Below are 57,671 nucleotides of genomic sequence, written 5' to 3' on the forward strand. Positions count from 1 at the left end.
CTTCCAGCGTCAGCCATGGCGGCACGAATGCGGGCGCGGTCACTGCGCCCATCGCCGTGACCCACACGTCCCACACCATGTGATTCGCGCAGAGCAGCCGCGCACGCGCCGGCTGGGCCGTGCGATTGAGCAACTGCAGCGTGGGGGCGGAACGGGGCGCGGTCATGTCGATTCCCTGGACGCGTGATGGAGATACAGGGCTACTGGGCCGTGAGGCGGATCGGGCGACGTCCGCGAACGGCGCCGCCCGGCTCCGGCCTTTAGAGCGCGCTGAGCGTGAAGTAACCCGACTCCAGATCGGTGTTGTCGAGCTCCGCGGTGACGACCGCGCTGGGGTTGGTGGTCTGGGCGGTGTCCGTCGTCACGCCGTTGATCACCGCGTACATCGAGTACGTGCTGCCGATCTGCAGCGTCTTGACGAGGAACGAGTTCTGCACGACGACGCTTTGCAGGTACACGCCGTTCTTCGAGATGTTGAAAGTCACCGGGCCGATGGTCGTCTTTTGAAAGACCATCTGATCGGCTGCACTGCTGGCTTCGACCTTCATTTCGAAGTCGTACGTGCCTTGCAGGTTGTTCTGCTTGACCTGCGCGACGAAACCCATCGCCCCGGAGACCGTGGCGGGCGCGGACGTGTAGGTGTTGCCTTCCAGGATCGTGCTGGCGGTGACCTGGTAGGTGTCGTCGGACGGAACTTGCAGGGAAGCGCCCGGAGCGATGCCGGGCAGGCGGGCCACAACCTGTTCGCCTTTGTTCACTACGAACTGGGCGATGTATTGGGTCGTGTTCAGAAAGGTCAGTGCGCTCATTTTGAATTCCTCGGTGCGGAAAGCTAAAGTTGAAAATCACGAATGACGGCGAACGGGTCCGCTTCGATCGACGGTCGTCTTCATTGAAGAAAGCGCGACGCATGGGTATCGAAACGAAGGCTCAGAGCACAGGGTTGGCAGGATTGCTGCGGATGCAGAAAAAGCACTAGCGAACCGCCGTCAACCCGTGAACATGTCCTGTCGTTCTGAGTTGATTCATGGTGGTACGTGGCAGTCGCCGCATCAATTACAGGCCATTACACCGAGGCAATGCGCCATTTCCGCGGCTTTGCAGCGGGCTTTACACACAGCTGTATTGCGGCATTGTGTCGGCGGCGAATCGGGCAATGAATTGGGTCGAGAATGAGACAGTGAATGAAGTAACGAACGGGGCAATCAAGCGTGCAGCGCGGGCAATAGCCGGATAGCCGTCGGCAGCTACGACATCAGTGTGGCGCGTCATCCAGTACGCATATTTTTATTCGATTTGAATCGCCGATTTCAACGCTTGCATGCTTATTTTTCCTCATGCACTATTCACTGGCCTATCCTGAAAATGCGAAATACAACGGATAAAGCCTTTAGATGTCGGTGACCGAGGGTGGTGATAAATGGCGGGAGACCCGTGGCCATGTTCATTCGCCTCACTGACCTCTATCGAAACCATAAAGAAATGACCTCCTGAAGGTGTGGCCATGGCGACACTCAAAAATAGTTTCTCTGGGGAGTCGTGTCTGCTGCGCACGCATCATCTGTTTGGGCGGGATGGCGCGCGTTGCGATACGGTGATTGGCGATCCATACGTGTCGCGTATGCACGCGCACATCCGCTGGATGGGCGGTCGCTGGGAACTGCACGATCACAGCAGCAACGGCACCTTGGTGTCGGGCACGCTCGTGCGCGACGGCGAGCGCGTCGTGTTGCAGCAGGGCGATCTGATCCACTTCAGCAAGGCGAGCGCGGCGTACTGGCACGTCGACGAACTGAACGATCCCGCCGACATGCTGTGGCCGTTGCGCGATCCCGCGCGGCCGATCGTGCTCGACAGCGCTCACGTGCTGCCTGGCGACGCGGTACCGGCCGTGACGATCGTTCGATCTGCCGACGGCGAGTGGCTGTGCGACGACACCTCGACGTTGCGCGTGCTACGCGACGGCGACGAGGTCGTATCGGGCGATCTTGCGTGGCGGCTGGTGCTGGCGCGCAGCCACGCCACGATGGTGCTGCCCGAATCGTCCGGCATGCCGGTGTCGCTGCAGCGTATCGACTTCACCGTGAGCCGCGACGAGGAGCATGTGCAGGCGGTACTGCACACAAGGGGCGGCACCGCCGATCTCGGTGAGCGCGCCCATCACTATTGCCTCGTCACGCTGGCGCGGATCTGCTCTACGGATGTGCAGGCCGGCTACGACGCCGCATCGCAGGGCTGGGTCGATCTCGAAGTGCTCGCGCGCATGCTGGGCACCGACGTATCGCACGTCAACGTACAGATTCATCGCGCCCGTGCCCAGGTGGCGGCGCTGCTGTCACCCGATATGGCGCAACTGGTGGAGCGGCGGCGCGGCAGCGTGCGCTTCGGCACGCTCGGGTTTCGGGTGTTTCGCGGCGAGTTGCTCGAATGCCAGTCCACACCCGCCACGCAGATCGGCAGCGCACTGTACCGGCCGGTGCCCGCGGTGACGCTGCCCTCGTTGCACGCAGGTTAAGCGCAGTCATGTCGCCGCTTCTTGCCGGCACACGCGCGAAATCGCGCGTCGGGTCTGACGCGTCGCCGGTGTTGCCGACGGCCGCTCTTCCGTTGTTGCCGCCCACGCTCGACCTGCAGCGCAGCGCCGCTCCGTCCGCGCTTCCCAACGACGTTCCCGAGGTGCCGCGCTACCAGCTCGGCGCACTGCTTGGCGAAGGGGCGACCGGCTCCGTCTACAAGGCGACGCGGCTCGATACGGGCCACACCGTCGCCGTCAAATTGCTGCGCGAAGACGCAACGCAACCGGCCGCGGAGCGTTTGCGCTTGCGCGCGCGGTTTCAGCGCGAAACCGAACTGTGTGAAAGACTGCATCACCCGCATGTCGTTGCGCTGCTCGACAAGGGTGAGACGCCCGACGGCCGGCTGTTCGCGGTGTTCGAGTTCGTGCCGGGCCGCACGCTGCGCGACATGCTGACGGCTGACGGTGCGTTGTCCGCCGTCACCACCGGCCTCCTGATGACCCAGGTGCTCGACGGACTGGCGAGCGCGCATCGCCAGGGCGTAGTTCATCGCGATCTGAAGCCGCAGAACGTGATGGTCACGCTGGCCGACGGCGAGCCGCAGGCCAAGATTCTCGATTTCGGCATCGGTGCATTGCTGCCCGACGCGCGCCGCAGCAACGAGCGTACGGAGCGTACGCTCATGCAACTGACCGACGTACTCGGATCGCCCCAATATTGTTCGCCGGAGCAGTTGCGTAACGAAGAACCGACGCTCAGGAGCGATCTGTACGCATGGGGTCTGCTGGTGATCGAATGTCTGACCGGGCACGCGGTGATGCAGGGCGCGAGCGTTGCGGAGATCCTGTATCAGCAGTTGAGCCCCGTCGATGTTGCACTGCCGCCGGCGATTGCCGCGCATCCGCTTGGCACGGTGTTGCGCAAGGCGCTGAACAAGGACCCGCGACAGCGGGCTGGATCGGCGGAAGAACTTGGCCGGCATTTTCGCGAGATCCACTTTCCCGCGCTGGTCGGCGAGCTCAACTATCGTCCCGCGCGGCTGGCTGTGTCGTCTGCTGTTGCAGCGGATATGTCGATGGGTGTCGCGCGCAACGGCAACGGGGCCGGCTCGACGCCGGCGGCAGCGGCGGTGGCGGGTGAGCGCCGCCAGGTCACGACACTCTGTTGCAGCGTGACGATCTCCAGCGACGGCAGCGTCGATGCCGCCGCGCTTGCCGATGAAGATGCGGTCAGCGTCAACCGCGATGCACTGGACGCTTACGCCGCGCAGTGGCTGACGCAATGCTCCGACATCGCAATCCGCTACGGCGGCCAGGTGGCCGGCACGCTCGGCGATACGCTGCTGTTCTACTTCGGCTATCCGGACGGTATCGACCGGGCCGCGCGCCGGGCGGCGCGCGCGGCGCTCGACATGGTGCATCACGCGAGCCATGCGCAGGCCACACGTACAAACGAAGCGGACAGTACCGCTGTCTGGCACGTCGACGTCGCTGCGGCGATTCATGTGGGGACCGTGTTTTCGCACGCGTTGATGGCACCGATCGGGGCCACGCAAAGCGAAGCCATGCGGCTGCAGCGTCTCGCGTCTGCAGGACAGATCCTGCTGAGCCACGCTGCGCGGCGCTCGCTCGAACGCCACGCCGACTACGTGCCCACGCCGTTGTACTTCGCCACCTCCGGCGTGGCCGCACGGCCCGTGTATGCGCTGCTCGGCGAGCGTCGCGAGCAGGCGCAGTTCGATTCGCTCGACCAGGGCGTCCCCGCGCCGATGATTGGCCGCGACCGCGAACGAGCGGTGCTGTTGCAGGCGTGGCATGCCGTCGTGGAGCGGCAGCCGCACGCGGACTCGCGCAGGAGCGGACGACGCCAGCCGGCGAAACTCGTGATCGGCGAGGCGGGCATCGGCAAGACGCGTCTCGTGCATGAACTCTGCGAGACGGTGCGGTTACAGCATCAGGCGTTCGCCCGTTGCGTGTGCCTGCCCGAACAGATGAACCAGGCGTTGTTTCCGATCCTGCGCTTCGTCAAGGAGCGTTGGCAGATCGATGTGGACGGTCCGCGAGATACCGCGCTGGCTGTGCTGGAGACGATGATCGCACCGCTCGATTGCGATCACGCCGCCGCGCAGGCGACGCTTGCCGCGTGGCTTGGGCTGAGCGGCGACATCGGCGGGCTGCGCTGGTCAGGCATGCGTCAACAGCAGACGTTGTTCGACGTGCTGCGACAACTGCTCGCATCGCTCGGAAATGGCGCGCCTGTGTTGCTGGTGGTCGAAGACGTGCAATGGATCGATTGTGCAAGTGCCGATTTTCTCGAGACGCTGCGCCAGCATCCGGACAGTGCGTCGATCTGGCTGGTGCTCACATCGCGCCCGGAACAACTCGCGCGCTGGCGCGGCGCGGCCGACCGGCTGGTGCTGCGGCGTCTGTCGCGCAGCGACACGCGCAGCCTGATCGCGACGCTGTTTACCCACGACGACATCGATCCCGCGTCGCTCGACTTTCTCGCGAACCGTACCGCGGGCATACCGCTCTTCGTCGAAGAGATCATTCGCGAGCTCGTGGTGAGCGGCGCCGCGACGGAACCGGGCCGGCCGCTGTCGAGCCTGACGACCTCGGAACACTACCCGCTGCCGGGCACCTTGCGCGACATGCTGGAGCTCGCGTTCGACCGCGTCGATGGCGCACGCGATACCGCACAGCTTGCGGCGACCATCGGTCTCGAAGTCGATGCGCAACTGCTTGCCGCCGCATCGCCGCACGATGCGGTTGTCCTCGAGGAACATCTGCGGCGGCTGCTCGAAGCGCGGGTCGTCTACGCGCAGCATCGACTGGACGGGGTGTCGTACGCATTCCGGCACGCGTTGATTTGCGAAGCCGCGTATGAGTCGATGCCCGCGCCGGTGCGGCGGCGCAATCACGAACAGGTCGCCCGTGCGTTGAACCAGCGAGCGGGCGGTGCGGCTCGTGTCGCTCATCATTTCGCGCAGGCCGGCATGTTTGCCGAGGCGGTACCGCACGGTATCCAGGCGGCCCGGCGCGCACTCGAACGTGCGCTACACGACGATGCGATTCGCTACGCGGAGGCCGTGTGCGGCTGGCTCGCGCACAGCCGGCACGCGGAGCGCGACCAGGACGCCGCGCGTATCGACCTGGTGCTGACCCATGCGTGCATGGCGCGTTTCGGTTGGGCCGATCCACAGGTGCGCGTTCATGCCGAACGGCTGCTGGGACGCGTCGACTGTCTCGACGATGCGCAACTGGCGGCCAGCGCACTCTGGTCGCTCGCGACCTATCACCATGTCGCAAGCGACCGCGCGGCGGTGCGGCAGATCGGTGCGCAACTGACGGATCTCGCGAGAACCTCGGGCGATGCCGGCATTCGCGTGTCGGCGAACGCGATGCGGGGCATGGGGTTATGGATCGATGGGCATTACAGGTTGGCCCGCACGGCGCTGGAAGCCGCGCTGAGCGAATACGACGTGCTGCGCGACGCCGATCACCGGCGCATCTTCGGCCTCGATACACGGGCGTGGTCGATGGCGGCGCTGGCGAGCGTGATGTGGTGCCTCGAAGACGGCGCCGAGGCGGCGCTGACGATGGCGCGCGAAGCCGTCTACCGCGCGACCTGCACGGATCATCTGCCGACGCTCGGCGTCACGCTGATGTATCTCGCCCGCATGCAGCAATGCGCGGGCGATCGCGACAGCGCACGCGATACGTCGGCGGCGATTCTACGGCTGTCGCGCAACTATGGACTGAGCGCGGTAGAGCGCTACGCAGCGATCATTCATGCATGGTCCGACGACGACCGCGCGGCCGTCGTCGCACACGTCGATGCACTGCGCGCATCGGGATGTCTGCTGGGGCTGACCTACTACGCGTCGCTCATCGCCGAGATCGATGCGGCGCGCGGCGAGTGGGACTCGGCGCTGGCCGGCATCGACCGGTGTCTCGCGTGGTGCGAGTCGCTCGACGAGCGCTACTACGAAGCCGAACTGTTGCTCAAGAAAGCCCACTACCTCGACCGGGCCGGCGCGCTGGGCCACGCCGCGGCTGCTGCTGCGGTGTGCCGCCGCGCGCTCGCCGCTGCGCAGCGCGGCGCGATGTCACGTGTCATCCAGAAAGCGCAGGACGAACTGCGCCGATTGCAACCAGCGGTCTAACCACTCCAACGGGAGAGCATCGATGAGTCAGCTTGCCAGTTTTCCGACTTACAACCAGTTTCTCGAGTACCGCGCCGTGATCGTGCAGGCGATCGCGGCATCGTGGCACGATCCGGTGTTTCTCGAAGAGCTGATCGCGCATCCGAAAGCAGCGCTGCTCAAGCGCTTCGACTATCACTACCCGCTCAACCTTGCACTGAAGGTGCACGCCGACAGTGCGACATGGTCGCCGCCCACGGCGGGCGGATGGATCACGAAGCAGGAGAACACACTCGAACTGATGCTGCCGCCCGCACCGGCGCAACACGATCAGTTTTCCATCGCGCTCGCGGCATACAACGCGAAGCACATCGACATCCTTTCCTGCGACGAGTGAGGCTGACATGGCACTGAACAATACCGTCCCCACCCTGGAGTCGATGCTGGAATTCCAGGAGGTGTATCTGCGCGCAATCGCGCTGTCCTGGCAGGACGCTGAATTCCGCTCGGCGCTACTGGCGAATCCGTCCGACGCACTGGGACGTTACTTCGACTATCAATGCCCGTGGCTGCTCGATCTGCGGGTGACCGCGGCGGGCCCGGAGTTCGGCTGGAATCCGGCGACGCAGCGCTGGCGGCTGCCGCAGAACGCGATGACCTTCGGGGTGCCGGCCCGACCGCAGCCGGCAGTAGAAGAGGCCGTGGCACTGTCGGTCTACAACGACGCGGGACCGAGCTACCTGTTCACCTGCTGCTGACGCGCAGGGTCTGACCTGAAGGGGACGAGCCGGTGGCTTACGCCGGCTTGTCCCACTTCGTCCTCAACCGCTCATGTCGGAAAATCATGCTCGACGATTTCACTCGCGTGCTCCGGTTCAAACCGCATCTGCTCGTGCTCGATGCGGGCACGGATGCGCTCTTCATCGTCGATGAATTCAAACGCACGCTATTGTCCGGCGCAGTGTACGTGCGCATTGCCGCGTGTCTGCGCGAACGGATGACGACCGCCGACATCTTCGCTGCGCTGGCCGCGACGTTTTCCGACGGGCAGATCCTCGCCGCGCTCGATCATCTGGTGCAGAAACGGTATCTGCGTGCCGATGCGCCGGATAGTTTCGATCTGGCGCGAGGTTTCTTCGAGCGTGCGGGGCTCGATGGAGATGCTGCATGCGAGCGCGTCGCGCAGCTGCATGTTGCGGTGAAGGCGTTCGGTGTCGATGCGTCCGCCCAGTTGCAAGCCTTTGCTGCGTGCGGTATCGAGGTCGTCGAGGAAGCGCCGCTCACCATCGCCATTTGCGATGCGTACGACCGGCCGGAACTGGCCGATACCGTCGAGCGCACGATGGCACGTGGCGGTGCGCTACTGCTGGTTATGCCGGAAGGTGTGCAGCCGTTGATCGGACCGCTGCTTGCCGCGCCCGCCGCTCCGCACGAGCCAACCGCGGTCAATGCAGCGAAGAGCCCGCCGTGCCTCGAATGCACGAAATACTGGATCGCGCGCAACCGGCCCGTGCAGACGTTGCTCGGTCGATATCACGATGCGGCGGCTACGCGGATGCGGCCGGCGCATTCGCGCGCAGGGATGGCGGCAGTCTCCGCGCTGGTCGTGGCCTGTGTCGAACAACTGGCGGCGAGTCGCGAGTGCTGGGAGCAGGCGCGCACGCACATCACCGCGCTGCGGCTCGATACGCTCGCGACGGCGCGGCATCGGGTGGTGCGACGGCCGCAGTGCCCGCGTTGCGGCAACCCACAATGGATGCGCGAGCAGGCGGAGCGTGCTCCGCAACTGTCGGCGACGACCGGAGTGGCGGGCGGCGACGGCGGCTATCGAACGGCCGATCCGCAGCAGGTTTTTCAGCGCTACGCGCATCTGATCTCGCCCGTTACCGGCGCCGTCGCCTATCTGCATCCAATGCCGAAGCGTCATGCGGGGCTACGCAAGGTGTATGTCGCCGGTTATCTGACGTGCCCGGACCGCGTGCCGGACAACAACCGCTTCGACAAGATCTGCTCGGGCAAGGGTCGCAGCGATGAGCAGGCGCGAGTGAGCGCGTTGTGTGAAACGCTGGAGCGCTTTAGCGGCGTATTCCAGGGCGACGAAGCCGTGACGCGCGGCAGTCTCGCCGATTTGAGCCGCAGAGAGCAGCATGAAGGAGCGGTGCTGCACGTCAACGCGTTGCAGCAATTCAGCGACCGTCAGTTCGAACAGCGCGCCATCATCAATGCGCAGACCGACGACGTGCGCAAGCAGGTACCGCCGCGCTTCACGGAGCACAGCGTGATCGACTGGACGACTGCATGGTCGCTGACGACGCGGACGCGTCGCTGGGTGCCGTTGAATTACTGCTATGCCGATGTCCCCGATACTGGCGACGTAGCGTTTTGCATCCACAATCCAAACGGTAGCGCGGCGGGCTCGTGCATCGAGGAAGCGATCCTGCAGGGACTGCTCGAACTGGTCGAGCGCGATGCGGCGGCGATCTGGTGGTACAACCAGATACCGCGCCCGGGCGTCGATCTTGCAAGTTTCGCGGACCCGTATTTCGACTCGCTGCAAAACGAATACGCGGCGATGGGTTGGGATCTGTGGGCGCTGGATATTACGCACGACCTGCGGATACCCACGATCGTCGGGCTTGCCGAGCATCGCGCAAGCGGACGCTTTTCGATTGGCTTCGGATGCCATCCCGACAGCCGGATCGCGGTGCAGCGCGCGCTGACGGAAGTGAACCAGTTGCTCGATCCGACGAGTGACGGGCCGCCGCCATGGAATCACGCGAAGCTGTCGTCCACGGCGTTTCTTTATCCGGCGCAAGGGTCCGTCAGCACGCAGGCGTCGACGTGGCCGCCCGCGCGCGAAGCGAACCTGCTCGACAGCATCGCGGCGTGTGTTGCGCGTGTGTCGTCGGTGGGGCTCGATACGCTGGTGGTCGACAAGACGCGGCCCGATATCGGGCTGCCGGTAGTTCAGGTGATCGTGCCCGGGTTGTGCCACTTCTGGCCGCGCTTCGGTGCGCCACGGCTGTATGCGGTGCCGGTCCAACAAGGCTGGATCGAGCGGCCGCGCGATGAGAGCGAGCTGAATCAGGCGCTGCTGTTTCTGTGAGGTTCTTCATTGGGGTTCGGCATGACAAACATTCCGCACGACGTTTTTCACATCGACGAAGCTGACGCATCCCGATTGCTCGCGACATTGCCGTTGCCGTTCGCTGTGCTGTTCGAGCGAGCCGACGTATCCGTCGAGCTGTTTGCGCCGCGCGGCAGCGACACGCAGTCGCCCCACACGCGCGACGAGTTGTACATCGTCGCGGCGGGATCGGGAACGTTCCGTCGCGCGGATCAGGTGTGCGAGTTCAAGGCCGGCGATCTGCTGTTCGTCCCGGCACACGTCGAGCACCGCTTCGAATGCTTCAGCGACGATTTCCGCACGTGGGTCATTTTCTTCGGCCCAGAGGGCGGTGCCGGAGTGTGAGGGCGCATGACTACGCGCGCCGCAGAAACGACCCATCGAGCCCCGCAACCTCCGGGCATCCCAGCAACTGCAAGGTAGTCAGCATTTCACCGATTAGCAGCGCGAGCACTTCGTTCGCTCCGGTCTCTCCGCGGGAGGCGATGCCATAAAGCGGCGCCCTGCCGAGCAACACACCGCGCGCGCCGAGCGCCAGCGCCTTGACGACGTCGCTGCCGCGCCGCACACCGCCGTCGACGAAAACGTCGAGCCGGTCGCCGACAGCAGCGACGATCTCCGGCAAGACATCGAGCGAGGCCGGTGCGCCGCCCAGTTGCCGGCCGCCGTGATTCGACACGACGATCCCGTCGGCATCGTGGGCGGCGGCGAGTAGTGCGCTGCGCACGGTCTGGATGCCCTTGACGACCACCTTGCCGCCCCAGTGTTGCCTCACCCAGTCCAGATCGTGCCAGCCGAGCGTCAGGTCCATCTGCCGGCTCAGTATCGCGGCATGGCGCGACAGATCCGCGCGCTCGCCGAGACTTCTCGCGATGTTCTTCAATTGCGGCGTGCCATGACGCAGCATCTGCCAGCACCAGTGCGGCCGCGTCACACAGTCGGCGAGCAGCTTCGGCGACAGACGCAGCGGCAGCCGGAAGCCATTACGGATCTCGTAGTCGCGCTTGCCGTGCACCGGGGTATCGACGGTCAGAACCAGCGTCGAATAACCGGCCGCGCCGGCACGGTGCATCACGTCCTCGGCGATGCGGCGGTCCTGCTGCACGTAGAGCTGCATCCATAGATCGCCGTCCGGCGCTTGCGCGCGCACATCTTCGAGCAACGACGTCGAGGCTGTCGACAGCACGAACGGCACGCCCGCACGGCTCGCGGCCTGGGCCAGCAGTTCGTCGGCGCGCGGCCAGAAGAGCCCGTTGAGCCCGGTAGGACCGACGACCATCGGCGCGGCCGCCGTACGGCCGAAAAACTGCGTCGCGGTCGAGCAGTGCGAAATGTCGGTCAGTACGCGCGGGCTGAAACACCACCGGCGATAGGCCTCGCGATTGCGGTGCAGTGCGTCGCCATCTTCGGCGCCGCCGTCGAGGTAGTCGAAGGCAAGCCGCGGCAGGCGCCGGCGGGCTGCGAGGCGGTAGTCGGCAACACAGGAAAGCATGAAGACTCCACGGAAAACGAAACACTTTAGTTTATCGATTCAATTGCATTACAATCGCTACGACTGTAGTTCGATACGATAACCGGCCGCCCCCCATGTCCGAAACCGCCATCGCCAAGTCCCGCAAGCCGCGCGATCCCGACGCGCCGCGCTCCTCGCTTTTCGTCGGCTCGACGGAAAAAGCGTTCCAGGTGCTGCACGCCTTTGACGGCCCAAACCGTCACCTGACGCTGATCGACATCGCGCGTACCTCCGGCCTCGACCGCAGCGCGACGCAGCGGCTCGTGCACACACTCGAAGCGCTCGGCTACCTCGAGCGGATTCCGGAAACGCGCAACTACGGGCTCACCACGAAGGTGCTGCAGTTCTCGTACAACTACGTGCGCGCGAACGAGCTGATCGACAAGGCATCGCCGTATCTGCTCGACATCAGCCGACGGCTCGGCGAAACCACGAACCTGCTGGAACTCGACGGCCCGGACATCGTATTCGTCGCGCGTTTCCCCGGGCAGCATCTGGTGAATATCGACATCGTGGTCGGTGCGCGTTTGCCGGCGTTCTTCACGGCGGCCGGCACCGCGATTTTGTCGCGACTGTCCGACGAAAGCGTGCGCGAAGTTCTCGCGCAAACCTCGCTGGAGCCGCTCACGCACTACACCGAAACCGATCCCGAGAAGCTGCTCGAACGCGTACGCAAGGTCGCGCGCCGCGGCTATGCGGTGATCGAGAACGAGACCGTACTCGGGGATATTTCGGTGGCTGCACCGGTCACGGATCATGGCGGCATCGGCGTTGCGGCGATCAATATCTCGGTGCCGACCTCGCGCTGGTCGCGCGAACGCGTGGAGGCCGAACTCGCGCAGCACGTGCAGGTTGCCGCGACGTCGATCTCGAAGGCGCGGCTGGCGGGGTATCCGCGCTGAAGGCTCAGTGGCAACTCAGTGGCAACCGAGCCAGCACTCAGAAGCGGCGCTCGAATGCATTGAGCTGCCGTTCGAGTTCGGTCCGCAGGTTCGCCGACAGTGCCGGCGCGGCCTGAACTAGCGGCGCCAGCATCGCGGGCGCATGCACCCCGATCAGATCCATCACCGACTTGATCGGCCCCGGGTTGGTCTCCGCGAACGCCATGTTCATCAGCGGGATCAGCGTGCGATGCAGCGCGAGCGCATCCTGCGTGTTGCCGCCCACCGCGAGCCGGTACATCGTGCGCCACGCTGTGGGCAGCAGGCTCGCCGTCACGACGATGCCGCCACGCGCACCGGCCGCGACATGCAGCGGAAACAACGTGTCTTCGCCGCTCAACACCGAGAACGACGCATCGACGCCCGCTACCGTGCGCAGGAAGTGCCACATGTCCGTGTTGCACGCCTTCATCCCAATGATCCGTTCGTGCTGCGACAGTTCGTGCAGGACCTCGGGCGTGATCGCGATGCGCGTGCGGTACGGGATCTCGTAGATCAGGATCGGCGCCGGCGCTTCGTCCGCATAACGCATGTAGTAATCGCGAATGCCTTGCTGTGTCGGATTCGTGTAGTACGGCGTCAGCACTAACAGCGCATCCGCGCCGGCCGCCGCGAATTCGCGGCCGGCCTGCAACGCATCGTGATACCCCGGGTCGAGCACGCCCGCGATGACCGGTACCTTGCCCGCGCATTCGCGTGCGGTCAGCTCGGCCATGCGGACACGTTCGGTGCGTGCGAGCGCGCCGTATTCGCCGGTACCGCCGAGCGGCACGATGCCGTCCACGCCCTGCTTCAACAGATAGTGGATCAGTGCACGCGCGGCGTCGGCATCGATGGTGTCGTCGGCGTGGACCGGGGTGGGAATCGCCGGCAGGACGCCTTGTAGTTGTTGGGCTGAAAGCATGGCAGGTCTCGGGAAACAGGCGGAAACAGGGGAAATCAGGGAGTCAGGCTGCGGCGGCGCAACCGGTCGGCAAACCAGATCAGCGCGGCGACGAAGACGAACAGGCAGGTCGAGACTGCGGCGATGACCGGTGAAATCTGCATCGTGATTTCGTCCCAGAACTGCTTGGGCAAGGTCGTGCTCAGGCCACCGGACGTGAACAGCGCGATCGTCAGTTCGTCGAACGAGGTCGCGAATGCAAATAGAAACGACGACATCAGGCCCGCGCCGAGTATCGGAAAGGTGACGCGGCGCAGCGTAGCCCACGGGCGGGCGCCCATGCTGTAGGCGGCGAGATCGAGGCGTGTGTCGTAGTGACGCAATACCGCGGCCATCGTGATCACCACATACGGCACGGCCACCGTGGTATGTGCGAGCACGAGTCCGAACGACGAACCGACCAGACCGATTTTCGCGAAGAAATAGAACACGCCGACCGCGATGATCATGCGTGGCACGACGATCGGCGCGAGTACGAACGCAAGCATCGCGGTCTTGCCGCGCATGCCGCCGCGCACCAGTAGGAACGCTGCGGGCGTGCCGATCAGCATCGAGAGAAGGGCGGCGCCGAGGCCGACCAGCATCGAGCGTGTGATGGCCTGCATCCATAGCGGCGAATCGACGATCTCGCGATACCACTGCAGCGAGAAACCGTGCGGCGGCCACGACAGACCGGAGCCCGAATCGAACGATAGCGGGATCATCAGGAATGCCGGTGCGCTGAGAAATACGAGCAGCAGGATCACGACGATGCGCAGCGTCAGGCTCTCGCCGCTGCCCGTGCGTTGGCGCCCGGCGCGGCGTTTCGGCAGCACGCCGAGCAGCGCATCGGTGGTGTGACCGAGGGTGCTCAGCACCGCGTTGCCGAGTGCACGGCTCCACCTGCCGCCCGATGTCGCGCGCGGTGCAGCATTGCTGCCGCCCGCCATCGTCGACAGTCCCACGAGGCGGTCGTAGACCAGGAACACGACCAGCACCACGGCGAGCAGCAGGACCGAGATCGCGCCGGCAAAGCCCCAGTTCAGCGCCTGCATGACCTGGTCGATGATCAGTTGCGTGATCATCGTTTGATGGCGGCCGCCCAGCAGCGTCGGTGTGATGAAGAAGCCGATCGCGGTGACGAACACCATCAATGCGCCCGCGGCGACGCCCGGTAGCGACAGCGGAAAATACACCTTCCAGAACACCATGCCGGGTCGCGCGCCGAGTGTTGCGGCGGCGCCGGTCAGACGCCGGTCGATGTTCTCCATCACCGAGAGCATTGTCAGCACCGCGAGCGGCATCAGCGCATGCACCATGCCGACGATCACGCTCGAGAAGTGATACAGCAGGCTCAACGGTTCGTCGATCAGGCCGAGGCTAAGCAGCGCCTGATTGATCACGCCATTGCGTCCCAGCAGCACGACCCATGCGAACGTGCGCACGAGAAAGCTGGTCCAGAACGACAGCAGCACCCAGAACAGCAGGCGGTTCTTGCGCTCGCGCGTGAGCGACGAGATGAGGTAGGCGATCGGGTAACCGGTCAGCACCGAGAAGAAGGTCGTCCACAGCGATATCTTCAGCGTGATCAGCAGCACGTCCACGTAGACCGATGAAGCGAACAGCCTGCGGTATTCGATCAGCGTGAAGCCGGTGTCGTTGTGCACGCTCAGCAGCAGCAACTGGCCGACCGGATAGACAAGCATCACGAGCAGCAGCACGACGATCGGCGTGGCCATCGCGCCGGGCCGCAGCCACATGCGCCAGCGAGCGCGCCGCGAAGCCGCAGCGGGCGTAGGGCGTACCGGCTGTGCGGTCAGAGCAGAGGGATTCATCCGCTTATCCCGCGATCGCGACCGCGTCGGCGGTCAGCCACGACAGCCCGAGCGTCTGGCCGATTTCGTACGGAGCACCGAGCCGCTGGGTGGGAAACGCGGCGACGAGCGGTGCGGCATCGGGTGCGGGCGGCTGCAGATAGAGCCGCGTCATGCTACCTGTGACCATGATGTCGGTGAGTTTCGCCGACAGCGTGCAGCCGCCCGCCGTATCCGCGAACGCGCTGTCGTGTACCCGCAGGTTCTGCGGGCGCAGCATCAACTTGACCTGCTTGCCGTTGCCGATCAACGAGTCGTAAGCCATCGCGCTACCTTTCGCGATGCCCTGCATGCTCACGCGGACCTGGTTGCCGGCACGTTCGGTCACGACTGCGTCGAGCAGGTTCGATTCGCCGAGAAAATCCGCGACGAATACGCTCTTCGGCCGGAAGTAAAGATCGGCAGGCGCGCCGAGCTGGGCGATCGCACCGCCGTTCATCAGGCAGATGCGGTCAGACATCGTCATCGCTTCTTCCTGATCGTGCGTGACGTAGACGATCGTCGTGCCAAGCTCGCGATGAATCCGCTTGATCTCGAGCTGCATCTGGTCGCGCAGCTTCTTGTCGAGCGCGCCGAGCGGTTCGTCCATCAGGATGATCGACGGCCGGTAGACCATGCAGCGCGCGAGCGCGATGCGCTGTTGCTGGCCGCCCGACAGCTCGCGCGGATAACGCGCCGCGACGTGCGGCAGATGCACCATCTCCAGCGCCTGCATGACCTGGGCACGCGCGGTTCTGGTGTCGACCTTGCGCATCTGCAGCGGAAACGCTATGTTTTCCGCAACCGTCATGTGCGGAAACAGCGCGTAGTTCTGGAACACCATGCCGATGTCACGCTCATACGGCGCACCGTAGGTCACGTCGATACCGTTGATCAGAACCTGTCCTTCATCAGGCTGTGCAAGCCCGGCGATCAGGCTGAGCAGTGTCGTCTTGCCCGAACCGCTCGGCCCAAGCAAGGTCAGGAATTCGCCTTGGGCGACGTCGAGATCGAGCGGGGCGAGCGCGACGAAATCGCCGTAGCGCTTGCTGAGTCCCGAGATTTGCAGGTTCGAGGCGGACATGGGCATCGGTATCCGTGAAGGTGACAGCGCGCTCAGCTCAGAATCCAGCGGTTAAAGCGCTCGAGCGCGACGCTCTGGTTGGCCTGCCAGTATTTCGCATCGATATGCAGGCCGCTTTTGATGTTCGCCGGGTACGTCGGGCAGTTCTTCGCGATCTCGGGCTTGATGAAGTTGAACGCCTCCGGCTGGGTGACACCGGCCGGGAAATACTCGGTGAGCGCGGCCTGGCGTTTCGGATCGGAGGCGAACTTGATGAACTCGCGGCACGCATCGGCGTTCGGCGTGCCCTTGAGGATCGACCAGTTGTCGCAGCCCCAGATGTTCTGATTCCACACGATGCCGACCGGCGCGCCGTTCGCGATCGCCGACTGCGCGCGCGAAACCCACGTGCTGACCATCGCGACTTCGCCGGAGCCGAGCATCTGTTCGACCTGGGCGCCGGTGGTCCACCAGACGTCGACGTGCTTCGAGATCTTGTCGAGGCTTGCGAAGCCGCGATCGAGACTGCACGGATAGACCTGCGATGTCGGCACGCCGTCGGCCATCAGCGCTTCTTCGAGCGTGTCGAACGGATACTTGCGCAGCCCGCGACGTCCCGGAAAGTCCTTCACGTTCCACATGTCGGTCCACGAAGCGGGCGCCTTGCGTCCCTTGAATGCATCCGTGCGATACGCGAGCACCGTCGTATAGATGTTGGTGCCGACGCCGAATGGCGACATGTATTCCGGCGGAATCTTCGCGACCATCGGGTCCGCTTCGAGCCCGTGCTTCTCGAGATATTCCTTGCCGCCGCCGGTGAGCAACAGGATTGCCGGCTGGCTGATCTTCGCCATGTCCCACGTGTAGCTGCCGGTTTCGACCATGCTTTTGATCTGCGCGGTCGGTTCGGCATTGGCTTGCACACCGACCACTTCGATGCCGGTTTTCTCCGTGAACGGCCGGTAGAACACCGCGCCGTAGGCCTTCGTGTAGATGCCGCCGTCGTCGCGCACGACGATCCGTTTGTTTGCCGCACGCGACGGCGTCGAGATGAACGGGAAGGCCACTACCGCAGCGCCGGCCAGAGCGGTCTTGATGGCCGCGCGGCGGCCTGGTTGTGCTATCTGATCGCGTGCGGACGGCTTGTTCATGAAGGCTCCAGGAGAGAAACGAAAATCCCGCTGCGAGGTCAGGGCAGCAGGCGACCGGGGTTGAAGAGACCGCGCGGGTCGAGTGCCTGCTTGACCGCGCGCATCAGTCCGAGTTCGGCGGTGGATTTGTAATGGGCCATCTCGCCAAGCCCGCTTTGCCCGATGCCATGCTCCGCGCTGAACGTGCCGTGCAGTTCGTGCGCGATATCGTTGACCACGCGGCGCAGCGCGGTGGCGGTCGCACCTGGGTTTGCGAGTGCGTGCCATGCATCGAAGGTGAAGAACGGGATGAAATGCGCGTTGCCGTCGCCGAGATGCGCGACGACCAGCACGTCGAGCCCAGCGACGAGCGCATGCACCGCGCGGGTCGCCTGTTCGATGAAGGCCGGTACCGCCGAGACCGGCACCGCGCAGTCGGTGGTCAGGCCCACGCCGCCTTTCTTGTTGGCCTCCGATACGCTGTGGCGGATCGTCCAGAGCGCGTCGCGCTGCGCCTCGTTGCTGGCAACCACCGCATCGACGATGAGACTGGCTTGCGTCGCGGCTTCGAGCGTGCGTTGCAGCAGGTCCGCCATTTCGTCTCCGCCACCGGTATCGGCAAGTTCGACGAGCACATGCCACGGATGCAGCTCGCCAAGCGGATTGCGCCGCTCGGGCACGTGCTCGATCACGAGTTCGAGCTGACGGCGGTTGATCATTTCGAATGCGTTGAGCCGTGCGCCGCATGCAGCCTGGAAGAGACCGAGCACCTGTAGCGCGGCAGCGGGATCGACTGGCGCGAACCACGCCAGCGCGTGATGGGTAGGCAACGGATGCAGCTTCAACGTGGCCGCGGTGATGATGCCGAGCGTGCCTTCCGTGCCGATGAACAGATGCTTCAGATCGAGCCCGGTATTGTCCTTGCGCAACGCGCGCAACCCATTCCAGACCGTGCCATCGGCCAGCACGACTTCGAGTCCGAGTACGTTGTCGCGGGTATTGCCATAGCGCAGCACGCTGGTGCCGCCGGCATTCGTCGACAGCGTGCCGCCGATCTGGCACGAGCCCTCGGCGCCGAGGCTGACCGGATACAGGCGCTGTTGCGCGGCGGCGGCTTCCTGCACGGTTTGCAGCACGCAGCCGGCTTCGACTTCCATCGAGCCGTTGGCCGCATCGATCCGGCGAATCTGCCGCATCCGCGACAGGCTAACGATGACGGGCGGGGTACCGATGTCGGCCGGCACCGCGCCGCCGCACAGGCTGGTATTGCCGCCTTGCGGCAGTACCGGGACGCCGTGCGCTGCGCACAGACGCACGATGGCGGCTACATGCTCGGTACAGGATGGTAGTACTACGCATGCTGCGCGCCCCTTGTAGCGGCCGCGCCAGTCCTCGACGAAGCCTTCGAGGTCGGACTCGGCGGTCAGTACCGCCCTGGTGCCGAATACGGCGGTCAGGGCCTCGATCAGCGGTACAACATCGGTCATTTGCCGTTCCTTTTATGGCGCCCCAGGTTGCGACAATAACCGGCATTGCTCGCTCATGGTTCGAGGAAGCATAGGAGTAAAAAAATCGCATTGAAATGTCTGTGATTGATATGCGATTGATTTTCGTGTTTTTCCTGTATCCATCCCAGGCTGTTTGATGGCGGCAGCTGCGCCATCAACCGGGTAGATGACAGGTCTGTCTACCTCGCTCTGCGTGAGCAGGATGGGCCGGAAGCAGGATCGTTGGGGTGCCGGGCGGTACCGGTGTCGCGTCCGGCGAACCGGAGCCGGACGGTAGATGAGGGGATGTTTTACGCGTCACAGGACGCAGGAGGCGGGACGTCGATTCGGGTCCGTCGGTTTTATCGGCGCTACTGCCTCGACGATCCACGCACTACTCGCATCATCACGATCCTGCCCGACCAACTTACACCGGCCGGCGCGCAATGAAATCGATCTCGACCAGCGCGTCGCGCGCCAGCCCCGTCACGCCGATGCAGGTACGTGCCGGCAACTGCCCCGGTGGAAAACACGCCGCATAGGTCGCATTCATCGTGGCGTAGTCGCGCTTGAACTCGGTCAGGAAAATGCGTACGGAGACGACGTGCTCAAGACCGAGGCCGATGCCGTCGAGCACGAGCTTCAGGTTGTCCATCACACGTGTCGTCTGGGCCGCGACGCCGTCGGGTAACGGCGCGTTGTCGTCGTCGGGCGAGGTCGGCATCTGGCCGGTCACGAAGACCCAGCCATCCGATTCGGTGGCGTGAGAAAAAGGGCCGACCGGGGTCGGCGCACCTTGAACCATCCAGAACCGGGTGGTGGTAGTCATGCTGTTTTCTCCATCGAGGCGGTGGCGCGAAGCGTTGCTTCGCTTGTTTCAGTCCGCGAAATCAGTCCGCAAAAAGCATAGCCTGAAACTGTTACCCGATGAAGAAGCCTGGGCCTGCATCTTCGTACAACGATCAACCCTGTGCGTGCTTCGCAGCGTCTTCGATGACCGCGGCCACTTCCTTCGGACGCGTTTCATAGACCGAGTGACTGGCGCCCTTGAGTACCGTCGTGTGGCTATGCGCGCGTGCGTAGTACCAGCGTTCGAGATCCGGGTTGATGATCAGGTCGTCGGCGGCGACGATGCCCCAGCTCGGTTTGGTCTGCCATGCGGCAACCGTCATCGGTGTCGAGAAGACTTTCGCGGCCGTGAGGATCTGCGAGTGCGCTTCGAACACGGCCTCGTCGTGGGGCAGATCGGCGGCGAAGTCTTTCGGGAAATCGGCGGGGTTGAGGTAGGTGTAGCCGTCGTCGGTCTTGACGATCGCGCCCGGCTGCTTCGACGTGTAGCTCGGCATGCCCTTGCCGAGGGTACTCTCGTCTTCTCCGACAGCAGGCGCGTGGGCAGCGACGTACACCAGTCCGACCACGTTCGGCGCCACACCGGCCTCGGTGATCACCGAGCCGCCGTAGCTGTGCGCGACGAGGATGGTGGGACCGTTCTGCAGCGCGAGCACGCGCTTCGTCGCGGCCACGTCGTCTTCGAGCGAGCTCAACGGTTCCTGCACGATGGACACGTTATAGCCGTCCTTCTTCAGGATATCGTAGACCGGCTTCCAGCCCGATCCATCGACCCACGCACCGTGGACCAGAACGATGTTTTTTGCCGGCGCAGTTGCCTGTGTAGTTGCCTGGTTAGTGTCTTGCGCCATGGCGCCCGTCGAAGCGAGCAGGGAAGCGGACACGGACAATACCGCAGCGGCGAGAGGAAGCATTTTCACTTTGAACTCCGTTATCTATTGAAGAAATAGCGCACGACTAACTAATGAAAGTTGTCTGCATATGAAAGAACCGGTGCATGTTGTATCTGGCTTCCATACACGGGCAAACACAACGCCTCTCTGCTTTATTCCATCGTCGCGATGAAAATAGTTTTTTCGCGGCCGCTGTGTGCTCGCTGGCGTTCGCCGTGATCCAGCCATTCTGCTTTCGCATGACAGATCCCGCCGCCGCTACTAGACTGAGCGACTTTCTTCCGAACCAGTGCCGTCGCACGTCGTCCCCCGACAGCCTCCACCCGATCGATCGATGCCCCCCGAACCCGAACCCGCCGACCCCAGCCACAGCCCTAGTACCGCCACGAGTACCAGCCCGCTCCGCGACCCCGGTTTCCAGCGCTTCTGGTGCGCACGCGTGTTGTCGTCGGTGTCGTTCCAGATGCTGGCGGTCGCAATCGGCTGGCATATCTATGCGCTAACGCATAGCGCTTACGCGCTCGGTCTTGTCGGCCTTGCACAGTTCGTCCCGATGTTCGCGCTGACACTCGTCGTCGGGCACGTCGCCGACCGCTACGACCGGCGCCGGGTTGCCGCGATCTGTCAGATGCTCGAAGCGCTGGCGGCCTGCGTGTTCCTGATCGGCACGCTCGGTGGCTGGTTGACGGCGCCTTTTATCTATCTGCTGGCCGCATCGGTCGGCGCCGCGCGCGCATTCGAGTCGCCGTCTATTTCATCGCTGTTGCCGGGCATCGTGCCGCGCGAGGAACTGCCGCGCGCGACCGCATGGGCCACCTCGGCGAACCAGGCCGCGCAGATCGTCGGGCCGGCACTGGGCGGGGTGCTCTACGGGGTTGGGCCGATCGCGGTGTATATCGCCTGCGTGATCGCGTTTGCGGCGGCATCGGCGATGGTCAGCACGATCACGCTGCGCACGAAGCAGCCGGCACGCCCGCCGGCCACGCTCAAGTCGATCTTCTCGGGCATTGCATTCATTCGCCGCGAACCGGTGGTACTCGGTGCACTCTCGCTCGATCTGTTCGCGGTGCTGTTCGGCGGTGCGACCGCATTGCTGCCGATCTTCGCACGCGACATGCTGCATACCGGGCCATGGGGCCTCGGCGTGTTGCGCTCGGCCCCGGCGCTCGGCGCGCTCGCGGGCACCATCTGGCTCGCGCATTTCCCCTTGCGAAACCGGCCTGGTGCCGCGATGTTCGGCGGGGTGATCGCGTTCGGCGCCGTGACGGTCGTGTTCGGGCTGTCGCATCATTTTCTGCTGTCGCTGGCGGCGCTCGCCGCGATGGGCGCCGCGGACGTGATCAGCGTCGTCGTGCGGCTGTCGCTCGTGCAGCTGCGCACGCCGGAGGAAATGCTCGGCCGCGTGAGTGCGGTCAATTCGCTGTTCATCGGCACGTCGAACCAGCTCGGCGAATTCGAGTCGGGCCTCACCGCGGGCTGGTGGGGCGCGCGGGCCGCGGTGCTGGTGGGCGGCTGCGCGACGATTGGCGTTGCGTTACTGTGGATGCGGCTCTTTCCCGAGCTCGCGCGGACCCGTTCGCTTGAATAGCGATTCTGCGGCGGTTGTTTCGCGTAACGTCCGCGGCGCGATACGTAACGTATTACGAGATCGTCGATGCAGGTAGCATGCGGGAACCGCGCTGAGCCCTTGTAGCAAAGCCTGATAGCAAGGCTGTGCGGCAGATGGATGAGGGTAGGTGCGCAAGGCTGGATGCGGCCGGTTGCCGATGGCACGGGATGTGCATGTCCCTGGTCGGGTGGCCGGAACGAGCCGGCCTGTGTACGACCCGATTTCAAGACCATCAGAACGAGACAAACATGCCAATACTAGACAGGGCCTGGCGCGACTGGCTGACCACTAATGTGGAACGAGGCTGCAGCGCGGAGTCGATGATCGACGCGATGATCGCCTCCGGTTTCGATCACGGCACGGCGCGCGAGGCGGTGAAGCAGATCGTCCTCGGCAAGCCGGTAGCGCTGGGGCAAGCCACGCCGCCTGCCGCGACATCCGCCGCATCGGCCACTACCGCCACCTCCAGCATTGCCACTTCCAACGGCTATCACTACGAACCGTGTCCGGTGCCGGCCGGCAACGTCGTGCGCGCCGGCGGTCGCGACGTGAAAGTGCTGCTGCGCTGCGAGCGGCCTCAGGTGATCGTGTTCGGCGATGTGCTCAGCGCGGACGAGTGCCACGAGCTGATGGAGCGCTCGCGGCATCGCCTGAAGCGCTCGACGACCGTCAACGAAACGGACGGCAGCGAGGACGTGATCCAGAATCGCACCAGCGAAGGCATCTGGTTCCAGCGCTGCGAGGACCCGTTCATCACCACACTCGACGAGCGCATCGCCGAACTGATGAACTGGCCGATGAACTGTGGCGAAGGTCTCCAGATCCTGCATTACAACGGCGGCGGGGAATACCGTCCGCACTTCGACTACTTTCCGCCCGACCAGGCCGGCAGCGCGCGGCACACGGCGCACGGCGGGCAGCGCGTGGCGACGCTGATCGTGTATCTGAACGATGTGGCCGGCGGCGGCGAGACGATCTTCCCGGAGGCGGGGCTATCGGTGGTCGCGAAGCAGGGCAGCGCGGTCTACTTCTCGTACATGAACAGCCTCGGCGAGCTCGATCCGCTGACGCTGCACGGCGGCGCGCCGGTGCTGGCTGGCGAGAAGTGGATCATGACGAAGTGGATGCGTCAGCGCGCGTACGAATAGCACTGCGGCCGCGACCTGTCGAAGGTCGCGGCCGCAGTGTGGCGTGCACAATAACGCTTAGTACGCGACGTAAGGCCCGAGTCCTACCGGCGTGACCTGCTGTTCGACCGCGGCGTAGACGGTACGACCGTAGAAGAACGGCAGCCCCCAGTCGAACACCGCCGATGTCACGAACGCCGGACCCGCGAACAGCGGCATTGCCGAGTCGCCGCTATACGTCTGCGACAGCGCAACCGCGTTGCCGACGTTGAACGTGACCGAACTGTTCACGCCGTTCACGCCCTGGATCATCGCACTCAACTGCTGTGTCGACGACGGACAGTAGTACGCGTTGTTCGGACTCGCACACACGGGCAGCGCACTGGTCTGGAAGAACAGGCCGGTCGAGCCGCTGTCGACAATACTTCTCGAGTACGTCGTACCGTTCTGCACCGTCGTGAAGGTCCCGTTCGACGGACTCACGGCGATCACCTGCGCACTGCCGAGCGCGTTATTGCTCTGCGTACCGATACCGAACACCAGCTGGCCGCTCACCGTTTTCGCGCCGCCCGCTCCGATCGCAGGCAGGACGAGCAGCGAGCCGTTGTTGTCGGTGGTGAAGTACGGGATCGGGTTTGCTACCTGCAACGTCTCGGCAAGCGCGGTCGATGTGCAGGTCGTGCCGGCGCAGGTGTAGTAGGTAGCCGGGATCGCCTGCTGCACGCAGTTGAAGCCGCAGTCGTGCTTGAACACACCGATACCGAGAATGCCATTTGCAGCGAGCGTCGACGGCGTGTTGCGTGCCGCGCCGACGTTCTTGCAATCGGTCGGAATCGCGCTGTAGTTCGGATCGATCACCTGGATCGGCAGCGAGGCCGCTTTTTCGCCGCTGATCTGCACATCCGCGAGCCGCACCGAACCCCACGTGTAGCCATCGAAGAACTGCATGCACTCGGCGAGTGAGCCGCCAGTGGCGGTAGTTTCCTGCGGCAGCGCGACCGACGCCGGCAACTGCGAAGCGAAGACACGCAGGCCCCACGAACCGGTATCGACCAGCACGTGATCGATCGTCTGGCATTGCGTCGTACCCGGCGCGCACACCGTCACGCTGACAAACGGCATGTTCGGCACGCCGCTCACGCCTGCATCGACGGTCACGGCCGCGGCGTTGGCCACCGCGATCTGCGGCGTCGGCGCGGTGTTCGTCGTCGGTGTGGGCGTCGAAGTCGACGAATTGGAGCTGTTGCTCGTGCTCGTAGTGCTGCTGCCGCCACCGCCGCCGCCACCGCACGCGGCGACAAGAAGCGAGATCAGGATCGCGAAGACACGCAAGAGGAACGACCGTTGATAACTCATGACCGCTCCGTTATTGAATGACGCTGACATCGACGCCGGCAGGCACGGCCTGCGGCAGATAGGCGTAGCCCGAGAACGCGCGCAGATGACCCGCCGAGTACACGACGAGGTCGTCGCTCGACACCGCAAGCGGCGTGGCCCGGCGTGTGGCGTTGGCGGCAACGTAGCGATCGAAGGCCGCACCGAGCGTCGCCTTCAGGTCGGGCAACGTCGGGCCGTCCCACGCGACACCGAAGACGATGCCGTCGGCCGCGACGTACTCGCGCACCACGGTGCCCGAGGGCAGCGTGATCGTGTGCACGGTGTAAGCGGAGGAAGCTGCGGCAGCGGCGGTGTGCGTCAGCGCATGCATGCGGAGCTGGTCGTTGCCGACGCTGCTGACGTTGCCGCCGAGCGTTGCGTAGGCCGGCAAGGAGAGCGCAAAGGTCGCCCCGAGCATTGCGCCGGCAATGCCTGTATGAAGCATCGGTTTCAAGTGCGTTCCCTCTAGGTGAGAACGTCCGTGCCTGCCGGAGGGGCCGGCACGGACGATAAACGGAGCACGCTCACCGCGGCCGCTCGTTCGCTGTTTCAATCGCGCTGCAGAGGTGGCGTGAATGCGTCTACGGAACGGCAGGGGAAAACTTTAGGGAATGTGAAGTCTCTGGCGCAATCGTTTGCGGCAACGATTGCGTCAAACGCACCGCTCGATGCGTTTGAGAAAAAAATCGCTGGACCGGCCGGCGGCGCGGGCCGGGGTGTCGAGCCCGAAAAACGCGTTTAAGCGAACGGCTGTTCGACAGACGGAATCGCTGGGAAAAATATTTTTTACGAAACGCGTGATCGAGTGCGGCAGTTTAAAAAATCGCTACACATGGGCGGTGTGCGAGGGCGGTTTTAGTGGTGGACCTGGCGGGCTGTCGTTGCTCGTTGCTGATTGCGACGAAAACTGCGGTACGGTTTGTGACAGCGTTGCCGTTGCACAAATAAAAGCGGCTGCCGTCGGGAACGGCAGCCGCGTCGAAACGAAGCTTGCAACGATCAGTACGCGCCGGGCGGAGGCGGCGGAGGCGAACCCGGCGGCGGAGGCGGCGGCGCGTAACCGTAACCGCCCGACGACTGCTGCGCTGCGCCCATACTGCCCGCCGACACCGGAATCCGGTCGCCGGCCGCGTACATGCACTGCATGTAGGCGTAGTCGTAGCGACGCTGTACGTCGTAAGCCGAGCCTTGCGCCGCACCCGCACCGACCGCGCTGCCGGTCAGCAGCCCGGCGCCCGCGCCGATCGCGGCACCCCGGCCGCCGCCGAACGCGGCACCAGCCGCCGCGCCGAGCGCGGTACCGATGGCCGCGCTGCCCAGCGCGCTGGCGGTGGCGGCCTGGTTGGTCGATACGCCGCCGGTCTGTTCGAAGGCCCATTGACGACAAGAGCCGTCGTCCGCGCGGAACTGGTCAAAGGATTTGCCGCTGCCCGGCAGCGCCATCACGCTGGGGCCAGTCGGCACGATCGCGCAGGCGCTCAGGATTCCGAGCGAGGCAAGCGCTGTAACAAGAGCGAACCTGGAATGTTTCATGTGCTTCTCTTTGCGATAGATCGTTTTCGGCGGCATGTTCAGTTGCCCGGACCGCTTGGCTGGGCCGGCACCGGACGCCATCCGGTACGGCACTCCTTCACGTACGGGTAGTAGGTTTTCGACGCGTCGCAGTAGTACCAGGTACCGGCCGACTGCTCCGGCCCGGCCTGGGCCGGTCCCTGTCCCTGCTCGACGTATTCCTGCGGCTCGGGTGCGGGCACCGGTACCGGCACGACCACCGGCGCAGGCGGGTAGTAGTACGGCGCCCACGGGTAGTAATAACCGCCGCCGCCGATATACACGCCAACACGCGCGGCCTGTGCTGTTCCGCTCGCGCAGATGACGAGAGCGGCCGACAGCCCGAGTACAACATTGAGTTTTTTCACACGGATCTCCACGACGAACAACGGGAGCGGAACAGGCGCTCACCGCCATGGCTGAACGCTATGCCAGCCGGCGTGGCAACTCAATTACGGGGGGCAGGGTGAATTTTTCGCGGCATTACGCCATTAACGTTTTGCCTGTTCAGGCAATAACGGGGCGCGGGCGCGGGGTCTGGCCCGGACGTGCATCGGCGGCACGCACGGTGCTAGCAGTCGGGAATGAAACGTAACGTGTCGGTAACATCCTGTGCGCATTGGGCGTTGCAGATGCGCAATCAAACGCGGCGGTTTCCAGGAAAACGCGAGGCAAACGCGCAGACAAGCCAGATCGCGCAGCGACGTGTGCCGCTGCGCGCTTTCGTGCCGGCGGCGGTCAGACGTGATGTACGCGCGGCGGGCGGTCGACTGGCGGAACCGCGATGCGGTCGTAGTCGTCGAGCTCAAGCAACAGGCTATCGACCGAGCACAACTGGCCCTTGGTCAGATGGTTGCCGTTGAGCAGTTGATGCAGACGTTTGCGCCAGTAAGGCGCGGGAAGAATCGGACCGCCGAGGTCGCCAAGCAGTGACGGACGCATCACTCTGGCTATATGCGCGATCTCGTGATCGATAAAAGTAATCATGGTTGCCCCCGTAACTTTTTTAATCTGGCCGATCGAATATCGACGTTTTGTAAGACAAAACTTTAGGTCAGATTTCGCAAATTGCAAATCTGCTTGATGCATGCTCGACCCGATCCAGCGAGGCGACTGTACCCGGAGTGGGCGCGGATCAATCTATCGATTAAGGGGCATTTCCGGCCGCATATCGTAACCAGAGCGAGCGTGGTCGAAAGCAATGAAAGAAACAGGTCTGAAGAGTGGGCAAACGGCGCTCGCCGACGATGGCAGCCACGCCATTCTGTAGCCAGCAAAGGGCCACGGTGCGGCTCATAGACTTCGGTCACGTTCAGCGGATTTTGCCCAGCCTTCGCGCGAAGCCGCTGCACGGTACTCCCGTTGTCCCCCACATCAAGGAGCCGCACCATGAACAAGCTTATCGCCGCCGCCTCATTCGTCTCGCTCGTCGCCTTTGCCGGCGTAGCCAGCGCCCAGGATGCCCCCACCGCCAACCCCGCTGCACCCGACCAGTCCGCAACGACGAACGCCGGCGCGGCCGACGTAGGCGGAACGTATGCCGGCTCGGGTGCGTCGGGTGGTTCGATGGGACTGTCGCGTCAGGCCGTGCGTCAGCAACTGATCAACGCCGAGCGCGATGGTCAGATCCAGCAACTGAACAGCACGGTCTACAAGGGCGATTGACGCAAACAGGCGACGCACCGCGTGCGTCGCCTTTCGTCTATCCGCTCTTGCCTGCGCCGTTCCGCTTCCCGTCGCGATCCTGACAGCCGCGCCATGTTCACGTCATTATGGCGCCCGGCCCGTCCCCTAGCATCCCGGGTATTTCGTTATCCGCCTGTCCGGATCTGAGCCGGGGCGGCCACCTTTTCCATGACCTCGGGTTGCCCCCATGTGGATCGTCAATCTGGCGCTCAAGCGGCCCTATACCTTCATCGTTCTCGCGATCGGTATTCTGCTTGCCACGCCCTTCGTGTTGCTGACGATGCCGACCGATATCTTTCCGTCGATCGATATCCCGGTGATCAGCGTGATCTGGAATTACACCGGTTTGTCCGCACGCGATGTCGCGGATCGCATCACGTCGGTCAACGAGCGCGGCATCACGACGACTGTCAATAACATCCAGCACATCGAATCGGAGTCGCTGTCGGGGATCGCGATCATCAAGCTGTTCCTGCAACCGGGCGCGAGCCTGCAGACCGCGATTGCGCAGACCGTTGCATCGGAGCAGGCGCAGTTGCGGCAGATGCCGCCGGGCGCCACGCCGCCGCTCGTCATTACTTACTCGGCGTCGAGCATTCCGGTCATCCAGCTCGGTCTGTCGAGCCCGACGATGAGCGAGCAGGCCGTCGCCGACATTGCGCTGAATTTTCTGCGCCCACAGCTCATCACGATTCCGGGTGCCCAGGTGCCGTTTCCGTACGGCGGCAAGACGCGCGTGATTTCCGTCGATCTCGATTCGCGCGCGCTGATCGCCCGCGGTCTCGCGCCGGCCGATATCGTTAACGCGGTCAACGCGCAGAACCTGATCCTGCCCACTGGTACCGCGAAGCTCGGACAGACCGAATACACGATCGGCATGAACGGCTCGCCGGATACGATTGCCGCGCTCAACGATATTCCGGTGCGCACGTCGGGCGGTTCGACGGTGTATCTACGCGAAGTTGCGCATGTGCGCGACGGCTACACGCCGCAGACCAATGTCGTACGCCAGGACGGCCACCGCGGCGTGCTGCTGTCGATCCTGAAGAGCGGCGACGCGTCGACGCTGCAGATCGTCGATACATTGAAAGCGCTGCTGCCGCATGCACGCGACACGTTGCCACCCGACCTGAAGATCGCGCCGCTCTTCGACCAGTCGGTGTTCGTGCGGGCGGCGATCAGCGGTGTGATTCGCGAGGCGGGAATTGCCGCGGCGCTCACCGCCGCGATGATCCTGCTGTTCCTCGGCAACTGGCGTAGCACGGTGATCATCGCCGTATCGATTCCGCTATCGATCCTCTCGTCGCTGCTGATGCTGCACGCGCTCGGCGAGACGCTGAACATCATGACGCTGGGCGGCCTCGCGCTCGCGGTCGGGATTCTCGTCGACGATGCGACGGTGACGATCGAGAACATCGAGCGACATCTGCATCTCGGCTCCGGCCTCGAACTGGCGATTCTCAACGGCGCGGGCGAGATCGCGACGCCCGCGCTCGTCTCGACGTTGTGTATCTGTATCGTCTTCGTGCCGATGTTCTTTTTGACGGGCGTGGCGCGTTATCTGTTCGTGCCGCTCGCGGAAGCGGTCGTGTTCGCGATGATCGCGTCGTACATCCTGTCGCGCACACTGGTGCCGACCCTCGCGCTGCTGATGATGAACCATCGCGCCGCACCTGCGCACGCGGCGACAGCGAAACCGGGGCCGTTCATGCGGATTCACCGGTCATTCGACGGCGCGTTCGAACGGGTCCGCGCGAATTACATCGTGCTGCTCAGCATGCTGCTGTCGCGGCGGCGTTTCTATGCGCTTGCGTTCGTCGGCTTCTGCGTCGTATCGACGGGACTCGTGCTCGTGCTCGGCCGCGATTTCTTCCCGACCGTCGATGCTGGCGACATCCGTCTGCACATGCGCGCGCCGAGCGGCTACCGGATCGAGGAAACGGCGCGGCTCGCCGACCAGGTCGAACACGTCGTGCGCGAAGTCGTGCCTGCCAGCGAACTCGAAACGATCCTCGACAATCTCGGCCTGCCGTATAGCGGGATCAACCTGTCGTATAGCAACGCGGGCACGATCGGTACGCTCGACGGCGAAATCCAGGTGGCACTGAAGCCCGATCACAAGCCTACCGAAACCTATATGCGCCAGCTGCGCGCACTTTTGCCGCAGCGCTTCCCCGGTGTCGAGTTCTTCTTTCAGCCCGCCGATATCGTCACGCAGATCCTGAACTTCGGGCAGCCCGCCGCAATCGACGTGCAGGTAACGGGCAGCAATCTCACTTCCGACATGACGGTGGCAAGCCGCCTGATGAAAGACGTGCGCCAGGTGCCCGGCACGGTCGACGTCCACGTCGAGCAGCGCAACGACAGCCCTACGCTGACGATGCAAATGGACCGCACGCGCCTGCAGCAGGTGAGCCTCGTCGCGAGTAACGTCGCGCAGAACCTGCTGGTGTCGCTGTCGGGCAGTTCGCAGACGGCGCCCGCGTTCTGGCTGAACCGGCAGAACGGCGTCGAGTATCCGTTGACTGTGCAGACGCCGCAGTATCAGATCGAATCGCTCGACGATGTGCTGCGTATTCCGGTGGCACAACCCGCGGCTGGCTCTGGGGTCACCACCATCCCCAACGTGCCCGCCGGCGCCCCCGGCAACAACCTGCAACTACTCGGCAATCTCGCGTCAGTGCAGCCCGGCGTGCAACCGGTCGTCGTCACGCACTACAACATCCGCCCCGCGGTGGACCTGTATGTGAGCGTCGACGGCAGTGACCTCGGGTCGGTTGCGTCTCACATCGATACGCTCGTGACAAAAGCGCGCGCATCGCTGCCGCGCGGCACCGATATCGTCGTGCGCGGCCAGGTCGAGACGATGCGTTCGTCGTATGTCGGGCTCGGCGTCGGCGTGGCGATGGCGATCGTGCTCGTCTACCTGCTGATGGTCATCAACTTCCAGTCGTGGGTCGATCCGCTGATCATCATCAGCGCGTTGCCCGCGGCGATTGCCGGCATCGCGTGGATGCTGTTCCTGACCAGCACGCATTTGAGTGTGCCCGCGCTGACCGGCGCGATCATGACCGTTGGCGTTGCGACAGCCAACAGCATTCTCGTGGTGTCGTTCGCACGACAGCGGCTGCACGATGGCGCGATGCCGCTCGTCGCCGCGCTTGAAGCTGGAGCCACGCGGATTCGTCCGGTGCTGATGACGGCGGCCGCGATGATCATCGGCATGGTGCCGATGGCGCTCGGCCTCGGCGAAGGCGCCGAGCAGAATGCGCCGCTCGGCCGCGCTGTGATCGGCGGCCTGCTGTTCGCGACGGTCTCTACGCTGCTGTTCGTGCCACTCGTGTTCGCGGGGGTGCACAGCCGCCTCGCGCGACGCCAGGCCGCGCGGGCAGCAGGCACCGATTCTCTTTCCTGAAGCGACACCGACCGACATGAACGACAAACATCACGAATCCCTTGCGATTCACGCGGACGATCCGGACCGCGGCATGGACCTGCCGTCACGCGCGACGGTGCGCCGGCGCGCGCGCTATGTGGCCTATGGCGTCGCACTGGTACTCGTAGCCGGATCGATTCGCACCATCCTCGCGAACGTCAGCAACGACCACGCGCTGTCCTCATCCGTCGAGCAGAACGCGCGGCAGTACGTGAACGTCGTGTCGCCGACACCCGCCGATGCGGCCACTGCCGCCGAAGCCAACGTGACGCTGCCGGGCACGCTGCGCGGCTATTCGGAGTCGCCGGTGTATGCGCGCGCAACCGGTTATGTGCGGCGCTGGTACGTCGATATCGGCACGCATGTGCAGCAGGGCCAGTTGCTCGCGGAACTCGATACGCCCGAGGTGGATCAGGAGCAATCGCAGGCTAGCGCGCAACGACAGCAGGCTGAGTCGACGCTCGCGCTCGCCAAGGTATCGCTGGCTCGCGCGTTGCAGCTACGACAACGCGACGCGGTGTCGCAACAGGAACTCGACGATCGCCAGGGGGCGTACAACCAGGACGTCGCGAACATGTCGGCCGCCGAAGCGAACCTGCGACGCCTGAACCAGCTCGAATCGTTCAAGCGCATCGTCGCGCCGTTTAGCGGCGTGATCACCCAGCGCAACATCGATACCGGCGACCTGATCGATGCGGGCAGTGGCAGTTCGACCCGCGCGTTGTTCGCGGTTGCGCAGTCCGATCCGCTGCGTGTGTTCGTGCAGGTTCCGCAGTCGTATTCGAATACCGTCGCGGCCGGGCAGCATGTTGCGATCCGTCAGACCGAATTGCCGGACAAAGTGTTCGACGGGGTGATTTCGGATGTCTCCGGTGCAATCGATGTCGGCACGCGTTCGTTGCAGGTCGAAGTACGGTTGCCGAATCCCGATGGTGTGCTGATACCGGGCGCGTATGTGCAGGTGAGCTTTCCCGGGGCGGTGCAGGGCAAGCTGATCCTGCCGGGCAACACGCTGCTGTTTCGCGCGCAGGGGCCGCAGGTGGCCGTGGTCGGCGCGGACAACCGGGTGAAGCTGCACTCGGTCGTGATTGCGCGTGACTTCGGCTTGACGCTGGAAATTGCGAGCGGCGTTGGACCGAACGATCGCATCGTCCTTAACCCGGCCGATTCGATTGCGGATGGAGATCCGGTGACGATTGCGCCGGCGACAGGCGCGGGCGGTGGCGCGCCTGGCAATGGCAAGGGCAACGGCGGGCAGGGCGGCAAGCCCGCAGCGGGAGCGGCGGCATGACGGGTTTGCGCATCGGTCAGAGCCACTGGACGCACTGGACACACCGCGCGCGCTGGCCTGCGGGCGTGCTGGCGATGATGTGGCTCGCGGCCTGCACAGTCGGACCCGACTACGTGCGCCCGAAGGTCGATACACCGGAGGCTTGGCGCACCACGCCCGACCCAGGCTGGCGCGTAGCCGAACCCGGTCACGCGCCGCTTCAGCCCGACTGGTGGCGCACGTTCGGCATCGCGCGGCTCGACGATCTCGAACAGCAGGCGCTCGACGGTAACCAGACGCTGCGCGCCGCGAGCGCGCATTACGAGCAGGCTCAGGCGACGCTTGCCTCGGTTGCGTCGACGCAGGCGCCGCAGGTCGCGTTGAACGGTGGTCTCGCGCGCGAACGAGTGTCCGCCGACCGGCCGCAGACGAACTACGCGACCCCGAACACATCGACCGTGCAGAACGATGTGACCGCGGGCATTGGTGCGAGCTACGACATCGACCTGTTCGGGCGGATTCGCCGCGAAGTCGAGGCGTCGACGGCATCGGCGGAACAGGCTAGCGACGATCTCGCGAACGCGCGCCTCGTCGTTACCACCGACCTCGCCACCGCGTATTTCGCGCTGCGCGAGCTCGATGCGGAAATCGACGTGCTCGATCGTTCGACGGCATTGCAGCAGAAGGCCCTCGCATTCGTTACCGCGCAACACGACAGCGGCGCGGTGTCGGGGCTCGACGTGTTGCAGCAGCAATCGGAACTCGACGCGACGCGCACGCAGCGGCAACTGCTCGTGAACCAGCGCGCGCAGTTCGACACGGCGATCGCTGCGCTGATCGGCGTGCCGGCGCCGCAATTCACGATTGCGCCAGCCGTCGAACTGCCGCCGATCCCGGTGCTGCCCACCGGCATGCCGAGCGACCTGCTGCAACGCCGCCCCGACATCGCTTCCGCCGAACGCGCGATGGCTTCGGCCAACGCGAGCATCGGCGTCGCGCGTGCGGCATACTTCCCCGATCTGACGCTGTCGCCGCAGCTCGGCTGGGAAAGTACCCGCTTCGCGAGCCTGTTCGGTGCGCCGGCGCTGGCCTGGTCGATTGGGGCATCGGCGGGCGAGGTGCTGTTCGATGGGGGCAAGCGCGCGGCCGGCGTGGCGTTTGCGCGCGCCGGCTATGTCGCCGCTGAGGCAAACTACCGGCAAACGGTGCTCGATGCGTTCCAGCAGGTGCAGCGCGCGGTGACCGGTCTGGCGGTGCTCGACGATGCGCATGCCCGCGCGCACGAGGGCGTCGTCGATGCGCAGCACCTGCTGAGCCTCGCCAACGACCGTTACGCGGGTGGCCTGACTGCCTTCATCAACGTGCTCGACGCCGAACAGCAGCTATTGACCGCACAGCGTACCGAGGTGCAGATTGCAGGGGATCAGGCTGCCCTTGTCGTGCAGCTGGCAAAGGCGCTCGGCGGCGGCTGGCGGCCCGATGCGGCGCGGCAGAATGGCGGTGTGGGGCAAACTGCACAGGCGGCACCGATAACACACGACGTAACACCCGCAGCAGCTAGCCCGGACAATCCGAGGATGTGATGAAAGTACTGCTGATCGAAGACGAACCGAAAGTCGTCGAATACCTGCGCAACGGCCTCAGTGAACAAGGCTGGGTGGTCGACGTCGCGACCGACGGCGAGGATGGCGCGTTCATGGCGATGGAATACGACTTCGACGTGGTGATTCTCGACGTGATGCTGCCGAAGCTCGATGGCTTTAGCGTATTGAAGAGAATTCGCGCGCAGAAGCAGACGCCAGTCATCATGCTGACCGCGCGCGACCGCGTCGACGATCGCGTGCAGGGTCTGCGCAGCGGCGCCGACGATTACCTGATCAAACCGTTTTCGTTTCTCGAACTCGTCGAGCGGCTGCATGCGCTGACGCGCCGCGCGCGCACGCAGGAATCGACGCTGATCTGCGTGGGCGATCTGCGAGTCGATCTGATCAGCCGGCGCGCGAGCCGCGACGGCACACGGCTCGAACTGACCGCGAAGGAATTCCAGTTGCTCAGCGTGCTGGCGCGCCGGCACGGCGAAATTCTGTCGAAGACGCAGATCACCGAACTGGTCTGGGACGTCAACTTCGAGAGCGACACGAACATCGTCGAGACGGCGATCAAGCGGCTGCGTGCGAAGCTCGACGGGCCGTTTGCGAATCGCCTGCTGCATACCATCCGCGGGATGGGCTACGTGCTCGAAGAGCGCGAGGGAGTCTGATCATGATGAACCTGTCGATCTCGCGCCGGCTATCGATCATGTTCGCGATGGTCTCGCTGCTGGTGTTCACGCTGGTCGGCGTGGGGCTCTTCGTGGTGATGGAACGTCAGTTGAGTGGCGATGTACGCGCAACCCTCGACGCTCGCGCCGAGATCGCCCGCTCGGTGATCGCGCGTGTGAGCACGCCGGAAAAATGGCATTTCGTCACCGAGCATCTGAGCGATCTGTCGCCGGCGGGGCGGCCGCTCTTCTTTATCCAGAGTTCCGATCCGCGGTTTCGTTTCGGCACGCCGTTTACCGCTGAAAAGCAGCTTTCCACCGACGGCCGTTATCGCGTGATCCGGGTTGCCGGGTTGAACGCGGACATGGTGACGACCGAGTTCACGGTGCCGGCTGCGGGTGTGCGTCCGGCCGTCGATGTCGTGGTGGCCGGCGACTGTACCGCGAGCGAACGCACGCTGCACCACCTCGCGGTCACGCTCGCCGCGCTGATCGCGCTGGCGTGCGCGACCGTGCTGCTGCTGAGCAGCGTCGTCACGCGCTTCGGCTTGCGCCCGCTCGCGCGGCTCTCGGACGAAGCGGGGCAGGTGAGCGCAGGTAATCGCGGGCAGCGGCTGCGCACCGATGAGTTGCCCGGCGAACTGCACGATCTCGCGACGTCGTTCAACGGCGCGCTCGAGCGGCTCGACGGCGCGTATGGTCGGCTCGAGTCGTTCAACGCGGACGTTGCGCACGAACTGCGCACGCCGGTCAGCATCCTTATCGGCCAGACCGAAGTCGCACTGACCCGCGATCGCTCGATTGGCCAGTTGCAACAGACGCTGCAGTCGAACCTCGAAGAACTCGAACGGCTGCGTGTGATCGTCAACGACATGCTGTTCCTGTCGCGCCGCGATCGCGGCGAACGCGCGATCAACCTGACCGACGTGTGGATGGCCGACGAAATTACCCGCATGCTCGACTTCATGGATATCGCGTTCGACGAGGCGCAGTTGCGGGTCGAGCTGAGCGGCAATGCGCGTGCATCGGTGGACCCTTCGCTGGTCGGCCGGGCGCTGACCAACCTGCTGACCAATGCGATCCAGCACTCGCAGCCGGGCGGCACCGTATCGGTCAGCGCGCAACAGCGCGGCGAGCTGGTGTTCGTGGCGGTATCGAATGTGGGCACGCCGATCGCGCCGGAACTGCGGATGAATATCTTCGAGCGCTTCTACCGGCTCGACGAATCGCGCTCGAACAGCGGCGAGAACCACGGGCTCGGTCTCGCGATCGTCAAGGCGGTGGCCGAGATGCACGGCGGCAGCGTGTTCGTGAGCTGCGAGGACGGTGTCAATACGTTTGGCTTTTCGGTGGCCGCGGCAAGCGCCCATAACGCAGCCGATGAGCGGCCGGTCAGCGACACGCGGCGGCCGTTGCGGGTGCCGGAAGCTGCGCTGCTATTTCCTGCTTCGCGCCGGCGTAATCGCGCGTAGGGCGGTTGGGCCCGGTCCAGCTTCGTCCGGGGCCGCCGGGGTCCCCCGGTCTGCCCGGTCTGCCAAGTCTGCCAAGTCTGCCAAGTCTGCCAAGTCTGCATGTGCGCCGCCCCGGCCCCGCTCGACGCACATTCCCGCAACCAGCCCACGCACGCGCAACCACAACCATCCCCGCCTCGCCTGACCGTCAGATGACAAAACGGTCATTTTCCAGCCAGTGTTCCGACAGCACCTCGCGCCTAGACTGTGCCCATACCGAGGTACCCGTCGCCCTTGCATTTGCCGCGACGGTTCAATGGGACTGGCCCCCGCCGGTCCGATGCACGAGCCACTGGAGTCGTTTCATGGATCATCTGGAATCGATGCGGATTTTCGTTCGCGTTGCGGATCTCGGCAGCTTTGTCCGTGCGGCGCAGGCCCTCGATGTGTCGGGCGCCGTCGTGACCCGCCACGTGGCCGGCCTCGAAGGGCGGCTTGGCGCGCGCCTGCTGAACCGCACGACGCGCAGCCTGTCGCTGACCGAAGCCGGGCAGCTTTACCTGGAGCGCGCCCGCCAGGTGCTCGGCGAGCTCGAAGACGTCGAACAGATGGTGCTGTCGCGCAATCATCAGCCGATCGGTACGCTGCGCATCGTCGCGCCTGTCGAATTCGGCATGCATAACCTCGGGCAGGTGCTGCAGACCTACACCGAGCGTTACCCGAAGGTGACGCCCGATGTAACGCTGGTCGACCGCCCCGTCGATCTGGTCGAAGAGGGCTTCGACGTCGGCGTGCTGGTGTCGTCGCAGGTGCGGGCGGGCAGCATCGTTGCGCGGCGTTTCACGACGACCTATCTGATCGCGTGCGCGGCGCCCGCCTATCTCGCGAAGCACGGCGTGCCGCGACAACCCGAGCAACTGAACGACCATGCATGGCTCGGCCAGTCGTCCGATTCCTGGGCGGCTGCACAGACCTTCATGAATAGCGACGGCAACGTGCGCGTGAGTCCGTCCGGTGCGGTCGTCGCCAACAACACGGAAATGCTGCGCCGCTGCGCGCTTCTGGGCATGGGCATCGCGATCCTGCCCGCCTATCTGGTCGACGAGGATCTTGCGAACGGTCGCCTCGTGCGGTTGCTCGACGATTACACGTTGCCGCATATCGAGTACAGCGTCGCCTATCCGAGCCGCCGCCATCTGCCGGCGAAGGTGCGAACCTTCGTCGATCACGTCATCGCGCGCTTCGGTGCCATGCAGGCCGACGCGCCGCGCGTGGTCGACGACGCGCTCGACCACGCACACGAAGACGCGCTCGTATAGGCCGGTTCGACCTGCAGAGAGCGGAGATTCAGCGGATGGAAGGCGGTTTTACGACCCGGCGCCGTTATCGCGCGGCGGGTCGTCGCTTTTTTCCAGCTCGGCGATGACCGTATCGATCAGGCCGCTGCGTTTCCATTGCAGCCAGCGGGCGTAGCAGGTCTGCGACGGCGGAAAGGTGGACGGCAGGTGGTGCCACTTCTCGTGATTCAACAGAACCCACAGCACGCCGTTGAGCACATCGCGCGACTGTCTGCGCGGCCGGCCGACGTTCGTGGGCCCCGCCGCAGGTTCCTCAAATAGATGACAGACACGCAGCCACGCGTCGTCTGTCAGGGGGACGGTTGTCATACAGCAAACTTCGTTAACTAGTAGGTACACTGAATTATGCCAAAACCGTGCATGGTTGAATATTCAATGTAGGTGGCTTTTCCCGACTGGTTAGAGGAATTTCGCAGTTTGTTGGCAATTTGTCTGAATAAAGTAAAAAGGTCAGACAATTTTCCATCTTTATACAAGCTGTTTCACAGAACTGTCGTCGTTGCTGCTTCTGTAAGCAGGAATAAGCGGGAATCAGCGCGGCCCGAGCGTCTTCGCGGCCGTGCTGCGCCGGGTAGCGTCGAGTCCGTCGAGCACGGCCGACAGATCGCCGGTGGGTCGCGAGAAGTAATAGCCCTGTACCAGCACGTTGGGCCACTGTGCCAGCCAGTGCGCCTGATCGGCGGTTTCGACGCCTTCCACGACAACGCGGATATCGAGTTTTTCGAGCAACGCCAGGATACCGGCGATCACCGCGCTCGCCCGCTGACGCGTCGGCACGAAAGCCAGCAGTTCGCGCGCGAGCTTCACCGTGTCGACATCCATCTCGCTGAGCAGCGCAAACGACGAGTAGCCGGTACCGAAGTCGTCCATCGAGATGCGGATGCCCGCTTCGCGCAACGGCCGGGTCAGCGTTCTTGTCGCGAGGATCTTCGCCGTGTCTTCCGTTTCCACCAGTTCGATTTCGAGCAACGCGGGTGCGACGCCGTGCATCTGCGCGATCGCTTCGACTTCGGCGGCGAAATTTTCCTGTGCCGCAACCGAAGGCGGCACGTTGACGGCGAGCGGAAGCGCCTTTTGTCCCGCGCGCAGGCATGCCGCGAGTTGCGCGCAGGCGCGATCGATCACGAAGTGGGTGACGTCGACGGCGACCTCGAGGTCGTCGTGAAGCGCGGGAACAAAAGCGTCCGGCAACAGCAGACCGTAGTCGGGATGGTTCCAGCGGATCAACGCTTCGATGCGCTCGAGTTCGAGCGTGCGCGCGCCATAGATGCCCTGAAACACCAGATGAAATTCGCCCGCGCTCAAACCTTGCTGGATGCGCTGGCCGAGACGGTTGCGCACCGGCGTGTCGAGTGTGTCGATTGGATCGATTGCGACTGCCTGTCGTATGTGTTCGATTTGCACCGGAGGTCCCCGTCTTTTGCCGTGTCGATTCGCATGCGCGCTTTTTTTCATGGTCACTCTTTCAGATCGCGCGAGGCCACATTACCCCTGCGGGAATCAGCACGTTTCATGCCATCGATTGGGATCGGCACGAACCCGTTGTGCGCGCTACACGCACGTGTGTAGTCGCGGTTTTGCGCGTCGTATTTCGCACTGGAGGACCGCGCTTCGCATCGGTCACACACGCGTTTGTTCCGGTCTGTTACGGCGGGGCGTTACGTAACGGGCGCGTTTTCTTTGCGCGTGCCGCGAGGTCCCGGAGCATGAATCGGCGCAACAACATCAACTCAAAACGCATAGCACATGCGCTCCTTGGGACCGTGTACGAGTTTTCGATAGAACGTTGTCCGACAATTGGCATGGATGCTGCTTATTCGATGGCGCAGTGCACAACCTGACATCAATAAGACAGGATCCGTAAATGACTATCTGTTTGAATCAACCGTTCTGGTCCGGGGCGAGCCAGCGGTTCTTCTCCTCACCACCCCGGTCCGTGTGTTCTGCACGGACCCGTCCAAGCCGGGCGCGCAGTCGTATCGATTGCGTGATGTCGGATCCACGTAGTTCGTAAAACGCAAGTACTGAAGACCGCTTGATCGGCATGACGGACTGATTGTTCCGTACGGCGTTCGTGCGTCCGTACGACACACAGGCTCGATGCGACAGGCGGCGGTGCGTAGCAGCGCGCGTTTTCGCGTGCGGGGAGAAGTGTTGCCGCGCGAAACGTAACGGCTGGACGCAACCGGCGTAGCGGTGACATACGACGACCATTCGCAGACGACGAGCCGCCTGACGGGCGACTACGCGTGGGCGAAGCAGAGGACGACCAGAGCATGAGAACAAACCGATCGCATCGCGGTACAGCGACCCGCCTCCTGCTGCGCGAGCAGCATGCGTCGCGCCGGCATACCGGGATGCCGACGTGAGTACCGCCGACTTCGCTTTCACACGACGCAGCACGCAAGGTTCCGGGCCGCAAGGGCTGCTCGCGCGCGCAGTCGACGTGCTGCTGATCGTCGGCGGTGCGGCGGCTGCGGCACAGATCCGCTTCGAGCACGTCGCACACAGCCGCCTCGATGCCGCCTTCGTTGCGTTTGCAACGGCCTTCACGCTCGCGTTGTTTCCGGTGTTTGGCATCTATCAGTCGTGGCGCGGCCGTTCGCTGCTGCGACTCGCGAGCCAGATATCGCTGGCATGGGTGGTCGTGCAGGGCTGTGCGCTGGTGTTGATGTTCTCGCTGCACCGCACGGATTTCATCTCGCGACTGTGGTTCGCGTACTGGACCGGCATTACCGGCGGCGGGTTGATCGTCTCGCGGCTCGCAACGCATGCCGTGTTGCGGCGCGTGCGCCATGCGGGGCTGAATCTGCGCAACGTCGCGGTGGTCGGGCGCGGTGTGCATTGCCACGACGTGGTGAGCAACATCGTGGCGTCGCCGGCGAGCGGGTTTCGCGCAGCCGCCGTGTTCGATGTCGCTCCGAACGTTGTTCCCGCAAGCAACGCCGCAATGCCGGGCGTGCCGACCTTCGACGATCTCACGCAGTTCATCCGCCATGTTCGCGAGCAAGGGTGGCAGGAGCTGTGGCTCGCGTTGCCGCTGTCGGAAGAACGCACGATGCTGCGCCTCGTCAACGAGTTCCGCGACGACCTCATCAACATCCGTTTCATTCCGGACATCAGCAGTCTTGCGTTGTTCGACGGCGGCATGATCGATCTGATCGGCGTGCCGGCGATCAACCTCGCCGCATCGCCACTGCCGCCTCACGCACTCGCGAAGAAGGAACTGTTCGACCGCGTGTTCGCGGCGCTCGCGCTACTCGCACTGACGCCGCTACTGATCGCCATCGCGCTGGCTGTCAAGGTGTCTTCGCGTGGCCCGGTGCTGTTCAAGCAGCGGCGCAAGGGCGCGGACGGCCGCGTATTTCGCATCTACAAGTTCCGCACGATGCGCACGCACGACGAAGCGGCCGGCGTTGTTACCCAGGCAACCCGCAGCGATGCGCGCGTGACGTCGCTGGGACGCTTTCTGCGCCGCACGAGCCTCGACGAGCTGCCGCAGTTCGTCAACGTGCTGCGCGGCGAGATGTCGGTGGTGGGGCCGCGTCCGCATGCGCTCGAACACGACGAGCTGTACCAGAAGGTGGTCAGCGGCTACATCCACCGTTACCGGATCAAGCCGGGGATCACCGGCTGGGCGCAGGTAAACGGTTTTCGCGGCGAAACCGATCGCGTCGAGAAGATGCAGGGACGCGTCGAGCACGACCTGTACTACTTGCGCAACTGGTCGTTTGCACTCGACATGCGCATCGTCGCGGCGACGATCGCAAGAGGCTTTAGCGACAGCAACGCATTTTGACGGCGCGAGCGTGCCGCACAGGCGGCGCGCGCGGCACACGCAAAAAAAGAATTGCAAGCAATACGGGGTGAATCAGATGGGACCTTTGACGAACCGGCACAACGCCGGCAAAACAGGTGGGCGCTGCAGGCCGGCAGCGCTCGCGCTGAGTATCGTGGCGAGCTTTGCGTTGTCCGCCTGCGGCGTAGCGCCCGGCATGCGGATGATCACGCCTGCCACATTGCCGGTGACGGGTGGCGACGCCCAAACGCCGGCCACCGACATGCCGGTGCCGATCGCCGACATCAATACGACGTTGATCCGGCAACTGCGCGACGATGCTGCGCAGAACAACGTCGACCAGCTTCGCGAGCTGTCGGTGAAACCCGGACCGTACACGCTCGGTATCGGCGACGTGCTGCAGATCACCATCTGGGATCACCCCGAACTGACGGCCGCGCTCGGAGCGCAACCGCAGACCGCCGGTCGTCCATTCGATCCGGCGCTCGGCTTCGTGGTCGACAGCGGCGGCAACGTCCAGCTGCCGTATGCGGGCAGCGTGCACGTCGCGGGCCTGCGGACCGATCAGGCGCAACAGACGGTTTACGCGGCGCTCGCTCGGGTCTTCGCCAAACCGCAGGTGACCGTGCGGGTTGCATCGTTTCGCGCCAAACAGGTCTATGTGGACGGCGAAGTGCATACGCCTGGAACCGTGCCGGTCAACGACGTACCGATGACGCTCTACGAAGCGATCAGCCGCGCGGGCGGCTTCAACCCGACGGCCGATCAAAGCCGCATGGTGCTCGTGCGCGACGGCGTGTCCTATTCGCTGAACCTGTCGCGGATGCTGGAGCGCGACCAGAACCCGTCGGACATCGTGCTGAAGACAGGCGACCTGTTGCGTGTCGTCTCGCGCGACGACAACGGCGTGTACGTCATGGGCGAAGTCAACAAGCCCGTGACTGCAATCCCGATGAAGACCGGCAAGCTCACGTTGAGCGATGCGCTGTCGCAGGCAGGCAGTCTCAACACCGCGAGCGCCGACGCCGCGCAACTGTATGTGATTCGCGGCTCGCTCGAGGCGAAGCCGCAGGTCTATCACCTCGATGCGCGCTCGCCGGTGTCGATGGTGCTCGCGAATCAGTTCGAACTGCAGCCGAAGGATGTCGTGTACGTGGACGGCAACGGTCTCGTGCGCTTTAGCCGCGTACTGAGCTTGTTGTTGCCGGGGATCAACGCCGGTCTCACTGCAGCGATTGTGACGAAATGATCGAACGGATTCTTGTTGTGTGCGAGGGCAACCTCTGCCGCAGCCCGATTGCGCAGGGCCTGTTGCGGCGCGAGATGGCGGACACGGTGGTGGCGTCGGCGGGGCTGTCGGCGGTTGCCGGGACTGCGATCGATCCGGTGGCCGCATCGCTGCTGGCGGCGCGCGGCATCGACATGTCCGAGCATCGCGCGCGCCGGCTCGACGAGCGGATGTGCCGCGTCGCCGATCTGATTCTCGTGATGGAACTGGCGCAGCAGCACGCCATTGAGCGCTTCTATCCGATTGCGCGCGGCCGTGTGTACCGGCTTGCCGAAGCGTATCCGACCGACGTGCCCGATCCGTACGGACGACCGCATCGCAGTTACGAGTACGCGCTGACGCTGATCGACCACGGCGTGCAGGACTGGATCAGACGCATTGCGAGCCTCGCACGCAGTAGTCGCTACTGACGCTGCACATGAGCTCCTGATGTCTTCCATCGTTTTCCGTATCCGCATCGCCAACCTGTAGCGACTATGAATGCTCCGAACCTGCAGCACCAGTTTTCCCGCGACGCGGACGAGATCGACATCCGCGCAGTGCTCGACGTGCTGATCAAGAACGTAAAGACCATCGTCGCCGTGACGGCGGTGTTCGTGCTGGTGGGCGCGCTGTACGCGCTGCTCGCGCGGCCGGTCTACAGCGTCGATATCACCGTGCAGGTGGAAAGCAACGACGATCTGGCCGGCGCGGCCGCGGGCAACCTGATCGGCGGATTGAGTTCGCTGTTCGATGTGAAATCGACCGATGACGGCGAGATGGAGATTCTCCACTCGCGGCTCGTCACGGATAAGGTCGTCGACGACCTGCGGCTCTATATCGATGCGCAGCCGCGCTACTTTCCGGTGATCGGCGCGTGGATCGCGCGTCACGGTCATACGCTGTCGCAGCCCGGGTTATTGGGTATCGGCGGTTACGCGTGGGGTGCCGAAAGTATCGCGGTGAACCAGTTCGACGTACCGAAAGATTTCGAAGAAGACAGCTTCACGGTCACCGCGCTCGGTGCCGGCCGCTACCGCCTCTCGGGCAGCGACCTCGACACCGACGCAACCGGCCAGGTCGGCACGCCGCTGAAGGTCGCCACGCCGCAGGGCGACATCACGCTGCTGGTCGCGCAACTGAATGGCCGCACGAACGCACAGTTCGTCGTGAAGCGCTATTCGAAGCTGAAGGTACTCGACAAGCTGCAGAAAGACCTGACCATTACCGAGAAGGGCAAGGACCAGTCCGGCGTGATTGGCGTGACCTACGAGAACCCCGATCCGGCGCTTGCGTCGGCGGTACTGAACGAGATCGCCGACAACTACGTGCGCCAGAATGCCGACCGCAAGGCCGCAACCGCCGAGAAGTCGTTGCAGTTCCTGAACGCGCAGTTGCCCGATGTCGAACGTCAGTTGCGCAGCGTCGAAGACCGCCTCAACGCGTATCAGAACAAGCACGAAGTGGTGGATCTCAGCGAACAGGCGAAAGCGATTCTGACGCAGTCGGTGGCTGCGCAATCGAGCCTCTTCGAACTCGAACAGAAACGCAAGGAGCTCACCGCGCTCTATACCCCGGAGCACCCGGCACTTGCCGCGCTCGACCAGCAGATCGCAGCGGCGCGCGCGAACATGGATTCGTTTAACGGCTCGATCCAGCGGCTTCCGGATGCGCAGCAGAACATCGTGCGGCTGCGCCGCGACGTGACCGTCGAAACTGATCTCTATGTCGGCTTGCTGAACAGCATGCAGCAATTGCGGCTCGCTACCGCGAGCAAGATCGGCAACGTACGCGTGATCGATCACGCCGTGATCCCCGACGAGTCGGTAAAGCCGAAACGCGTGCTGATCGTCGCGATTGCCGCGGCGCTCGGGCTGCTGTGCGGCGTGAGCACGGCGGTCGTGCGCGCCGCGCTGTTCGGCGGTCTGACCGATCCGATGGATATCGAACGCGACGCGATGTTGAACGTAATCGCGACGATTCCGCTCAGCGGCGCGCAGCGCCAGCTGATGCGACCCGGCGAGCGTTCCGATCTCGTCCCGTCGATCCTCGCCCTTGCGCGACCGCAGGAACCCGCCGTCGAGGCGCTGCGCAGCCTGTGTACCGCCTTGCAGTTCGCGTTGCTCGAACGGCCGGACAACAACCTCGTGCTGATGACGGGACCGTCCGGTGGGATCGGCAAGTCGTTCATTTCCGCGAACGTGGCGACGTTGATCGGGCTATCGAAGAAACGTGTGCTGCTGATAGACGGCGATCTGCGGCGCGGACATCTTGCGACCGACTTCGGCGTCCCCGGCCGCGTTGGCTTGACCAACGTGCTGCGCGACGCCACGCCGCTCGGCGAAGCGATCGTCGCCGACATCACGCCGAACGTCGACTTCCTGCCCACTGGGCCACTGGTTTCGCAGCCGGTCGAACTGTTTTCGGCGGGCGGACTCGCGGACGTGCTTGCGTGGGCCGCGCAACGCTACGACGTCGTGCTGCTCGATGCGCCGCCCGTATTGCCCGTGACCGACGCGACGGTGTTCGCGCCGTATGCGGGAATCGTGCTGCTCGCCGCGCGCTCGGGGATGACCAGCAACGGTGAAATTCTCGAATCGGTCAAGCGTATCGAACGTGTCGGCGCGAAGGTGACCGGTGTGGTTTTCAACGGATTCAGACCGGGCTTGCGCTCGGCGCAGTACGGCAACTACGGCGGTTATGCCTACCGGGGCAACGAGCAGGAAGCACAGCTTGGCAGTCGTTGACGACGTTGACGGAGCGATACATGGACATCGGCAGAAAGAAGATTCTCGTCACGTTCGGCACGCGGCCGGAGGCGATCAAGATGGCGCCGGTCGTGCGCCGCCTGCGCGCAATGGAGCACGTCGACTGCGAAGTGTGCGTCACCGCACAGCACCGGCAGATGCTCGACCAGGTGCTCGACCTGTTTGCGATCGCACCCGATTACGACCTCGATGTGATGCGACCGGGCCAGACATTGGCCGGGCTGAGCGCACACATGCTCGGCAAGCTTGGCCCGGTACTTGAAGCGAGCCGGCCCGACCTCGTGCTGGTTCACGGCGATACGACGACGACCTTCGTCACGTCGCTCGCCGCGTACTACCAGCGCATACCGGTCGGCCATGTGGAAGCGGGGCTGCGTACCGGCAATCTGTATTCGCCCTGGCCGGAAGAGGCGAACCGCAAGCTGACTGCCGCACTCGCGGCACATCATTTCGCGCCGACCGAAACGTCGCGCGGCAACCTGCTGCGCGAAGGCATCGCGCCCGGACGAATCGTCGTGACCGGCAACACCGTGATCGATGCGCTGCTGACAGTGCAGGCGCGGCTCGATCGCGAGCGCGATCTTGCGCAGCGTTTGCGCAGTGCGTTCACGTTTCTCGACGAGACGAAGAAAATGATCCTCGTTACCGGACATCGACGCGAGAATTTTGGGCAGGGTTTCGAAGGCATTTGCGCCGCGCTGCGACGCATCGCGGCGTCGCATCCGCAGGTGCAGATCGTCTATCCCGTGCATCTGAATCCGCAAGTGCGCGAGCCGGTGAACCGGCTGCTCGGCAACGTACGCAACGTCGTACTGATCGAACCGCAGGAGTATCTGCAGTTCGTGTTTTTGATGACGCGCGCATGGTTGATCCTGACCGATTCGGGCGGAATCCAGGAAGAGGCGCCGTCGCTCGGCAAGCCGGTGCTCGTGATGCGCGACACCACTGAGCGGCCCGAGGCGGTTGCGGCGGGCACCGTGCGCCTTGTCGGGACGGACGCACAGCGCATTGCGGACACGGTCGCGCGTTTGCTGAACGACGCAGCCGAGTACGAGGCGATGAGCCGCGCCCATAACCCGTATGGCGACGGACAGGCTTGCGAGCGGATTGCGGCTGCGTTGCCCGCGGTGCTCTGGGGGGATGCGCTGCAGGCCGAGCACACCGACGCCGTGCATTAGATCGATTACAGACAGTCAAAACAATCAGGCGAAGAGACCTACGCTATGTCATTCGATGTCGTTTCCATTCTTGGGCTCGGGTATATCGGGCTCCCTACGGCGGCTGCGTTTGCAGCGCGCCGCAAGACCGTCGTTGGTGTCGACGTCAATCGCGAGACGGTCGATACGATCAATCGCGGCGATGTTCATATCGTCGAACCCGAACTCGACATGCTGGTGCGTGCCGCGGTAACGCAGGGCCACCTGCGTGCGACTACCGAGGCCGAGCCCGCCGATGCGTTTTTGATCGCGGTGCCGACGCCGTTCTGCGAAGGGCACAAGCCTGACCTGAGCTATGTCGAAGCGGCGAGCCGCGCGATTGCACGGGTGCTGAAGGCGGGCGATCTCGTCGTGCTCGAGTCGACTTCGCCGGTGGGCACTACCGAGAAGGTGGCTGCATGGATGGCTGAGATGCGACCGGACCTGAGCTTTCCGCAGCAGGCGGGTGAGGCGTCGGATATTCGTGTTGCGCATTGCCCGGAGCGGGTGCTGCCGGGGCACGTGATTCGCGAGCTGGTGGAGAACGATCGCGTGATTGGCGGGATGACGCGTCGCTGCAGCGAAGTCGCGGCTGAGCTGTATCAGACGTTCGTGCGCGGCGAGTGCGTGTTGACCGATGCGCGCACCGCGGAGATGTGCAAGCTGACGGAGAACTCGTTTCGTGACGTCAACATCGCGTTTGCCAACGAGCTGTCGATTATTTCGGACACGCTCGACATCAATGTATGGGAGCTGATCCGACTGGCGAACCGGCATCCGCGGGTGAGCATTCTTCAGCCGGGGCCGGGGGTGGGTGGGCACTGTATTGCGGTTGACCCGTGGTTTATCGTCGATTCGGCGCCGGAGCAGGCGCGGTTGATCCGGACGGCGCGGGCTGTTAATGATGATAAGCCGCATTATGTGGTGGAGCGGGTGAAACGCGTAGCAAAGCGCTTTCGCGAACCCGTCATAGCCTGCTTTGGACTCGCATTCAAGGCTGATATCGATGATCTGAGAGAAAGCCCTGCCATGTCGATCGTCGAGATGATCGCCCAGGAGAAATGTGGTCGTGTACTGGCGGTCGAACCCAATATCGACGTGATGCCTCGTCGTCTTGCGGACCAGGTTGAACTGTGCGACGCAATGGTTGCGCTGAATCAGGCTGACATTGTTGCGCTGCTGGTCGATCACCGCGAATTCAAACGCATCGATTTACTAAGACTCCAGGAAAAGGTGGTTATCGATACTCGTGGAACCTTTCAGGTGATCCGTTGATTGCCCGGTCCAACCGTCGGCGATGGCACGTCCGCGGCCAGGGCGGGCGGCGATGATACGACACGCAAGTCTTATCGTGATGGGCAATCTTTTCTCTCGTGTCGTCTTTGCATCATTGACGATTGCGGTGGCGAAACTGATGCACGTCGAACAGTACGGTGCATTCTCCTATGCAATTGCTGTTATCTCTTTCGCCAGTTACTTCTGCGAGCTGGGCCTACAGAATACCTATCTGAGAGAAGTAGCTGGCGGAACTCCTGACTGGAGAGAATGCACGCTCACATCGTTCTATATGCGTTGTGCACTCTTCGTAATCGTGTGTATTGCAGGATTCGCGACGCTTTCATCTTTGAATCTGGCCGGGGAAACACGTCGATGCATCGAGTTGATGTTTGCGCCGGGTGTGTTTGGCCTGATGCTCACGAGCTGGGTGACCGGGGTACTGCTTTCGCGCTCGAATGCGGGAGCGTTGTGTCGTGCCCGGGTCGCCGCAGCATTGATGCAGATGGTATGCGTATCAGTGGCGATGCTGGTGCCAGTTCCTTCATCCGAGCGCGTGAGTGTAATCGCGTTGGGTTACGGAGTTGGTTTGATGACTGGTGGCCTGTTTGGTATCCGAGCTATCCCGATCCACTCCTTTCGGATCAGCTTGCGACGCATGAAGTATTTCGCAGCACGACTGGCAAGCGGAATCAACGCGTATCTATTGTCGGGTTTCCTGTACATGTTGGCGCCAACTATCGGCGTGTTGATCCTTGAGAAAAACGCGGCTCTTGCCGTGGTTGGAACTTTTGCGTTGGCGTCACGTGTCCCACAGTTTCTGTACACGATCCCAGGCAGCATCGGTCAGGCCTTCTATCCCAAGCTCTTTCAGGCGACCAGGGAGGGGCGATGGCATGTGTGGTCCGATCTTCTGTTCAAAGAGGTGATCTTTTTGCTTGCAGTCGGTTTAGCGCTTTCAGTGACGATTGTGCTTTCGGCGCCGCTGATCGTCGTGGTGCTCGGACACCCGGGCGATCCGGATTATCAACTCGCGTTGAAGACGGCCGTGCTGATCGGTGCGGGCGTAATCCTGATCCAAAGCATGTCGACACCGCTTGGCCACGCACTCGAGACTGCGGGGCTCGCACGGCTTAGGACAGTCGGGCAGGTCTTTTCGTTGTGCACGGGTGGTGCGCTTTTCGCGGCGCTTGGATCGAAGTTTGGCGTATCGGGTGCGATGACCGCGGCGGTGACAACTGAGATGGTTTTGTATCTGGCGTGGGTTCTGCTTCTTACGATTCGCGTACAACGAGTCCACCTTGGCAATCTGTTGCTTCCTTCACTTGGCGCACTAGGATGCGTGTCGGTGGTGGGTGTGACGGCATGGTTTCTCTGAAAGTGGTGAAGATGAAAATCTTGATCATCTGCGAGCACTTTGCTCCGGAAACGGGCGCACAAGCGTTGCAAGCGACGAAGGTCGCCGATGCACTTCATGGTGCGGGACATGAGGTACAGGTCCTGTGTGGCGTTCAAAATATGTCACCTGAACCACGCCTTTATCCGGTCGCGCATGTTGCCAGCCGACCGCAGTCTTCAGTACGAAGCTTCGTGGCGCGAGCGCACCGCCGCCTGCGTTACGAGTTCGATTCGATCCACCGAGGTTCCGACTGGGTTCGTAAAATGGCCAGAGAGGCCATAGAGATAAGTCGGACGTTCGAGCCCGACGTCGTGCTTACTCAATCGACACCGTTCCGGGTCCATCTGATTGGGTTGCACTTGCCCGAGTCCTTGCGCCACCGCTGGCTTGCCTATTTCAGCGATCTCTGGCCGTTGGCGCTCACACCGTATCCCTACCGAACCCGGCTTTCGTGTGTGCTCAAGGCAATACAGATGCGCGCGCTCGCCAAGGTGCTGACATCGGCACGTGGCGCGCTCTATAGCAATGAAGCATCGGTGCGTAGGCTCGCGAGGACATGGCCAGGCAGGGTTTTACCAAGGTGCGACGTAGTTGCTCACATTGGGACACCTGCTTCTGACAGGCAGATCGATCGAAAATTGATCGCTCGCTATGGTTCGCGTTTCGTTCATATCGGAAAGATCACCCGTGAGCGCGCGATACCCCAGCTTGTCGACGCGATCATGAGTCTGGGTGGAGCTATCGGCCCGACTGCGAAGTGCTCGGGATTCAGTTTTGTCGGCGACGTAGATCTTTCCTTTCGTCTCGCATGCAGGCAGTTGGAATGCAGTGGCGTCGTCGACTTTGTCGGTGAAGTTGATCCTGTGCTGGCCCATGAAATTGGGCATGCAGCACGCGCGCTCGTCGTGATTGAAGCTGAGATGGACGAAAGCCCTTTTCTTGCCAGCAAGTTTGCCGACTACGCGATGATGCGAAAACCCATTCTGGCAATTTCACCGGCTGGCCCCATTCGTGATTATCTGAAGATGAATGGCGGGGGTATCGCAGCGACGCATGACGTGAATTCGATTGCGAGTGCGATTAGCACACTGCTGGAGAGCGATCAGTTCGCAAACGGAAGTGAAGCACTTGCTGCGCATTTCGACGAACGACGCGTTGCCAACCAGTATCTGGAGGCGTTCAGGAAGCTGCTATGAATGTTCTGATCGTCACCAATATGTTTGCAAATGAAAACTCGTCTCAACCGAGCCAGGGAACGTTCGTTTCAGAGCAGGTCGAAGCGTTACGTCGTCTTTCGGGCATTGACGTCGATGTACTGGTGGTCAAAGGGTTTTTGAGCCGTTGGGCCTATCTGTCCTCTCTGTTTGAGATCCTGTTACGCCTGCGTAGCCGACGGTACGACGTAATTCACTACCACTTTGGATTGACCGCATGGTCTGCTCCGATCGTTCGATCACTGACGAATTCGAAGATTGTTATCACGCTACATGGTTCTGATGTATTCGGTCGTGCTCTTCTGCGCTGGATTACTCGCGTCGCAGTGCGTTTTGCGCACACTTGCATTGCGGTCAGCGATGAGATCCGCGACGTCATCGAACCGGTTTCGCCAGGGTGTGTGACGATTCCTTGCGCAGTCGATGACACGCTATTCAGACCTCTCGCGAAGAAGCCGACTTCGCCGACACACAAAACAGTGATCTTCCCGTCGTCTGCGTCGCGACCGGAAAAGGACTACACGTTGTTTGCGTCCGTGCTTGATCGACTCCGCATCATCAGTACGGATGTGATTGTCGAACGCCGGATCGAGAATATGAGTCGAGACGAGGTGCGCGATCTCTTGCAACAGGCGGACGCGCTCGTGATGACATCGAAACGCGAAGGTTCCCCGCAGACAATCAAGGAAGCGATGGCGTGCGGCTTGCCCGTCGTATCGGTGGAGGTGGGTGATGTGCCTCATTTATTGCAAGGAGTGAGGCACTGCCGCGTTGTCGAACATAGGGATCCTCTGCTGATCGCGTCCGCGCTACGCGAGGTCATGGCACCCGGAGAGCGTACCAACGGACCGGAGCGGCTTGCCGAAGCCGGGTATCTATCAACCGACGTCGCACAACGTGTTCGTGTCATTTACGACATGGTGACAAAGTCGAAAACCGATAAATCCACGAGAGATCGTCATGATCATAAGTGATCGCACAATCCGATTTTTCTCCGCCAGCATCGACTGTATGACAATGAGCGAAACGGTGATGCTAATCAGAAATCGAATCGAGTCCGGCGTTTTCACACAGCACTCGGTTGTGAACGTCGCCAAGCTGGTTCATATGCAGCGCGACAAGGAACTTGCGGACGCCGTCAACGCATGCGATATCGTCAATGCGGACGGAATGGGAGTCGTTTGGGGTGCGCGCTTGCTTGGCTTCGACGTGCCAGAGCGAGTGACCGGTGTCGATCTTTTTGACCACCTGCTGGCAATGGCGAGTGCACAAGGACACCCGGTGTTTCTGCTCGGTGCGAAAGAGCACGTCGTTGCGCGGGTTGCACACATTGTCCAGCGCCAGTATCCAGGGCTAATCATCGCTGGCTTTCAGCATGGGTATTTTTGGGAGGGCGAAGCGGCCGTGGTCGAGAAGATCCGCGAGTCAGGGGCGCGTCTGCTGTTTGTTGCAATTACATCGCCGAAGAAGGAGACGTTTATCAATCGATGGCGCGACCAGTTGGGTGTGTCGTTTGTGATGGGCGTCGGAGGAACCTTCGATGTCGTCGCCGGTGACGTAAAACGCGCGCCCACGTGGATACAGGCCTCCGGTCTGGAATGGCTATACCGGGTATGGCAGGAACCGCGGCGGATGTGGAGACGTTATCTGACCACTAACGCCCGGTTTGCATGGATGATGACGAGAGCAATGTTCAACGCGAGGGGGCTGAAATGAAACAGCTACTTGTCGCTCTGCTTGGTTTGTACAGCGTCGCTAGTGTTGCTGGTTGCGTCTCGACATCGCTGGCTGGTTACGAGAGGGTGATGAATGCTGAATGGGAAGAGGGTATCCCTGCCTTTGCAGGGGTGCAAGGCCCATCGACGCAATCGATTTCTGTCCGGAGGGAAAGAGCAACCGGTGCAGCGATGCTGCATGTTGAGATGAATCGGTCGGATTCGTTTTCGAAAGTAGCGAATGGGACACCGCGCGCAGAAGTCTCATTAGGCGCCGTTCGTTTCGAGAGCGGACGAGATTACGTGCTCGAATGGTCAACATTGCTACCGGTCGATTTCAAGTTTGATATCCATCAACCGGAAATCATCACGCAGATTCACCAGGGAAGCGCTTCGGGATCACCGCCGTTTGCTCTATTGACATACAACCAGCACTACGAGCTGAATGTGCGTTCAGATGCCAAAGGATCTCTGCAGGTATTCCGGTTTGGTTCATTGCCGGGTGATCTCGGGCGCCAGGTATGCTGGCGCCTGCACTATGTTCCCGACAGTACCGGTCAGTCGAGCGTCACGGAGCTGTACAAGGACGGAGTGCCGGTATACGTCCAGCATGGGAAGGGCAATGCCTATGCCCACGATAACGAGGCCTATCTGAAGCTTGGTATCTATAAATGGCTATGGTTTAGCGAACCTGATGATATTGGCAGCCGGAGCATGGATTTCGGTGATGTCGCGCTTTACAGACGCGATGCGAACGGTAGATAGAAACCATGAGATCGAAAGGCTATTACCTGGTTCTCGCGGCGATGTCAGTAAAGTTCATGATGGACTTTTTTATGCCTGCTCGCGATGTTGCCTTTATCGCTTTCAATGGCACGCTGATCGTGCTGGTGCTCGCATTTGGTCCAGCGTTGTACGCGAGTCGTCGTACCGTCTTTTGGTCTGTGGTGTTTATGGCGTTTGTGATTGCCGAGTTGTATCGCGATGCGACAAACCCGATCGCCTACAAACTGCTGACCCTACCGCTGCTCGCGATGCTGTTTTACAGTCTCGGGCGCAAGATCACGGGCAGCGAGATGAGCCGGGTATTCAAGTTGCTGCTTGTCGAATTTCTGATCTGTTTCTCGGTAAACTACGCGATCTCCGCCGCGCTGGGACTTACCGCCTCGCGCGATTTCTGGAATTTCGAACATGCCAATCTGCTTGGAAGTTATGTGCTGATCATGTTGTTGCCGATCAACTATGTGTTATCCCAGACTAACTCGAAGCGGCAGGGGCCAATTCTAAAGGCGCTCTTCGTCGCGGTTGCCTGCCTTACCACATCGACCGGCGCAATGGTGCTTTCATTGACGGTTTTTCTGCGTATCCGCAAGGTGTCCGTCCGTCGGCTGGCATCTCCGGTAATCATGGGTGTTGTGTTGCTATGTACTGCGTTGGTGGCGTTGTCACTGTTCAACGCCGCGATCTACGACAAGATCGTCGCGCCCGTCGTCTTGATTGCCGATGGCGGATGGATGCAGCTTTTCAAAACCGCCCAGAGTTCTGGGGGTATCACGCATCTTGCGAGCGATCAACAGGGATCGTTCACATGGCGCATCTATGCGTACCTCGTGTATGCGTTCTATGTGGCCCGTCAGGGTCTGTGGCCAACCATGTTTGGCAATGGGATCGGTGGCTACGAAGATGTGTGGAACGGCGCAATGCCGCATAACGATTTCATCCTCATGCTTGTCGATCTAGGTGCTATCTTTCTGCTGCTGGTCGTCTTCAATCTGATCCGTTTGCTGCGCCATGTAATTCGTCGTAATCCCCAATGGCTGCTTGTTGTCCTGGCATTGCTGATGCGGCTGGCGTTCGAGAATAATATTTACTCTTACTACCTCATGAGCAACTTCATCGTGTTCGCTGCGTTGATCTGCGGCGCGATGAGCGGTACTACTGCTCGATTGAACATCGGCTAACACCGGTGCGTTGGCTGTGCGCATCGCATGCATCACCCGCGATGCCGCAGCGTTGAATCCCGATAAGCTCCCATAAGCCCCGTGATTGAAATCCCTATGTCAGACGCGGACTGGATACGCGTCAAACCTCTTTTCGACACTCCAGAACCCGTGACAGCGCGTGGCCGCCCGCGCCGCGATGCCCGTCAGATCCTCGATGCGATTCTCTGGGTACACCAGAGCGGTGAGAAATGGCACCGGTTGCCGGCACATTTCCCACCGCAGCAGACCTGCTATGCAAAGTTCATCGCTTGGCGGCGTGCAGGCATCCTGCATCGCGTTGCCGCGATCCTCGATATCAAGCCGTTCGATACCTGATACCTGATGCTCGATGGAGCGTGTCAGGCACTTCGGTCTGAACCGCTCCAGGCGATCCCGCTTATGCGATCCCCTGCACAGCTGCAATATCCGACAAACTGCCGCGAAACTCGTAACTGCCGATGTGTCCAACCTCAAACCACGGCGCTCCATAAACAGCCCCACCCATGTCGCGCCAACGCTTACAAAAAAACAGATCTTCCGACAACATCTCGCCACGCTCGTTCTTGCCGATATCGAAGAACGTATGGATGGTTTCGTTACCGCCGGCGCGATCTGGAGACGTCATGACTTCGTTGGGATATGCATCGGCCATAGCCAGGAAAACATGCCGCTTGATTAGCATGATTCCTGTGCCGATTCCCTCGACCTCCACGGGTTTCTCGACGCTGAACCCCTGGCCCGGTTGTTTAAGCTGATACGTTCCATATGAACCCGCCACCTTGGCCAGTTCACCCGGCGTCATGTCCGGATAGGCACGTGCCGCCGATGCAACGTTCAGCCAGTTGATTTCCTTCCGAGGACACATCGCAGCGATCACATCCAGATCGGCGTCCAGCAGCGCCAGCACGTCGTCGCTGCGAAAGACCATATCGGCATCGATAAACAGCAAGTGAGAGCAGTGGGTTCGCTTGAGGAACCAGTTGCTCAGCAGATTGCGGGCGATCGTGATGACGCTCGAGCTTTTCGTCCATGCGTACTCGAAGCCTATACCGCGTTGATACAACGCAGCCTGCAACTGCAACAACGAGTGGGTATACGAGCCGTAACACTGGTCGTTGTAGATCGGCGACGCAACCAGGATGCTGATGGGGCGCTGCGTATCATCGTGCTGGATCATTTTTTCACAGAAGGGCTGGTTGGACCGGACGCGGCCATACAGGAATTTTCCCCAGACGTTGGCGACAACGTCGCCGTCGAGTTTACGACATAGTCGGCCGGACATCTAAACACCACCTTGCCGCGATTGCGGCCATCCTTGATGCCATATCTTGGGTTTGCGGCCGCGAGTTGCACAGCAAAGTCCTGAAAGTCCTGCTTCAGCGTGTTCACGATGATCGGAAACTCCGCCTGAGTCGGCGTGCCCTGTCCGCCCGTGCCGGTATAACAGCCGAAGTTGTTCTGGCGATTGCCGGACGTGTCGCTGGCCGAATAACAGAGCAGGAAACGGACACGAGAGGGTTTGGTGACAACCAGATATGACTGGGCGTCGACGATCACAGCACCCGGATTCAACGGATCAGCCGACATCGAACCGTCGTTACCGAGCACCCATGTTGCGCCCGTATCGAGAAGACCCAGTGAACCAGGGTTCTGGTTGACATTGATCTCCGACGGCGCGATATCGATCGGGTATGACCACACCCTGTAGGACATCGCCAGCTCTGGCCACGTGAACATGGTGACGCAATCGTTCGCGCCGGAAGTCATCGATAGTTTTGCGTTCAGGTTAGCCACATAGCCTGCTGGACATCTAAACACCACCTTGCCACGATCGCGGCCATCCTTGATGCCATATCGTGGGTTCGCGGCCGCGAGTTGCACGGCCAAGTCCTGAAAATCCTGCTTCATGATGTTCACGATTGTCGAAGACTCCGCCCGTGTCGGCGTTCCTAGTCCGCCAGTGCCTGTATAACAATCGAAATTACTCTGACGACTATTAGCCATGTTAAGCGCCGAATAGCAGAGCAGGAAACTGGCTTGAGAGGGTTTCCTGATAACCAGATACGCCTGGCTGGCGAGGACCGTGGAACCCGGATTCAACGGATCAGCGGACATCGAACCACCGCTACCCAACGCCCACGTCACGCCCGGACTCAGAAAACCAAGCGAACCAGGGCTTTGGTCGATATCAATTTCGGAAGGCGCAATACCGGCGGGATAGGAACTCGCTCTATAGAACATTGCCAGCTCAGGCGCTATTGCACCCGGTACTGATTGAGCGTTTGCTGCGGTGGATAAAGTGGCGATCGTGACTGTCCCACAAGCAAACGCGTACCGCAGCAAAACCAAAAACCTCGAATACATTTTTACACCCCGCTAACTGGTTTCGTGAGCTGGCCGGATTTTTATGAATGTTTTTATCGCGGCACGTAACACAGTACGTCGATTCACATAGCGGGGTGAACTACGCCGAAAGACATAGGAAAAGGGAAACCTCTGCATTTACCAGTGCGTTCTTTCGGCAACCGGTATTCAGCACCAGACGCAGTCTGTTAATGAAAATTGCGGCTGACCGTAGCCAGTCCGCCAAGCAGATGCGACAGGTCGACGAGTCGTTTAGCGATCAGGTGTCGCACCTCGCCTTCGCATTGCCATGTGCCGTAGACGGCCAGCAGCGATGCATTCAAGGTTTCCTTGCGCTGCCTTTCGAGCAGGTTGGGCCAGATGATCACGTTGACGTTGCCGGTTTCGTCTTCGATCGTCATGAAGATCACGCCCTTGGCCGTGCCCGGTCGCTGTCGTCCCGTCACGATGCCGCAGGCGCGCGCCAGCTGGCCGTTGCGATAGGTGCGCAGCGTTGCGGCCGGCATCAGCCGTTGCGCGTGCAGGGTTGGCCGCAGCAGTTCGAGCGGATGTCGCTCGAGCGTGAGCCCCACCGAGCGGTAATCGCCGACAACGGTCTCGGCCTCCGTCGGCGTACCCAGTTGCGGCGTCTCGTCCTCCGTGCGCGCGGCGGCCAGCATGTCGCGATCCGGCACGGCGGCGACCGATTGCCACAGCGCTTCGCGCCGGTTGCCGGCCAGCGAGGCGAGGGCGTTCGCATCAGCCAGCACGTGCAGGTCGTGGCGGTCGAGCTGCGCGCGCCGGGCGAGATCGATCACGCTCGTGAACGGCCGTACCGCACGCGCATTCTCGATGCGTTCGGCCGCGCCGTCGCGCATCCCGCGCACCAGCGACAGTCCGAGCCGCACCGCCGGCCTCAATTCCGAACCATGTGCTTCAAGCGAGGCATTCCAGCCGCTGATCGTCACATCGGCCGGCAACACCTTGACGCCATGCCGCCGCGCATCCTGCACGAGTTGCGACGGCGAATAGAACCCCATCGGCATGCTGTTCAGCAGCGCGGCCAGGAACGCTTCGGGCTCGTGGCATTTGAGCCAGCTACTCGTGTAGACGAGTAGCGCGAAACTTGCTGCATGGCTTTCGGGAAAGC

At 62.7% G+C, this 57,671-nt stretch carries 49 protein-coding genes (2 of these 49 only partly in view); 29 read left to right on the top strand and 20 right to left on the bottom strand.

Going from position 1 to position 57,671, the window contains the following annotated elements; translation table 11 throughout:
• Positions 1-166, bottom strand: the 5' end (the start) of a protein-coding gene (locus M0D65_RS08580; RefSeq protein ID WP_266252276.1) for a hypothetical protein. Its footprint begins 431 nt before the window's first position; 166 of the gene's 597 nt are visible here — the first part of the coding sequence; the start codon lies at positions 164-166; the stop codon falls past the left edge of the window.
• Positions 167-260: 94 nt separating this feature from the next.
• Positions 261-809, bottom strand: a complete 549-nt coding sequence (locus M0D65_RS08585) for a hypothetical protein (protein ID WP_091006828.1) — start codon at positions 807-809, stop codon at positions 261-263.
• Between the two features lie 695 nt (positions 810-1,504).
• Between M0D65_RS08585 and M0D65_RS08590 the strand changes: the two genes are divergently transcribed.
• From M0D65_RS08590 to M0D65_RS08615, 6 genes are all read left to right on the top strand, one after another.
• The gene (locus tag M0D65_RS08590; RefSeq protein WP_091006826.1) at positions 1,505-2,515 is read left to right on the top strand and encodes an FHA domain-containing protein; all 1,011 of its coding nucleotides are present in this window, start codon (positions 1,505-1,507) and stop codon (positions 2,513-2,515) included.
• Positions 2,516-2,523: 8 nt separating this feature from the next.
• Positions 2,524-6,681 (top strand): TOMM system kinase/cyclase fusion protein, encoded by a 4,158-nt coding sequence (locus tag M0D65_RS08595; RefSeq protein WP_266252277.1) that lies wholly within the window; start codon positions 2,524-2,526, stop codon positions 6,679-6,681.
• Between the two features lie 22 nt (positions 6,682-6,703).
• Positions 6,704-7,057 (top strand): BMA_0021/BMA_0022 family TOMM bacteriocin, encoded by a 354-nt coding sequence (locus tag M0D65_RS08600; RefSeq protein WP_091006821.1) that lies wholly within the window; start codon positions 6,704-6,706, stop codon positions 7,055-7,057.
• 7 nt (positions 7,058-7,064) lie between these two features.
• Positions 7,065-7,418 (top strand): BMA_0021/BMA_0022 family TOMM bacteriocin, encoded by a 354-nt coding sequence (locus M0D65_RS08605; protein ID WP_266252278.1) that lies wholly within the window; start codon positions 7,065-7,067, stop codon positions 7,416-7,418.
• An 86-nt stretch (positions 7,419-7,504) separates the two neighbouring features.
• Complete coding sequence (locus M0D65_RS08610) at positions 7,505-9,766, top strand: TOMM precursor leader peptide-binding protein (RefSeq protein ID WP_266252279.1); 2,262 nt, start codon at positions 7,505-7,507, stop codon at positions 9,764-9,766.
• A gap of 21 nt (positions 9,767-9,787) precedes the next feature.
• Positions 9,788-10,132, top strand: coding sequence for a cupin domain-containing protein (locus M0D65_RS08615; RefSeq protein WP_266252280.1), 345 nt, complete (start codon positions 9,788-9,790; stop codon positions 10,130-10,132).
• Positions 10,133-10,142: 10 nt separating this feature from the next.
• On the opposite strand, the gene M0D65_RS08620 is transcribed toward M0D65_RS08615, so the two are convergent.
• On the bottom strand, positions 10,143-11,279 hold the full coding sequence (locus M0D65_RS08620; protein WP_266252281.1) for an alpha-hydroxy acid oxidase: 1,137 nt from the start codon (positions 11,277-11,279) through the stop codon (positions 10,143-10,145).
• Between the two features lie 95 nt (positions 11,280-11,374).
• On the opposite strand from M0D65_RS08620, the gene M0D65_RS08625 reads away from it, so the two are divergent.
• Positions 11,375-12,202 carry an IclR family transcriptional regulator gene (locus M0D65_RS08625; RefSeq protein WP_091006812.1) on the top strand — a complete coding sequence of 276 codons (828 nt, stop codon included), beginning with the start codon at positions 11,375-11,377 and terminating at the stop codon, positions 12,200-12,202.
• A gap of 37 nt (positions 12,203-12,239) precedes the next feature.
• On the opposite strand, the gene dapA is transcribed toward M0D65_RS08625, so the two are convergent.
• The 7 genes from dapA to M0D65_RS08660 all read right to left on the bottom strand — a co-directional run bounded on the left by dapA (position 12,240) and on the right by M0D65_RS08660 (position 20,465).
• Positions 12,240-13,145 (bottom strand): 4-hydroxy-tetrahydrodipicolinate synthase, encoded by a 906-nt coding sequence (dapA, locus tag M0D65_RS08630; protein WP_091006810.1) that lies wholly within the window; start codon positions 13,143-13,145, stop codon positions 12,240-12,242.
• A 35-nt stretch (positions 13,146-13,180) separates the two neighbouring features.
• Complete coding sequence (locus M0D65_RS08635; RefSeq protein WP_266252515.1) at positions 13,181-14,902, bottom strand: ABC transporter permease subunit; 1,722 nt, start codon at positions 14,900-14,902, stop codon at positions 13,181-13,183.
• A gap of 100 nt (positions 14,903-15,002) precedes the next feature.
• Positions 15,003-16,100 (bottom strand): ABC transporter ATP-binding protein, encoded by a 1,098-nt coding sequence (locus M0D65_RS08640; protein ID WP_266252282.1) that lies wholly within the window; start codon positions 16,098-16,100, stop codon positions 15,003-15,005.
• 32 nt (positions 16,101-16,132) lie between these two features.
• Complete coding sequence (locus tag M0D65_RS08645) at positions 16,133-17,230, bottom strand: ABC transporter substrate-binding protein (protein WP_266252283.1); 1,098 nt, start codon at positions 17,228-17,230, stop codon at positions 16,133-16,135.
• Between the two features lie 38 nt (positions 17,231-17,268).
• Positions 17,269-18,696, bottom strand: coding sequence for an FAD-binding oxidoreductase (locus tag M0D65_RS08650; RefSeq protein WP_266252284.1), 1,428 nt, complete (start codon positions 18,694-18,696; stop codon positions 17,269-17,271).
• A 427-nt stretch (positions 18,697-19,123) separates the two neighbouring features.
• On the bottom strand, positions 19,124-19,525 hold the full coding sequence (locus M0D65_RS08655; protein WP_266252285.1) for a RidA family protein: 402 nt from the start codon (positions 19,523-19,525) through the stop codon (positions 19,124-19,126).
• Positions 19,526-19,658: 133 nt separating this feature from the next.
• On the bottom strand, positions 19,659-20,465 hold the full coding sequence (locus tag M0D65_RS08660) for an alpha/beta hydrolase (protein ID WP_266252286.1): 807 nt from the start codon (positions 20,463-20,465) through the stop codon (positions 19,659-19,661).
• A 307-nt stretch (positions 20,466-20,772) separates the two neighbouring features.
• Here M0D65_RS08660 and M0D65_RS08665 point away from each other — a divergent pair, with 307 nt between their 5' ends.
• Both M0D65_RS08665 and M0D65_RS08670 read left to right on the top strand, forming a co-directional pair.
• On the top strand, positions 20,773-22,026 hold the full coding sequence (locus M0D65_RS08665; protein WP_266252287.1) for an MFS transporter: 1,254 nt from the start codon (positions 20,773-20,775) through the stop codon (positions 22,024-22,026).
• Between the two features lie 269 nt (positions 22,027-22,295).
• Positions 22,296-23,195, top strand: a complete 900-nt coding sequence (locus tag M0D65_RS08670) for a 2OG-Fe(II) oxygenase (protein WP_266252288.1) — start codon at positions 22,296-22,298, stop codon at positions 23,193-23,195.
• 57 nt (positions 23,196-23,252) lie between these two features.
• Here M0D65_RS08670 and M0D65_RS08675 read toward each other — a convergent pair whose 3' ends face one another.
• From M0D65_RS08675 to M0D65_RS08695, 5 genes are all read right to left on the bottom strand, one after another.
• Positions 23,253-24,530, bottom strand: coding sequence for a DUF3443 domain-containing protein (locus M0D65_RS08675; protein WP_266252289.1), 1,278 nt, complete (start codon positions 24,528-24,530; stop codon positions 23,253-23,255).
• Positions 24,531-24,540: 10 nt separating this feature from the next.
• Positions 24,541-24,996: a DUF2844 domain-containing protein gene (locus M0D65_RS08680; protein WP_177228251.1), complete on the bottom strand. Its 456-nt coding sequence runs from the start codon at positions 24,994-24,996 to the stop codon at positions 24,541-24,543.
• A 554-nt stretch (positions 24,997-25,550) separates the two neighbouring features.
• Complete coding sequence (locus M0D65_RS08685; RefSeq protein WP_266252290.1) at positions 25,551-26,084, bottom strand: YMGG-like glycine zipper-containing protein; 534 nt, start codon at positions 26,082-26,084, stop codon at positions 25,551-25,553.
• Between the two features lie 38 nt (positions 26,085-26,122).
• Complete coding sequence (locus tag M0D65_RS08690) at positions 26,123-26,470, bottom strand: hypothetical protein (RefSeq protein WP_091008760.1); 348 nt, start codon at positions 26,468-26,470, stop codon at positions 26,123-26,125.
• Between the two features lie 370 nt (positions 26,471-26,840).
• Entirely contained in the window at positions 26,841-27,089 is a 249-nt protein-coding gene (locus tag M0D65_RS08695) for a hypothetical protein (RefSeq protein WP_091006792.1), read from the bottom strand.
• A 402-nt stretch (positions 27,090-27,491) separates the two neighbouring features.
• On the opposite strand from M0D65_RS08695, the gene M0D65_RS08700 reads away from it, so the two are divergent.
• The 7 genes from M0D65_RS08700 (at position 27,492) to M0D65_RS08730 (ending at position 37,524) form a co-directional block, all read left to right on the top strand.
• Entirely contained in the window at positions 27,492-27,767 is a 276-nt protein-coding gene (locus tag M0D65_RS08700) for a hypothetical protein (RefSeq protein ID WP_266252291.1), read from the top strand.
• A 208-nt stretch (positions 27,768-27,975) separates the two neighbouring features.
• On the top strand, positions 27,976-31,203 hold the full coding sequence (locus tag M0D65_RS08705; RefSeq protein WP_266252292.1) for an efflux RND transporter permease subunit: 3,228 nt from the start codon (positions 27,976-27,978) through the stop codon (positions 31,201-31,203).
• 16 nt (positions 31,204-31,219) lie between these two features.
• Positions 31,220-32,515, top strand: coding sequence for an efflux RND transporter periplasmic adaptor subunit (locus tag M0D65_RS08710; protein ID WP_266252293.1), 1,296 nt, complete (start codon positions 31,220-31,222; stop codon positions 32,513-32,515).
• A 74-nt stretch (positions 32,516-32,589) separates the two neighbouring features.
• Complete coding sequence (locus M0D65_RS08715) at positions 32,590-34,077, top strand: efflux transporter outer membrane subunit (protein ID WP_266252516.1); 1,488 nt, start codon at positions 32,590-32,592, stop codon at positions 34,075-34,077.
• Positions 34,077-34,754: a heavy metal response regulator transcription factor gene (locus M0D65_RS08720; RefSeq protein ID WP_091006784.1), complete on the top strand. Its 678-nt coding sequence runs from the start codon at positions 34,077-34,079 to the stop codon at positions 34,752-34,754. Before M0D65_RS08715 ends, M0D65_RS08720 begins: the two co-directional genes overlap by 1 nt.
• Before the next feature lie 2 nt (positions 34,755-34,756).
• Complete coding sequence (locus tag M0D65_RS08725) at positions 34,757-36,226, top strand: heavy metal sensor histidine kinase (RefSeq protein WP_266252294.1); 1,470 nt, start codon at positions 34,757-34,759, stop codon at positions 36,224-36,226.
• A 344-nt stretch (positions 36,227-36,570) separates the two neighbouring features.
• A complete protein-coding gene (locus M0D65_RS08730; protein ID WP_091006783.1) occupies positions 36,571-37,524 on the top strand; it encodes a LysR family transcriptional regulator in 954 nt (317 codons plus the stop codon).
• Positions 37,525-37,572: 48 nt separating this feature from the next.
• On the opposite strand, the gene M0D65_RS08735 is transcribed toward M0D65_RS08730, so the two are convergent.
• Together M0D65_RS08735 and M0D65_RS08740 are read right to left on the bottom strand one after the other, a co-directional pair.
• On the bottom strand, positions 37,573-37,872 hold the full coding sequence (locus M0D65_RS08735; RefSeq protein WP_218161334.1) for a transposase: 300 nt from the start codon (positions 37,870-37,872) through the stop codon (positions 37,573-37,575).
• A gap of 222 nt (positions 37,873-38,094) precedes the next feature.
• Positions 38,095-38,967: an EAL domain-containing protein gene (locus tag M0D65_RS08740; protein ID WP_266252295.1), complete on the bottom strand. Its 873-nt coding sequence runs from the start codon at positions 38,965-38,967 to the stop codon at positions 38,095-38,097.
• A 961-nt stretch (positions 38,968-39,928) separates the two neighbouring features.
• Here M0D65_RS08740 and M0D65_RS08745 point away from each other — a divergent pair.
• The 13 genes from M0D65_RS08745 (at position 39,929) to M0D65_RS08805 (ending at position 54,514) form a co-directional block, all read left to right on the top strand.
• Positions 39,929-41,362: an undecaprenyl-phosphate glucose phosphotransferase gene (locus M0D65_RS08745; protein WP_266252296.1), complete on the top strand. Its 1,434-nt coding sequence runs from the start codon at positions 39,929-39,931 to the stop codon at positions 41,360-41,362.
• Positions 41,363-41,438: 76 nt separating this feature from the next.
• A complete protein-coding gene (locus M0D65_RS08750; RefSeq protein ID WP_266252297.1) occupies positions 41,439-42,611 on the top strand; it encodes a polysaccharide biosynthesis/export family protein in 1,173 nt (390 codons plus the stop codon).
• Positions 42,608-43,060 carry a low molecular weight protein-tyrosine-phosphatase gene (locus tag M0D65_RS08755; RefSeq protein ID WP_266252298.1) on the top strand — a complete coding sequence of 151 codons (453 nt, stop codon included), beginning with the start codon at positions 42,608-42,610 and terminating at the stop codon, positions 43,058-43,060. Before M0D65_RS08750 ends, M0D65_RS08755 begins: the two co-directional genes overlap by 4 nt.
• A gap of 66 nt (positions 43,061-43,126) precedes the next feature.
• Entirely contained in the window at positions 43,127-45,376 is a 2,250-nt protein-coding gene (locus tag M0D65_RS08760) for a polysaccharide biosynthesis tyrosine autokinase (RefSeq protein ID WP_266252299.1), read from the top strand.
• A gap of 20 nt (positions 45,377-45,396) precedes the next feature.
• Positions 45,397-46,575, top strand: coding sequence for a non-hydrolyzing UDP-N-acetylglucosamine 2-epimerase (gene wecB / locus M0D65_RS08765; RefSeq protein ID WP_266252300.1), 1,179 nt, complete (start codon positions 45,397-45,399; stop codon positions 46,573-46,575).
• A gap of 45 nt (positions 46,576-46,620) precedes the next feature.
• Positions 46,621-47,868, top strand: a complete 1,248-nt coding sequence (gene wecC / locus M0D65_RS08770) for a UDP-N-acetyl-D-mannosamine dehydrogenase (RefSeq protein ID WP_266252301.1) — start codon at positions 46,621-46,623, stop codon at positions 47,866-47,868.
• 76 nt (positions 47,869-47,944) lie between these two features.
• Positions 47,945-49,246, top strand: coding sequence for a lipopolysaccharide biosynthesis protein (locus M0D65_RS08775; protein ID WP_266252302.1), 1,302 nt, complete (start codon positions 47,945-47,947; stop codon positions 49,244-49,246).
• Complete coding sequence (locus M0D65_RS08780) at positions 49,234-50,463, top strand: hypothetical protein (RefSeq protein WP_266252303.1); 1,230 nt, start codon at positions 49,234-49,236, stop codon at positions 50,461-50,463. The genes M0D65_RS08775 and M0D65_RS08780 overlap by 13 nt, the downstream gene beginning before the upstream one ends.
• Positions 50,460-51,455 carry a glycosyltransferase family 4 protein gene (locus tag M0D65_RS08785; RefSeq protein WP_266252304.1) on the top strand — a complete coding sequence of 332 codons (996 nt, stop codon included), beginning with the start codon at positions 50,460-50,462 and terminating at the stop codon, positions 51,453-51,455. Before M0D65_RS08780 ends, M0D65_RS08785 begins: the two co-directional genes overlap by 4 nt.
• Entirely contained in the window at positions 51,442-52,197 is a 756-nt protein-coding gene (locus M0D65_RS08790) for a WecB/TagA/CpsF family glycosyltransferase (protein WP_266252305.1), read from the top strand. Before M0D65_RS08785 ends, M0D65_RS08790 begins: the two co-directional genes overlap by 14 nt.
• Complete coding sequence (locus tag M0D65_RS08795) at positions 52,152-52,961, top strand: heparin lyase I family protein (RefSeq protein WP_266252306.1); 810 nt, start codon at positions 52,152-52,154, stop codon at positions 52,959-52,961. Before M0D65_RS08790 ends, M0D65_RS08795 begins: the two co-directional genes overlap by 46 nt.
• Before the next feature lie 5 nt (positions 52,962-52,966).
• Positions 52,967-54,157 carry a hypothetical protein gene (locus M0D65_RS08800; protein WP_266252307.1) on the top strand — a complete coding sequence of 397 codons (1,191 nt, stop codon included), beginning with the start codon at positions 52,967-52,969 and terminating at the stop codon, positions 54,155-54,157.
• Between the two features lie 96 nt (positions 54,158-54,253).
• Complete coding sequence (locus M0D65_RS08805) at positions 54,254-54,514, top strand: transposase (protein ID WP_218161333.1); 261 nt, start codon at positions 54,254-54,256, stop codon at positions 54,512-54,514.
• Positions 54,515-54,575: 61 nt separating this feature from the next.
• On the opposite strand, the gene M0D65_RS08810 is transcribed toward M0D65_RS08805, so the two are convergent.
• The 3 genes from M0D65_RS08810 to M0D65_RS08820 form a co-directional block, all read right to left on the bottom strand.
• Positions 54,576-55,355: a hypothetical protein gene (locus M0D65_RS08810; RefSeq protein WP_266252308.1), complete on the bottom strand. Its 780-nt coding sequence runs from the start codon at positions 55,353-55,355 to the stop codon at positions 54,576-54,578.
• Positions 55,352-56,419: a hypothetical protein gene (locus M0D65_RS08815; RefSeq protein ID WP_266252309.1), complete on the bottom strand. Its 1,068-nt coding sequence runs from the start codon at positions 56,417-56,419 to the stop codon at positions 55,352-55,354. Before M0D65_RS08815 ends, M0D65_RS08810 begins: the two co-directional genes overlap by 4 nt.
• 311 nt (positions 56,420-56,730) lie before the next feature.
• A protein-coding gene (locus tag M0D65_RS08820) for an error-prone DNA polymerase (RefSeq protein ID WP_266252310.1) crosses the window boundary here: on the bottom strand, positions 56,731-57,671 show its final stretch. Its footprint extends 2,209 nt past the window's final position; only the last 941 of its 3,150 coding nucleotides appear in the window; the start codon falls outside the window, past its right edge; it ends in the stop codon at positions 56,731-56,733.

The organism is Paraburkholderia sp. CHISQ3 (genome assembly GCF_030464945.1).
GTDB lineage: Bacteria > Pseudomonadota > Gammaproteobacteria > Burkholderiales > Burkholderiaceae > Paraburkholderia > Paraburkholderia megapolitana.

Coding starts and splice junctions, on each gene's coding strand:
- M0D65_RS08585 (WP_091006828.1), bottom strand. CDS start 809: ATGAGCGCACTGACCTTTCTGAACACGACCCAATACATCGCCCAGTTC.
- M0D65_RS08590 (WP_091006826.1), top strand. CDS start 1,505: ATGGCGACACTCAAAAATAGTTTCTCTGGGGAGTCGTGTCTGCTGCGC.
- M0D65_RS08595 (WP_266252277.1), top strand. CDS start 2,524: ATGTCGCCGCTTCTTGCCGGCACACGCGCGAAATCGCGCGTCGGGTCT.
- M0D65_RS08600 (WP_091006821.1), top strand. CDS start 6,704: ATGAGTCAGCTTGCCAGTTTTCCGACTTACAACCAGTTTCTCGAGTAC.
- M0D65_RS08605 (WP_266252278.1), top strand. CDS start 7,065: ATGGCACTGAACAATACCGTCCCCACCCTGGAGTCGATGCTGGAATTC.
- M0D65_RS08610 (WP_266252279.1), top strand. CDS start 7,505: ATGCTCGACGATTTCACTCGCGTGCTCCGGTTCAAACCGCATCTGCTC.
- M0D65_RS08615 (WP_266252280.1), top strand. CDS start 9,788: ATGACAAACATTCCGCACGACGTTTTTCACATCGACGAAGCTGACGCA.
- M0D65_RS08620 (WP_266252281.1), bottom strand. CDS start 11,279: ATGCTTTCCTGTGTTGCCGACTACCGCCTCGCAGCCCGCCGGCGCCTG.
- M0D65_RS08625 (WP_091006812.1), top strand. CDS start 11,375: ATGTCCGAAACCGCCATCGCCAAGTCCCGCAAGCCGCGCGATCCCGAC.
- dapA (WP_091006810.1), bottom strand. CDS start 13,145: ATGCTTTCAGCCCAACAACTACAAGGCGTCCTGCCGGCGATTCCCACC.
- M0D65_RS08635 (WP_266252515.1), bottom strand. CDS start 14,902: ATGGCCACGCCGATCGTCGTGCTGCTGCTCGTGATGCTTGTCTATCCG.
- M0D65_RS08640 (WP_266252282.1), bottom strand. CDS start 16,100: ATGTCCGCCTCGAACCTGCAAATCTCGGGACTCAGCAAGCGCTACGGC.
- M0D65_RS08645 (WP_266252283.1), bottom strand. CDS start 17,230: ATGAACAAGCCGTCCGCACGCGATCAGATAGCACAACCAGGCCGCCGC.
- M0D65_RS08650 (WP_266252284.1), bottom strand. CDS start 18,696: ATGACCGATGTTGTACCGCTGATCGAGGCCCTGACCGCCGTATTCGGC.
- M0D65_RS08655 (WP_266252285.1), bottom strand. CDS start 19,525: ATGACTACCACCACCCGGTTCTGGATGGTTCAAGGTGCGCCGACCCCG.
- M0D65_RS08665 (WP_266252287.1), top strand. CDS start 20,773: ATGCCCCCCGAACCCGAACCCGCCGACCCCAGCCACAGCCCTAGTACC.
- M0D65_RS08670 (WP_266252288.1), top strand. CDS start 22,296: ATGCCAATACTAGACAGGGCCTGGCGCGACTGGCTGACCACTAATGTG.
- M0D65_RS08675 (WP_266252289.1), bottom strand. CDS start 24,530: ATGAGTTATCAACGGTCGTTCCTCTTGCGTGTCTTCGCGATCCTGATC.
- M0D65_RS08680 (WP_177228251.1), bottom strand. CDS start 24,996: ATGCTTCATACAGGCATTGCCGGCGCAATGCTCGGGGCGACCTTTGCG.
- M0D65_RS08685 (WP_266252290.1), bottom strand. CDS start 26,084: ATGAAACATTCCAGGTTCGCTCTTGTTACAGCGCTTGCCTCGCTCGGA.
- M0D65_RS08695 (WP_091006792.1), bottom strand. CDS start 27,089: ATGATTACTTTTATCGATCACGAGATCGCGCATATAGCCAGAGTGATG.
- M0D65_RS08700 (WP_266252291.1), top strand. CDS start 27,492: ATGAACAAGCTTATCGCCGCCGCCTCATTCGTCTCGCTCGTCGCCTTT.
- M0D65_RS08705 (WP_266252292.1), top strand. CDS start 27,976: ATGTGGATCGTCAATCTGGCGCTCAAGCGGCCCTATACCTTCATCGTT.
- M0D65_RS08710 (WP_266252293.1), top strand. CDS start 31,220: ATGAACGACAAACATCACGAATCCCTTGCGATTCACGCGGACGATCCG.
- M0D65_RS08715 (WP_266252516.1), top strand. CDS start 32,590: ATGATGTGGCTCGCGGCCTGCACAGTCGGACCCGACTACGTGCGCCCG.
- M0D65_RS08720 (WP_091006784.1), top strand. CDS start 34,077: ATGAAAGTACTGCTGATCGAAGACGAACCGAAAGTCGTCGAATACCTG.
- M0D65_RS08725 (WP_266252294.1), top strand. CDS start 34,757: ATGATGAACCTGTCGATCTCGCGCCGGCTATCGATCATGTTCGCGATG.
- M0D65_RS08730 (WP_091006783.1), top strand. CDS start 36,571: ATGGATCATCTGGAATCGATGCGGATTTTCGTTCGCGTTGCGGATCTC.
- M0D65_RS08735 (WP_218161334.1), bottom strand. CDS start 37,872: ATGACAACCGTCCCCCTGACAGACGACGCGTGGCTGCGTGTCTGTCAT.
- M0D65_RS08750 (WP_266252297.1), top strand. CDS start 41,439: ATGGGACCTTTGACGAACCGGCACAACGCCGGCAAAACAGGTGGGCGC.
- M0D65_RS08755 (WP_266252298.1), top strand. CDS start 42,608: ATGATCGAACGGATTCTTGTTGTGTGCGAGGGCAACCTCTGCCGCAGC.
- M0D65_RS08760 (WP_266252299.1), top strand. CDS start 43,127: ATGAATGCTCCGAACCTGCAGCACCAGTTTTCCCGCGACGCGGACGAG.
- wecB (WP_266252300.1), top strand. CDS start 45,397: ATGGACATCGGCAGAAAGAAGATTCTCGTCACGTTCGGCACGCGGCCG.
- wecC (WP_266252301.1), top strand. CDS start 46,621: ATGTCATTCGATGTCGTTTCCATTCTTGGGCTCGGGTATATCGGGCTC.
- M0D65_RS08780 (WP_266252303.1), top strand. CDS start 49,234: ATGGTTTCTCTGAAAGTGGTGAAGATGAAAATCTTGATCATCTGCGAG.
- M0D65_RS08785 (WP_266252304.1), top strand. CDS start 50,460: ATGAATGTTCTGATCGTCACCAATATGTTTGCAAATGAAAACTCGTCT.
- M0D65_RS08790 (WP_266252305.1), top strand. CDS start 51,442: ATGATCATAAGTGATCGCACAATCCGATTTTTCTCCGCCAGCATCGAC.
- M0D65_RS08795 (WP_266252306.1), top strand. CDS start 52,152: ATGGATGATGACGAGAGCAATGTTCAACGCGAGGGGGCTGAAATGAAA.
- M0D65_RS08800 (WP_266252307.1), top strand. CDS start 52,967: ATGAGATCGAAAGGCTATTACCTGGTTCTCGCGGCGATGTCAGTAAAG.
- M0D65_RS08805 (WP_218161333.1), top strand. CDS start 54,254: ATGTCAGACGCGGACTGGATACGCGTCAAACCTCTTTTCGACACTCCA.
- M0D65_RS08810 (WP_266252308.1), bottom strand. CDS start 55,355: ATGATCCAGCACGATGATACGCAGCGCCCCATCAGCATCCTGGTTGCG.
- M0D65_RS08815 (WP_266252309.1), bottom strand. CDS start 56,419: ATGTTCTATAGAGCGAGTTCCTATCCCGCCGGTATTGCGCCTTCCGAA.